This window comes from Enterococcus dongliensis, from assembly GCF_031927985.1.
In the GTDB taxonomy this organism is placed as follows: Bacteria; Bacillota; Bacilli; order Lactobacillales; family Enterococcaceae; genus Enterococcus_A; species Enterococcus_A dongliensis.
In genome coordinates, this window is the sequence record NZ_JARPZC010000011.1 from 1 (window position 1) to 57,671 (window position 57,671).

The 57,671-nt window shown below is 38.1% G+C and carries 57 protein-coding genes, 1 tRNA gene and 1 other annotated feature (1 of these 59 running past the window's edge); of the genes, 7 read left to right on the forward strand and 51 right to left on the reverse strand.

Annotated features, from left to right (window positions below):
- Positions 1 to 366: 366 nt before the first annotated feature.
- Complete coding sequence (locus P7D84_RS08825) at positions 367 to 1,530, forward strand: reverse transcriptase family protein (RefSeq protein WP_311806097.1); 1,164 nt, start codon at positions 367 to 369, stop codon at positions 1,528 to 1,530.
- A gap of 285 nt (positions 1,531 to 1,815) precedes the next feature.
- Here the strand turns inward: P7D84_RS08825 and P7D84_RS08830 are convergent, their stop codons facing one another.
- From P7D84_RS08830 to rpoN, 7 genes are all read right to left on the reverse strand, one after another.
- Complete coding sequence (locus P7D84_RS08830; protein ID WP_311806099.1) at positions 1,816 to 2,748, reverse strand: tyrosine-type recombinase/integrase; 933 nt, start codon at positions 2,746 to 2,748, stop codon at positions 1,816 to 1,818.
- Between the two features lie 202 nt (positions 2,749 to 2,950).
- On the reverse strand, positions 2,951 to 4,264 hold the full coding sequence (eno, locus tag P7D84_RS08835) for a phosphopyruvate hydratase (protein WP_137603484.1): 1,314 nt from the start codon (positions 4,262 to 4,264) through the stop codon (positions 2,951 to 2,953).
- Between the two features lie 111 nt (positions 4,265 to 4,375).
- Positions 4,376 to 5,131: a triose-phosphate isomerase gene (gene tpiA / locus P7D84_RS08840; RefSeq protein ID WP_137603485.1), complete on the reverse strand. Its 756-nt coding sequence runs from the start codon at positions 5,129 to 5,131 to the stop codon at positions 4,376 to 4,378.
- A gap of 34 nt (positions 5,132 to 5,165) precedes the next feature.
- Positions 5,166 to 6,356 carry a phosphoglycerate kinase gene (locus tag P7D84_RS08845; protein ID WP_311806101.1) on the reverse strand — a complete coding sequence of 397 codons (1,191 nt, stop codon included), beginning with the start codon at positions 6,354 to 6,356 and terminating at the stop codon, positions 5,166 to 5,168.
- Positions 6,357 to 6,506: 150 nt separating this feature from the next.
- Entirely contained in the window at positions 6,507 to 7,508 is a 1,002-nt protein-coding gene (gene gap / locus P7D84_RS08850) for a type I glyceraldehyde-3-phosphate dehydrogenase (protein WP_137603487.1), read from the reverse strand.
- Between the two features lie 35 nt (positions 7,509 to 7,543).
- Positions 7,544 to 8,587: a sugar-binding transcriptional regulator gene (locus P7D84_RS08855; RefSeq protein ID WP_311806103.1), complete on the reverse strand. Its 1,044-nt coding sequence runs from the start codon at positions 8,585 to 8,587 to the stop codon at positions 7,544 to 7,546.
- Positions 8,588 to 8,765: 178 nt separating this feature from the next.
- Positions 8,766 to 10,067 carry an RNA polymerase factor sigma-54 gene (rpoN, locus tag P7D84_RS08860; protein WP_311806104.1) on the reverse strand — a complete coding sequence of 434 codons (1,302 nt, stop codon included), beginning with the start codon at positions 10,065 to 10,067 and terminating at the stop codon, positions 8,766 to 8,768.
- Positions 10,068 to 10,119: 52 nt separating this feature from the next.
- On the opposite strand from rpoN, the gene P7D84_RS08865 reads away from it, so the two are divergent.
- Positions 10,120 to 10,191: transfer RNA gene (locus P7D84_RS08865), tRNA-Arg, on the forward strand.
- Between the two features lie 296 nt (positions 10,192 to 10,487).
- Here P7D84_RS08865 and P7D84_RS08870 read toward each other — a convergent pair.
- From P7D84_RS08870 to P7D84_RS08890, 5 genes are all read right to left on the reverse strand, one after another.
- Entirely contained in the window at positions 10,488 to 11,321 is an 834-nt protein-coding gene (locus tag P7D84_RS08870) for a phosphoenolpyruvate hydrolase family protein (protein WP_311806105.1), read from the reverse strand.
- 3 nt (positions 11,322 to 11,324) lie between these two features.
- Positions 11,325 to 12,542 (reverse strand): Tm-1-like ATP-binding domain-containing protein, encoded by a 1,218-nt coding sequence (locus P7D84_RS08875; protein ID WP_311806107.1) that lies wholly within the window; start codon positions 12,540 to 12,542, stop codon positions 11,325 to 11,327.
- Between the two features lie 98 nt (positions 12,543 to 12,640).
- Positions 12,641 to 13,831 (reverse strand): phosphoenolpyruvate hydrolase family protein, encoded by a 1,191-nt coding sequence (locus tag P7D84_RS08880; protein ID WP_311806109.1) that lies wholly within the window; start codon positions 13,829 to 13,831, stop codon positions 12,641 to 12,643.
- A gap of 106 nt (positions 13,832 to 13,937) precedes the next feature.
- Positions 13,938 to 14,540: a DNA-directed RNA polymerase subunit delta gene (gene rpoE, locus P7D84_RS08885; RefSeq protein WP_137603490.1), complete on the reverse strand. Its 603-nt coding sequence runs from the start codon at positions 14,538 to 14,540 to the stop codon at positions 13,938 to 13,940.
- Positions 14,541 to 14,613: 73 nt separating this feature from the next.
- Positions 14,614 to 15,048 (reverse strand): YwiB family protein, encoded by a 435-nt coding sequence (locus P7D84_RS08890; RefSeq protein WP_137603491.1) that lies wholly within the window; start codon positions 15,046 to 15,048, stop codon positions 14,614 to 14,616.
- Positions 15,049 to 15,191: 143 nt separating this feature from the next.
- On the opposite strand from P7D84_RS08890, the gene P7D84_RS08895 reads away from it, so the two are divergent.
- Entirely contained in the window at positions 15,192 to 16,001 is an 810-nt protein-coding gene (locus P7D84_RS08895) for a lipoate--protein ligase family protein (protein ID WP_311806111.1), read from the forward strand.
- Positions 15,991 to 17,340, forward strand: a complete 1,350-nt coding sequence (locus P7D84_RS08900; protein ID WP_137603493.1) for an HD domain-containing protein — start codon at positions 15,991 to 15,993, stop codon at positions 17,338 to 17,340. The genes P7D84_RS08895 and P7D84_RS08900 overlap by 11 nt, the downstream gene beginning before the upstream one ends.
- A 13-nt stretch (positions 17,341 to 17,353) precedes the next feature.
- Here the strand turns inward: P7D84_RS08900 and P7D84_RS08905 are convergent, their stop codons facing one another.
- On the reverse strand, positions 17,354 to 17,800 hold the full coding sequence (locus tag P7D84_RS08905; protein ID WP_137603494.1) for an NUDIX hydrolase: 447 nt from the start codon (positions 17,798 to 17,800) through the stop codon (positions 17,354 to 17,356).
- 136 nt (positions 17,801 to 17,936) lie between these two features.
- Between P7D84_RS08905 and gloA the strand changes: the two genes are divergently transcribed.
- Positions 17,937 to 18,305, forward strand: a complete 369-nt coding sequence (gene gloA / locus P7D84_RS08910; RefSeq protein ID WP_311806112.1) for a lactoylglutathione lyase — start codon at positions 17,937 to 17,939, stop codon at positions 18,303 to 18,305.
- Between the two features lie 48 nt (positions 18,306 to 18,353).
- Here the strand turns inward: gloA and P7D84_RS08915 are convergent, their stop codons facing one another.
- Genes P7D84_RS08915 through P7D84_RS08960 form a run of 10 tightly spaced genes read right to left on the reverse strand, consistent with a single transcriptional unit; the run spans position 18,354 to position 28,246 of the window.
- Entirely contained in the window at positions 18,354 to 19,715 is a 1,362-nt protein-coding gene (locus tag P7D84_RS08915) for a TrkH family potassium uptake protein (protein WP_311806113.1), read from the reverse strand.
- A 28-nt stretch (positions 19,716 to 19,743) separates the two neighbouring features.
- Entirely contained in the window at positions 19,744 to 20,376 is a 633-nt protein-coding gene (locus P7D84_RS08920) for a V-type ATP synthase subunit D (protein ID WP_137603497.1), read from the reverse strand.
- Between the two features lie 4 nt (positions 20,377 to 20,380).
- Positions 20,381 to 21,757: a V-type ATP synthase subunit B gene (locus P7D84_RS08925; RefSeq protein WP_137603498.1), complete on the reverse strand. Its 1,377-nt coding sequence runs from the start codon at positions 21,755 to 21,757 to the stop codon at positions 20,381 to 20,383.
- The gene (locus P7D84_RS08930; protein WP_311806115.1) at positions 21,750 to 23,531 is read right to left on the reverse strand and encodes a V-type ATP synthase subunit A; all 1,782 of its coding nucleotides are present in this window, start codon (positions 23,529 to 23,531) and stop codon (positions 21,750 to 21,752) included. The genes P7D84_RS08925 and P7D84_RS08930 overlap by 8 nt, the downstream gene beginning before the upstream one ends.
- Before the next feature lie 13 nt (positions 23,532 to 23,544).
- Positions 23,545 to 23,856 (reverse strand): V-type ATP synthase subunit F, encoded by a 312-nt coding sequence (locus tag P7D84_RS08935; RefSeq protein WP_137603500.1) that lies wholly within the window; start codon positions 23,854 to 23,856, stop codon positions 23,545 to 23,547.
- On the reverse strand, positions 23,846 to 24,841 hold the full coding sequence (locus tag P7D84_RS08940) for a V-type ATPase subunit (protein WP_311806117.1): 996 nt from the start codon (positions 24,839 to 24,841) through the stop codon (positions 23,846 to 23,848). The genes P7D84_RS08935 and P7D84_RS08940 overlap by 11 nt, the downstream gene beginning before the upstream one ends.
- 48 nt (positions 24,842 to 24,889) lie before the next feature.
- A complete protein-coding gene (locus tag P7D84_RS08945) occupies positions 24,890 to 25,474 on the reverse strand; it encodes a hypothetical protein (protein ID WP_311806119.1) in 585 nt (194 codons plus the stop codon).
- A gap of 11 nt (positions 25,475 to 25,485) precedes the next feature.
- A complete protein-coding gene (locus tag P7D84_RS08950) occupies positions 25,486 to 25,956 on the reverse strand; it encodes a V-type ATP synthase subunit K (RefSeq protein ID WP_137603503.1) in 471 nt (156 codons plus the stop codon).
- An 18-nt stretch (positions 25,957 to 25,974) separates the two neighbouring features.
- Positions 25,975 to 27,936 carry a V-type ATP synthase subunit I gene (locus tag P7D84_RS08955; protein WP_311806121.1) on the reverse strand — a complete coding sequence of 654 codons (1,962 nt, stop codon included), beginning with the start codon at positions 27,934 to 27,936 and terminating at the stop codon, positions 25,975 to 25,977.
- On the reverse strand, positions 27,926 to 28,246 hold the full coding sequence (locus tag P7D84_RS08960) for a hypothetical protein (RefSeq protein WP_137603505.1): 321 nt from the start codon (positions 28,244 to 28,246) through the stop codon (positions 27,926 to 27,928). Before P7D84_RS08960 ends, P7D84_RS08955 begins: the two co-directional genes overlap by 11 nt.
- A 46-nt stretch (positions 28,247 to 28,292) precedes the next feature.
- Positions 28,293 to 28,340: a sequence feature (sodium ion sensor (DUF1646 type); this cis-regulatory element may regulate processes involved in with the transportation of sodium ions), on the reverse strand.
- 219 nt (positions 28,341 to 28,559) lie between these two features.
- Here P7D84_RS08960 and P7D84_RS08965 point away from each other — a divergent pair.
- Positions 28,560 to 29,285 carry a gamma-glutamyl-gamma-aminobutyrate hydrolase family protein gene (locus P7D84_RS08965; protein WP_311806123.1) on the forward strand — a complete coding sequence of 242 codons (726 nt, stop codon included), beginning with the start codon at positions 28,560 to 28,562 and terminating at the stop codon, positions 29,283 to 29,285.
- An 88-nt stretch (positions 29,286 to 29,373) separates the two neighbouring features.
- Here the strand turns inward: P7D84_RS08965 and P7D84_RS08970 are convergent, their stop codons facing one another.
- From P7D84_RS08970 to zapA, 11 genes are all read right to left on the reverse strand, one after another.
- Positions 29,374 to 30,810: an alanine/glycine:cation symporter family protein gene (locus P7D84_RS08970; protein WP_137603507.1), complete on the reverse strand. Its 1,437-nt coding sequence runs from the start codon at positions 30,808 to 30,810 to the stop codon at positions 29,374 to 29,376.
- A 146-nt stretch (positions 30,811 to 30,956) separates the two neighbouring features.
- Positions 30,957 to 31,772, reverse strand: coding sequence for an aldo/keto reductase (locus P7D84_RS08975; protein ID WP_311806125.1), 816 nt, complete (start codon positions 31,770 to 31,772; stop codon positions 30,957 to 30,959).
- A gap of 75 nt (positions 31,773 to 31,847) precedes the next feature.
- Entirely contained in the window at positions 31,848 to 33,113 is a 1,266-nt protein-coding gene (locus tag P7D84_RS08980; protein WP_311806127.1) for an ABC transporter permease, read from the reverse strand.
- Positions 33,106 to 34,005, reverse strand: a complete 900-nt coding sequence (locus P7D84_RS08985; protein WP_311806129.1) for an ABC transporter ATP-binding protein — start codon at positions 34,003 to 34,005, stop codon at positions 33,106 to 33,108. The genes P7D84_RS08980 and P7D84_RS08985 overlap by 8 nt, the downstream gene beginning before the upstream one ends.
- Positions 34,006 to 34,016: 11 nt before the next feature.
- Complete coding sequence (locus P7D84_RS08990; protein ID WP_311806132.1) at positions 34,017 to 34,484, reverse strand: DUF6442 family protein; 468 nt, start codon at positions 34,482 to 34,484, stop codon at positions 34,017 to 34,019.
- Positions 34,481 to 34,687, reverse strand: a complete 207-nt coding sequence (locus tag P7D84_RS08995) for a helix-turn-helix transcriptional regulator (protein ID WP_311806134.1) — start codon at positions 34,685 to 34,687, stop codon at positions 34,481 to 34,483. Before P7D84_RS08995 ends, P7D84_RS08990 begins: the two co-directional genes overlap by 4 nt.
- Before the next feature lie 85 nt (positions 34,688 to 34,772).
- Entirely contained in the window at positions 34,773 to 36,548 is a 1,776-nt protein-coding gene (gene uvrC, locus P7D84_RS09000; protein ID WP_311806218.1) for an excinuclease ABC subunit UvrC, read from the reverse strand.
- A gap of 148 nt (positions 36,549 to 36,696) precedes the next feature.
- Positions 36,697 to 37,011, reverse strand: a complete 315-nt coding sequence (trxA, locus tag P7D84_RS09005) for a thioredoxin (protein WP_137603514.1) — start codon at positions 37,009 to 37,011, stop codon at positions 36,697 to 36,699.
- A gap of 114 nt (positions 37,012 to 37,125) precedes the next feature.
- The gene (locus P7D84_RS09010; RefSeq protein WP_311806136.1) at positions 37,126 to 39,486 is read right to left on the reverse strand and encodes an endonuclease MutS2; all 2,361 of its coding nucleotides are present in this window, start codon (positions 39,484 to 39,486) and stop codon (positions 37,126 to 37,128) included.
- Positions 39,487 to 39,547: 61 nt separating this feature from the next.
- Complete coding sequence (locus P7D84_RS09015; protein WP_311806138.1) at positions 39,548 to 40,096, reverse strand: CvpA family protein; 549 nt, start codon at positions 40,094 to 40,096, stop codon at positions 39,548 to 39,550.
- Positions 40,097 to 40,108: 12 nt separating this feature from the next.
- Positions 40,109 to 40,543, reverse strand: coding sequence for a cell division protein ZapA (gene zapA, locus P7D84_RS09020; RefSeq protein ID WP_311806139.1), 435 nt, complete (start codon positions 40,541 to 40,543; stop codon positions 40,109 to 40,111).
- Positions 40,544 to 40,676: 133 nt separating this feature from the next.
- On the opposite strand from zapA, the gene rnhC reads away from it, so the two are divergent.
- Positions 40,677 to 41,579 (forward strand): ribonuclease HIII, encoded by a 903-nt coding sequence (gene rnhC / locus P7D84_RS09025; protein WP_311806140.1) that lies wholly within the window; start codon positions 40,677 to 40,679, stop codon positions 41,577 to 41,579.
- Positions 41,580 to 41,717: 138 nt separating this feature from the next.
- Here the strand turns inward: rnhC and P7D84_RS09030 are convergent, their stop codons facing one another.
- The 17 genes from P7D84_RS09030 to P7D84_RS09110 all read right to left on the reverse strand — a co-directional run.
- The gene (locus tag P7D84_RS09030; protein ID WP_311806142.1) at positions 41,718 to 42,908 is read right to left on the reverse strand and encodes an amidohydrolase family protein; all 1,191 of its coding nucleotides are present in this window, start codon (positions 42,906 to 42,908) and stop codon (positions 41,718 to 41,720) included.
- A 101-nt stretch (positions 42,909 to 43,009) separates the two neighbouring features.
- A complete protein-coding gene (locus tag P7D84_RS09035) occupies positions 43,010 to 44,473 on the reverse strand; it encodes an amidase (RefSeq protein ID WP_311806143.1) in 1,464 nt (487 codons plus the stop codon).
- A 130-nt stretch (positions 44,474 to 44,603) separates the two neighbouring features.
- Positions 44,604 to 44,825 carry a hypothetical protein gene (locus tag P7D84_RS09040; RefSeq protein ID WP_311802366.1) on the reverse strand — a complete coding sequence of 74 codons (222 nt, stop codon included), beginning with the start codon at positions 44,823 to 44,825 and terminating at the stop codon, positions 44,604 to 44,606.
- A gap of 157 nt (positions 44,826 to 44,982) precedes the next feature.
- The gene (locus P7D84_RS09045; RefSeq protein WP_137603522.1) at positions 44,983 to 45,642 is read right to left on the reverse strand and encodes an amino acid ABC transporter permease; all 660 of its coding nucleotides are present in this window, start codon (positions 45,640 to 45,642) and stop codon (positions 44,983 to 44,985) included.
- Positions 45,642 to 46,478: a transporter substrate-binding domain-containing protein gene (locus P7D84_RS09050; RefSeq protein WP_376716921.1), complete on the reverse strand. Its 837-nt coding sequence runs from the start codon at positions 46,476 to 46,478 to the stop codon at positions 45,642 to 45,644. Before P7D84_RS09050 ends, P7D84_RS09045 begins: the two co-directional genes overlap by 1 nt.
- A gap of 262 nt (positions 46,479 to 46,740) precedes the next feature.
- Positions 46,741 to 48,207: a ribosomal protection-like ABC-F family protein gene (abc-f, locus tag P7D84_RS09055; protein WP_311806147.1), complete on the reverse strand. Its 1,467-nt coding sequence runs from the start codon at positions 48,205 to 48,207 to the stop codon at positions 46,741 to 46,743.
- A 261-nt stretch (positions 48,208 to 48,468) separates the two neighbouring features.
- Positions 48,469 to 49,572: an alpha-hydroxy-acid oxidizing protein gene (locus P7D84_RS09060; RefSeq protein WP_311800308.1), complete on the reverse strand. Its 1,104-nt coding sequence runs from the start codon at positions 49,570 to 49,572 to the stop codon at positions 48,469 to 48,471.
- Between the two features lie 275 nt (positions 49,573 to 49,847).
- Positions 49,848 to 50,159 carry a DUF1292 domain-containing protein gene (locus P7D84_RS09065; RefSeq protein WP_311806149.1) on the reverse strand — a complete coding sequence of 104 codons (312 nt, stop codon included), beginning with the start codon at positions 50,157 to 50,159 and terminating at the stop codon, positions 49,848 to 49,850.
- 15 nt (positions 50,160 to 50,174) lie between these two features.
- Entirely contained in the window at positions 50,175 to 50,603 is a 429-nt protein-coding gene (gene ruvX, locus P7D84_RS09070; RefSeq protein ID WP_311806150.1) for a Holliday junction resolvase RuvX, read from the reverse strand.
- The gene (locus tag P7D84_RS09075; protein ID WP_010739601.1) at positions 50,600 to 50,869 is read right to left on the reverse strand and encodes an IreB family regulatory phosphoprotein; all 270 of its coding nucleotides are present in this window, start codon (positions 50,867 to 50,869) and stop codon (positions 50,600 to 50,602) included. The genes ruvX and P7D84_RS09075 overlap by 4 nt, the downstream gene beginning before the upstream one ends.
- Positions 50,870 to 51,173: 304 nt before the next feature.
- Positions 51,174 to 52,514, reverse strand: coding sequence for a type I glutamate--ammonia ligase (gene glnA, locus P7D84_RS09080; RefSeq protein ID WP_137603530.1), 1,341 nt, complete (start codon positions 52,512 to 52,514; stop codon positions 51,174 to 51,176).
- 47 nt (positions 52,515 to 52,561) lie between these two features.
- A complete protein-coding gene (locus P7D84_RS09085) occupies positions 52,562 to 52,942 on the reverse strand; it encodes a MerR family transcriptional regulator (RefSeq protein WP_137603531.1) in 381 nt (126 codons plus the stop codon).
- A 207-nt stretch (positions 52,943 to 53,149) separates the two neighbouring features.
- Positions 53,150 to 54,400, reverse strand: coding sequence for a methionine gamma-lyase family protein (locus P7D84_RS09090; protein ID WP_311806152.1), 1,251 nt, complete (start codon positions 54,398 to 54,400; stop codon positions 53,150 to 53,152).
- Positions 54,384 to 55,628 carry a GTPase HflX gene (gene hflX / locus P7D84_RS09095; protein ID WP_137603533.1) on the reverse strand — a complete coding sequence of 415 codons (1,245 nt, stop codon included), beginning with the start codon at positions 55,626 to 55,628 and terminating at the stop codon, positions 54,384 to 54,386. The genes P7D84_RS09090 and hflX overlap by 17 nt, the downstream gene beginning before the upstream one ends.
- Before the next feature lie 58 nt (positions 55,629 to 55,686).
- Positions 55,687 to 56,607 carry a tRNA (adenosine(37)-N6)-dimethylallyltransferase MiaA gene (gene miaA, locus P7D84_RS09100; RefSeq protein WP_311806154.1) on the reverse strand — a complete coding sequence of 307 codons (921 nt, stop codon included), beginning with the start codon at positions 56,605 to 56,607 and terminating at the stop codon, positions 55,687 to 55,689.
- Entirely contained in the window at positions 56,604 to 57,338 is a 735-nt protein-coding gene (locus P7D84_RS09105; RefSeq protein ID WP_311806156.1) for a glycerophosphodiester phosphodiesterase, read from the reverse strand. Before P7D84_RS09105 ends, miaA begins: the two co-directional genes overlap by 4 nt.
- A 66-nt stretch (positions 57,339 to 57,404) precedes the next feature.
- A protein-coding gene (locus tag P7D84_RS09110) for a hypothetical protein (protein WP_311806158.1) crosses the window boundary here: on the reverse strand, positions 57,405 to 57,671 show its 3' portion. Its footprint extends 249 nt past the window's final position; only the last 267 of its 516 coding nucleotides appear in the window; its start codon lies beyond the right edge, outside the window — the gene reads right to left on this strand; the stop codon is at positions 57,405 to 57,407.

A 57,671-nucleotide genomic window follows, 5' to 3' on the forward strand; every position in this document is an offset into this window, starting at 1 on the left:
ATTCTTTGGTCAGAACTATTTTGAGTGTAGCACAAATGGCTTTTTTAGTTGTCTAGCTTAATTTTACAATCGGCGTTTAAAGAATATACGTTATAATTATACTACGAGTTTCACCAGAATTTCCCTGACAAACATCTTGTTGATTCTTTCAACGTTCGTAACATTTCAACCCTTACATGTTTGTCCCTGCTATCGTCTTGACTGATTGTTGTAACGTATCAATAATAGATTAATGACGTATAAGCTAACATACCAACATAATTTTAAACAGGGTTTTTTACGGAGATTTGAATAAGTGCTTATCTTCTGGTATTCCTTAAGTAAACAGGGGGGCTGCGGCCTAATTTAAGGAAGGAGATTTTTAAAATGAAAACAAGAAACGAACTAAAAGAAACTCGTGATAAGCACAGAAAGCAGAAGGTCCTCCAGAAGATTACTCTTTGTAATATTATGGTGAATCTCATAATGGACTTCAAGGACACTCTTGAATCATTACGAGCTATACTTGGTCTATTTAGCTTCATGGTAGATAATCTCAAACATTTGATTGATCTACTTTATTCTCTTCTCTTTTATTTTTGCGAGGTATATAAAATGAATTACTCAACAAGTCCTCTTTTTGAAGTTTCTTCAAAAAAGAGGCTTTCTTATTTATTAAAAACTGATATTTCTAAGTTGAAACAAGCAGATATTTCTTTTTCAGCACCATATTTTTCTAAGACGAAAGGGAGAAAAACTCGTCAATTTTTTAACCCCACAGATACACAACGAATAACTATTAATGCCATCAAAAACTGTTTAGAACAAATTGAGATTCCCAACTATATATATGGCGGAATTAAAAATAGAAGTTACATAGCTAACGCTAGAGTCCATGAAAATGCTAAGAGTCTTATCCTCATCGACTTAAAAAACTTCTTCCCCTCTACAAGCGATTCATATGTCTATGACTTTTTCAAAAACAAACTTAATCAGCCAGCTGATGTCGCTCGAATATTGACAATAATTACTACTGAATCTGGCGATTATGGGAGGTTCATTCCACAAGGTTATTCCACAAGTCCGTTAATGAGTTTTTTAGCTTACGAGTCTATGTATCAACAGTTGAATAATTTAGCAAATCAGCAGCAACTACATTTTTCTGCCTATTTTGACGATATTACTTTTTCGTCATCTAAGTATATTAATAAAGCAGTAGAAAGATCAGCAAAAAAGATTGTTAGGTCTTTTGGTCTGCAAATAAACCAAGAAAAATCTAGAACACTCTTTAATAACGCAAGTAAACTAACTGGTGTAGTAATAACCCCCACTCAGATACAAGCTTCTGGCAAATTACACAAGCAAATGATTGATAACTTTGATTTGTTACTAAACTCCCTTTATTCTAATTCAAAACCATCAAAAAAAGATTTATTGAATCTTTGTAATAAAACTCAAGGATGTATAAATTCTATAAAAGCTATCGAAGAAAATAGAGATCTTTCTTATTATACAAGCAAAGTGAAAGAAGTCCGCAGACTGATTAAATAATCAAGTTTCTACGGACTTCTTATTCATTTCCAATTCATCAAAGTACTTATCTTAATAGACTCTTCGATAAAGTCATCACTGCTTAGACTGATTATAAAATAACTAGACCCTTCTGACTAATCTACTCGGATACATATAACGAAAGGTAATGGGGATGAACGGATTTTCTAATCGCTTTCTTATCCAGTAACGACCTTAAAATTTCTAAAATTATTTTTTATTCAAACGTTTGCGTTGGTAGATGACTGGCAGTCACCAATGGAATCAAACATCTTTGCATTCCCATCACATCTTCCCCTCTCTTAACAAGCGTTTCAATGGGGTGACTTTTGTATTTTCCAAAATATCCGCATCGCTCAAGGAATTGAGATAGGTTTGCGTCGTCTTGATATTGGAATGTCCCAATAAGCGACTAATTGTATAAAGATTAACCCCACTCTTCAATAGTTTCTGTGCAAAATAGTGTCGCAAACTGTGGCAACTTCTTCGTTTTACTTCATCCCTTACTCCAATTCCATTTGCTGCGTCTTTGACTATCTTCTCCAAAAGAACATTATTCGTAATTTTTTTACCAGATTTACTGACAATGAGGTAATTATCAATTTCACGATAATTACGCAAATTATTAAAGTAACCTCGTTTCGTTTTCTGGTATTTTTTGATGGACAATTGCAGATATTGCGAAATAGGAACAACCCGTTCTTTACGTCCTTTCCCCATTAATTGAAAGTAGGTTCCCTTAAAATTATCATTTGATAAGCATCGGACTTCTTCTGCCCGCAAACCACAATCAGTCATAATTTCTATGATTAGTCTATTCCGCTGATTCACAAATCCTGTGTGATTGTAGAAACTAATCATCGCAGCTACCTCTTGATCATTAAAAGTATTGATTAATCGTTTCTCTGATTTCAAATATTGAATATCTAGCATAAAGTTACGATCAATATATTCTTCAGTAAAAAGGTACTTATAGAAGGTTCTGAGAGCTTTTAAAATCTGATTAATATAATTCGCACTGCGTTCTTCCTTCATCGATAGAATAAAACTCTTTACATGAGGTTTCTTAATCTCTTCCAACTTATCTAGTTCAAACTCTGAAAATATGTAACTACTAAAAACTCGTATTTGTGATTGATACGTTTCAATCGTCCTTTTAGACAAGTTTCTTACCCGACAATCTAATAAAAATTCTTCTACGCCTTCTTGAAATAGCATTTTTTACGCTCCTTTTCTTAAGAAAAACAGAAGAAAATTAAATCACCAGGTATGACTAATTAGGCGCTTTTTGTACTTAGCAATCCTTGAAAAACAGCAGTACGCAAAAATTGGTATACCTCAAATTCCGCCCTAAATCCTCAATCAAAAAAAGCCTGCGAGAATTGCTTCTCACAGACTTTTACTCACTTAATAATCGGAATTATTTAGCGATGAATGGGTTGTTTTTTAAGTTGTAGAAAGATTTGATACCTTTGTATTCTGCAACATCACCCAATTGGTCTTCGATGCGTAATAATTGATTGTATTTAGCAATACGGTCAGTACGTGAAAGAGAACCAGTTTTGATTTGGCCAGCGTTTGTTGCAACAGCAATATCAGAGATTGTTGAATCTTCTGTTTCACCAGAACGGTGAGATACAACTGCAGTGTAGCCAGCTTCTTTAGCCATTTCGATTGCATTGAATGTTTCTGTTAATGTACCAATTTGGTTAACTTTGATAAGGATTGAGTTATCAACGCCCATTTCAATCGCTTTAGCTAATTTTTCAGTGTTTGTAACGAATAAATCGTCACCAACTAATTGAACTTTATCGCCTAAAGCTTCAGTTAATTTCTTAGTACCTTCCCAGTCGTTTTCATCCAAGCCATCTTCAATTGAGATGATTGGGTATTTAGCAACTAATTCTTCGTAGAATGCAATCATTTCATCAGTTGTTTTTTCGCCTTCGCCTGAGTCAGCTAAAACGTAAACACCTTTTTCTTTATCGTAGAATTCTGAAGAAGCAGCATCCATAGCAAGAACGATGTCTTTACCAGGTACATAGCCAGCTTTTTCGATAGCTTCGATGATTACTTCGAAACCTTCTTCGTTAGAACCAAGGTTAGGAGCGAATCCACCTTCGTCACCAACTGATGTAGCCAAACCTTTAGCTTTCAAGATTGAAGCCAATGCGTGGAATACTTCAGCACCATAACGTAAAGCTTCTTTGAATGTAGGAGCGCCAACTGGCATGATCATGAACTCTTGGAAGTCGATAGAGTTATCTGCATGTGATCCACCGTTGATGATATTCATCATAGGAGTAGGCAAAACTTTTGTGTTAAATCCGCCAAGGTAGTTGTACAATGGGATTTCTAAATAGTCAGCAGCTGCACGAGCAACGGCAATAGAAACACCAAGAATAGCGTTTGCGCCTAATTTACCTTTGTTAGGTGTGCCATCTAATTCGATCATAGCAGCATCGATTGCAGCTTGGTCGCGTACGTCATAGCCGATGATTGCTTCAGCGATAACATTGTTTACATTATCAACTGCTTTAGTAACACCTTTACCGCCGTAACGAGCTTTGTCACCATCACGTAATTCAACGGCTTCGTATTCACCAGTTGAAGCACCTGAAGGAACCATACCGCGGCCGAATGCGCCGTCTTCTGTATAAACTTCTACTTCGATTGTTGGGTTACCACGTGAATCTAGGACTTCGCGTGCGTAAACGTCTGAGATAATTGACATGTTTTGTCTCTCCTTTAAATTTGTTTTATTAATAGGGTTAAGACCCTTATAACCAATATTAGTGAAAATTGCAGGCAGTTGCAAACAAAAGCTACAATTTTCTGAAAAAAATTATTTTGCGCCTTCTAGTAAAGCTAAGAATGAATCAGCTTTTAAGCTAGCTCCGCCGACTAATGCACCGTCAACATTTTCTTTTGCCATGTATTCAGTGATGTTTTCTGGTTTAACAGAACCACCGTATTGGATACGAACAGCTTCAGAAACTTCTTTGCCGTAAATTCCTTCAACAGTTGAACGAACAACGCCACAGATTTCGTCTGCGATTTGTGCATCTGCTGATTTACCAGTTCCGATTGCCCAAATAGGTTCATAAGCAATGACCATACTTGAAACTTGTTCTTTAGTTAGATCTGCTAAGCCAGCTTTGATTTGTCCTTCGATCCATTCAGCTGTTTTACCAGCTTCGTAAGTTTCTAAAGACTCACCACAGCAAAGGATTGGTAACATACCGTTAGCAAAAATTGCTTTAGCTTTTTTATTGATTTCTTCATCTGTTTCGTGGAAGTATTCACGACGTTCTGAATGGCCGATGATTACATAGTCCACACCAAGATCTGCTAAAGCTGCAGGTGAAGTTTCACCAGTGAATGCTCCAGCATTTTCCCAGTAACAGTTTTGTGCAGAGATTTTTAATTCAGTGCCTTTTGCTGCTTCAACTAATTCTTGTAAGAATAAAGCAGGTGATCCAATGACTGAATCCACTTTATCATTTGCAGGAATCTTGTTTTTTACTGCTTCAGCAAAATCTTTTGCTTCTGAAGCCGTTAAATTCATTTTCCAGTTACCAGCAATAATTGGTTTACGCATTTAAAAAAACTCCTTTTTATTTGTTTAGCTTGGCTTATTTGTCGTTGATTGCTGCAAGACCAGGTAATTCTTTACCTTCTAATAATTCAAGACTTGCACCGCCACCTGTTGAAATGTGAGTGAATTTATCAGCAAAACCAAGTTGTTCAGCTGCTGCTGCAGAATCTCCACCACCAATAATGGTTGTAGCATCTGTTAAGTTTGCGATTGCTTCACAAACACCGATTGTTCCACGAGCAAAGTTACTCATTTCAAACACACCCATAGGGCCGTTCCATACAACTGTTTTTGCGCCTTCTAATGTTTGAGCAAACAATGCGATTGATTCTGGTCCAATATCAAGACCCATTTGTCCAGCTGGAACATCACCAGTATGTTCTTCAGTTGGAACATCATTTGAGAATTCAGCCGCTGTGATTGAGTCAACTGGTAATACTAATTTATCGCCAGCTGCTCCGATCAATTCTTTCGCTAATTCTACTTTATCGGCTTCTACTAATGAGTTTCCGATTTCCATGCCCTTAGCTTTATAGAATGTATACGTCATTCCGCCACCGATCAAGATTTTGTCAGCTTTAGGAATCAAGTTTTTGATTACTCCGATTTTATCCGAAACTTTCGCGCCACCTAAGATAGCAACCATAGGGCGTTTAGGTTCTTCAACAGCTTCGCCGATGAATTTGATTTCTTTTTCCATTAAGAATCCAGCAACCGTTGGAATTCCAGTAGAAGCGATCCCTACGTTTGAAGCGTGGGCCCGGTGAGCAGTACCAAATGCGTCATTTACGAATACATCGCCTAATGAAGCCCAGTATTTGCCAAGTTCAGCGTTATTGCCGCTTTCTTTTTTACCGTCGATATCTTCAAAACGAGTATTTTCAAATACAACTACGTCGCCGTCTTTCATGTCTGCGATTGCTGCTTCTAATTCAGAACCACGAGTTTCAGGTACAAATGTTACATTTTTACCTAATAATTCGCTTAGACGTTCAGCTACAGGTTTTAATGATTTGCCTGCTTTGTCTTCTTCTGTTTTCACACGACCTAAGTGAGAGAACAAAATAGCTTTGCCGCCTTGTTCTAAAATGTAGTTGATTGTTGGTAACGCCGCTTTGATACGAGTGTCATCAGTAATCACGCCATCTTTAACAGGAACGTTGAAGTCCACACGAACTAAAACTTTCTTGTCTTTCAAGTCAAGATCTTTAACTGTCATTTTTGCCATGAAAGAAAACCTCCAAATATTTTTTTGAATCTTTATTATTATACAACTCTTTTCAACAAAAGAGCCAATGATAGACTTACGAAAAAAACGGAGAAGCGCGTTGCTTCCCCGCCTTGTTTCAGACAATGTTGTTTTCGTTTAAAATAAATCTTAAAGTTTAGCGAAGTATTCTAAAGTACGAACTAATTGTGCAGTGTATGACATTTCGTTATCATACCAAGCAACAGTTTTAACTAATTGTTGATCGCCAACTGACATTACTTTAGTTTGAGTTTCGTCAAATAATGAACCGTAAGTCATGCCTACGATATCTGAAGAAACGATTTCGTCTGTGTTGTAACCGAATGATTCGTTAGATGCTGCTTTCATTGCTGCATTTACTTCATCAACAGTAACTTTTTTGTTAAGAACAGTAACTAATTCAGTTAATGAACCAGTTGCAACAGGAACACGTTGAGCAGCTCCGTCTAATTTACCGTTCAAATCAGGAATAACTAAACCGATTGCTTTAGCAGCACCAGTTGAGTTAGGCACGATGTTTGCTGCAGCAGCACGTGCACGGCGGAAATCACCTTTAGGATGAGGTCCATCAAGAGTCATTTGGTCACCAGTGTAAGCGTGGATAGTTGTCATTAATCCTTCAACAACACCAAATTCGTCATTTAAAGTTTTAGCCATAGGAGCTAAACAGTTAGTAGTACATGAAGCACCAGAGATAACTGTTTCGTCACCAGTTAAAGTTTCATGGTTAGTGTTATAAACGATTGTTGGAACATCGTTACCACCAGGAGCTGAGATAACAACACGTTTAGCACCAGCTGTTAAATGTTTTTCAGCAGCAGGTTTAGAAGTGAAGAATCCAGTACATTCTAATACGATATCTACCCCTAGTTCTCCCCAAGGTAATTCTTCAGGGTTGCGGTTTGCAAGAACTTTAACTTCTTTTCCGTTCACGTTGAATGAACCTTCATGAACTTCAACAGTTCCGTTAAAGCGACCTTGAGTTGTATCATATTTTAGCAAGTGAGCCAACATTTTAGCATCTGTTAAATCGTTGATAGCTACAACTTCCAATCCTTCTACATCTTGGATACGGCGGAATGCTAAGCGTCCGATACGTCCAAATCCGTTAATTCCAACTTTTACTGTCATTTAAGATTTCCTCCTTATGGAATCAAAAAATATATTTATTTTAAAGGGGGTTTCCCTTTTAAAATCTCATTTGCGGCGGCTTCATCTGTGATGAGCCACGTTTGTTTTGGAGCATTTTTCATGTATGCTGTGATGGCTTTGGCTTTACTTTTGCCACCGGCAACGGCTAAAACGATCGGCATCTTTTGGATATCTTCTAATGATAATCCGATCCGCGGTACTTTATGGACGATCGCTCCATTTTCGTCAAAAAAGTAACCAAATGATTCAGCCACAGCATTTTTTTGTTTTAGACGAATGATCTCATCTTCTGACATTTTTCGTCTGGCTGCCATGTGTACTGCACGACCAATACTGTGTACAACACAATTTGCCTCTTTAATCATCGCCAAGACACCTTTAATCGAAGGTTCTTTCAGCAGCGTATGATAAGCATTCTCACTTAATTGTTCCGGTACATACAATACGCGATGTTCGCCATGGGCGTTAGCTGCCATCAAAGCACTCACTGAGTTGGCTTGGATTGCTACCGCTTCACCAATTCCGCCTCGCGCTGGAACAAAAAGATTATGCCGCTTATTCGTTTCTAATGGACTGACATGTCTAGCAACTTCTGCCATCGTCGTGCCGCCCATCACTGCAATGATATTTCGACCGTTCGGTAATTGACGTTGTAACGCTTCATCGATCAATTCACCAAATTCACCGATCACTTTTTCTTGTTCATCACTGTTGCCAGAAACAATCAAGCAACGTTCGATTTGAAAAAGTGCCGCAAGTTTTTTTTCTAACTGATCCATACCAGTGAATTGCTCCATCAGCGTTTCTAGATGTTGCAATAGATCCTCGCCCTTTTCAGTTAATAACATGCCGCTTTTTGTTGCATCAATCAAACGCTGGTCTCTTAGATACTCTGTCTCACCACGTAAGACACGTTCTGTAAGACCTAATGAATCAGCTAAGTTTCTTCGGCCGATCGGTTGCATCCAAAAAATATTCTGCATAATGCGGTATCTTTTTTTGACAACCTCTAACACATCAGGGGCGATTGCTTCAAGCACTCTTAATTCACTTAACAAAGGAATTCCTCCGTTGGACTTAAGTAGTCCCTCATAGACTTTTGGCGACCCATGAATTTTAAAAAAAATGCAAGAAAGTCAAATCAATCATTTGAAATTTGCTAATTTCTTACATGACAAAGTGTAACAGGTTTAAGACTTCTACGCAAGGAAAAAGCCACGCTTTTTTTCGCTTGGCTTAATCAAAACGTTTTCTTTTCGATGAACTGGGAATATTTAATGCCTCCCGATATTTTGCGACTGTTCGTCTGGAGATTTTTTGCTCCTTTTCCGCAAGTAATTCGACAATTTTTTGATCCGATAACGGTTTGTGTTTGTCCTCTTTTTCAACTAATAAAGCAATCAATCGTTTTACTTCATCAACAGAAGTATCTTCACCACTGACTTTATTTACAAAAAAACTACGCAATTCAAACACGCCGAAATCGGTCTCAATATATTTACCATTGACCGCTCGACTAATTGTCGATTCATGAACGTCCAATTGCTTAGCCACATCTTTTAACATTAACGGCTTCAAGGCACCTTGTTTGGCTTCAAAAAAAGCCGCCTGATGCTGAACAATAATCTTCCCAACTTCGAGAATCGTATCCTTGCGTTGTCCCAAAGTTTTATTTAGCCATTTGAACTGTTGAAGTTTTTCTTTTAAATAAGCCGTTGTTTCTTCATCCGCCTGTCGTTTCAATCGATTAAAATAATTCTCTTGAAAATTCAAGCGCAATTGTCCACGTTTATTTGATAAAACGACTAACTGTCCTTCTCGTCTGACTAAGGTAAGATCTGGAATGATAAAATTTGAATCCTGACTGCCGAAACTAGCTCCTGGAAAAGGATTCAATGTCCGAATATAGTCTAGGATTTGTTGAACTTGAGCCAAACTAATTTGATAATCTTTAGCGATTTGTTCAAATTTTCTTTTAGCAATCGCATCAAAAGATTCTTCTAATAGTAAATATGCTAATTCTGGTGCGTAGTCGTCTTGTTCTGTTTGCAGCATCAGACACTCTTGAAGATCTCTAGCTCCCACACCAGGCGGATCTAGTTGTTGTAAAAGAGTCAAAGCATCAAGATATTGAATATCTGTTGCGTTCAATTCTTTTTTGAGTTCTTCTTCGTTGACTTTTAAATAGCCATTTACATCGATATATTCGACTAAGATCAGCATAATCTCACGAATGAATGTATCGCGATAATTCAAATGAATTTGATGAATCAAATGTTCAAACAACGAGATTGGATGATCAGCAATCTGGATAAAAGAATCTTCTTTGATTGGACCGCTATGCATTTGCATCAAATCACTTTGAATCTTTGGTGCGACTACATCAAAGAGCGGATTCTCTAATGAGACCGTTTCAACGTAGTCTTGCAACTCCTCAGTATTAAATTGTAGGATCTGAATGGCTTGCTGCAATTCTTGTGTCATCGCTAATTTTTGACTTTGTTGCTGCTTTTGCGAATAACCTTGTTGAAACTTCATATACTTTCCCCTTGTTTTTTTTGAATTATATGCTAAACTAATACTCGTGCTTGCGCCCTTAGTGTAGTGGATATCACGTAAGATTCCGGTTCTTGAGACGGGGGTTCGATTCCCTCAGGGCGCATTTTTTGTATATCGTATTTTGACACTTTTCAGGTTTGAATGAAAAGTGTCTTTTTGTATTTTCTCACATACTGTTTACAAGTTAAAATCAATATGAACCTATTATACCTGTTCACCCAACCACTTATCAATTGCAACCATCCCAAATCTCACACTCCGTTAATTTATAACTTTTAGAATCCTATTAATTGCGATTATTCAGTGTACAAACGCTTGATATGTTTCATATAAAAATACAAAAAACTAGATTGACCATGATGATCAATCTAGTTTTTTAACAAATGAACAGAATATAAGCTATTTCTTTTTAATATTTTTAAATGCTGCTGTTTGTTCTCGAATCCCTTTTTCTGCCGCAAAACGTTCTATACTTGATGCTCCAAAGAATCCATCTATTCCCTTTGTTTTTTCAATCACGTATTCAGCATCCTTTGGTTCGGCAATTGGTCCCCCGTGACAAATAACTAATATTTCAGGATTGACTTCCCTTCCTGCTCTGATAATAGCTTCGATTTTTTCTACACAGTCATCTAAAGTTAATGCTGTTTTCGCACCAATTGTTCCTTTAGTTGTTAATCCCATGTGAGCAACTAATATGTCTGCTCCTGCTTCTGCCATTTTTCTGGCTTGATCTGGATCAAATACATAAGGTGTTGTTAACATATCTAAATCATGAGCTTTTTTGATCATATCAACTTCTAAATCATACCCCATTCCTGTTTCTTCTAAATTTTGTCTAAATGTACCATCAATCAATCCAACAGTTGGAAAATTTTGAACACCGCTGAACCCTTGATCCTTCAATTGTTTTAAATATACGTCCATTACACGAAATGGATCCGTTCCACAAACACCGGCTAATACGGGTGTTTTTTTGACTACAGGTAAAACCTCTTGTCCCATTTCCACAACTATTTGATTTGCATCTCCGTAAGAAAGAAGTCCTGCTAATGATCCTCTTCCAGCCATACGGTAACGACCGGAATTATAGATGATTAACATATCTGCGCCACCAGCCTCACTACTTTTTGCAGTTATTCCAGTTCCCGCACCTACACCCACAAGGATGTCTTCAGTGCTAAGTTTCTTTTTGAACGATTCAATGATTTCTTTTCTAGTTTGAGTATTCATGATTTAAATCCCTTCCTTATTTATTAAATTGATCAACTGCTGTGCAGAAAATTCCGCAAACGCTTGATCATTAATCGTATTGTCTAATTCAATTACTTGAACTTTATCATTGCTTAGATGCTCTTTTATTGAACGGATTAATACTTGATCTGCTTCTGGACAATAAAATGGACCATCTACTACATCGATTCCTGAGAAACCAGCTTTTGGAATAGTCAAGATAGTTTCTATCTGAGCTAAGTTTAATTTCTCAGCAATAATTTTCCCTAGTGCTTTATTCTCTTCAATCGTCGTCCTCATCAACGTAACTGTAGGATTATGTTTATAAAATATTCTTTTTTTAAACCGCTCTGGGACGGTATCAAATGGACCAAAATTGACCATATCCAACGCACCAAGTGAAACAACTTGAGGAACCTTCGCTACTGCCGCTGCCTCTAATCTCTTTTCTCCGGCATTTAAAATGCCACCTACTAATTGATCTGCCCATTCAGTCGTTGTAAGATCAAGTACGCCTTTAAAATAACCATCTGCTACTAATGATTCCATTGTTCGGCCACCTACTCCAGTTGCATGGAAAACTAAAACTTCATAACCTCTTTTTTCAAGATAGTTTCTAGCAAAGTTAACAGCCGGCGTCGTGACACCGAACATTGTTGTCGCAATCAACGGATGATCATCTTCTTCAGTTTCGAAACGATAGTTCAATAAACCTGCCATTGCAGATGCTGCATTTCCAAAAATTCTTTTAGATATTTTATTCAACCCTGAAACATCTACAATCGAAGGCATCATGATAATATCGCTTGTCCCAACATAAACACTAGTATCTCCAGATGCCACTGTCGAAACAATTAATTTTGGGACTCCAATTGGCAACTTACGCATTCCTGGAGCCACCAATGAAGTACCTCCTGTACCACCAAATGAAAGAACTCCATCAAATAAATTTTCAGCATACAGTTTAGGCAATAAAATTTCTAATCCTTTAGATAGAACGGCTGTTGCATAAGCTCTATCATTCCGCTCACGAATCTTCATAATTTCTTCGCCTATTTGTTCGGCAACTACAGAAACATCGATATCAGGAACAAACAAAGGTTCAAAAACTCCTGTATGAATAGTAAAAACATTCAAATCGAGCTTCTCCAAAAGTTGTTTTATATATTGATATTCTGTCCCTTTTGAATCAAATGTGCCTACTAAAGCTACTGTTTTCACTTATTTATACCTCCTTATTCATTAATATTAGTTATTTACAAAATAATTATAGGAGTATACGCAGAGAATGAAAACGTTTTATAAAACTGAAAAATAGTTTATATATTAGTTTGTTTGTATTTCTTTGGTGATTTCTTCATATATTTTTTGAAAATCTTATTAAATTGTGCATAGTCTGGGTAGCCAACTAGATTTGCTATCTCAACTAATTTTAAGTCCGTAGAATTCATCAACTCAATTGCTTTATTCAATCGAAATTTGATTAAATATTCGGTAAAACTGACTCCTATCTTCTTTTTAAACAAATCACTTAGATAACTTGGAGATAAGTTCGTGAATTCAGCTAATTCGTTGATATAAATAGGCGTTGAGTAATTCTCACTGATATATTTTTTTACAAAATCAATGTAGTCATAATATTTCTCAATCCCTTCTAAGATCTGAATTGTCAAATTATTATGTTGAGTATGTGTTGCATCCTTAAAAGATCTAATTTGTGATGATAAAATCTGTTCCGAATTAATCCTTTCAAACGTTGATCCACCAATGTATCCCTTGATTTCAGAGAATTTGTTATAGACGTATCTAACTTCTGTCAAGTCGTTGATTGGGCCACCATAAACCATGATAATACTTGTTGATTTTCGTGAATTTAGCAATGTACAAATATCTTGAATTGTTGCTAACATAGTTTCAAAGGAGCGCATCTTCTTAGCGCCTAGATTACCTCCTTCAGTAAGCCCCAAATGAATACAAAGAATATCTGGTCTTATTTGATCCATTATTTCTGCTTCTTGGTTATTTGTGACAAATCCCATCGTGAATAGACCAAATTTTTTCGCTTCAGCAATAAATTGTATTTCTTGAGAAAAATTGATTTTATTTTCTTCCAATGCTTCTCTAAATTGTCCATCAATCAGGCTGACTGTCGGGTAATTTACCACCCCAGAGAAACCGCTTTCTGAAATGTATCTAAGTAACTCTTTAACATTCATTAATGGATCAGTCGCGTTCACACCAAATAAAACAGGAAAGTTTTCAAGAATTGGTAATAGTTCTCTTGTAGAGAAATTTCGTACCAAATCATTACTATTGGCAAATGGGAGATAGCCACCTAAAGAACTTCTCCCCATCTGTCTAAATTTCCCAGAATTCAAAGCTAAGATTATGTCCGCTCCACCGTTTTTCGCATTAGCTGCACTCATTCCTGTTGCAGTAGCTACCCCTAAAAGATATTTTTCTTCGTAGATTTGTCGTCTTAACTTTTTTAGGACTACTTCTCTTTTCATGTCTATCACACACTTTCGTTATTACCCATAATTTTTCCTATAAGAGATTAAATATCCAGCATTTTTTATTTTACAAAGGACAAAAGAAAAGAATAGATCAGCTGATCTATTCTTCGTCTTCTTCATCATCAAAATCATCGTCGTCATCGATTACACTTAAGTCATCTTCGATTCCGCCTGGAACAACTTCTTCATCGTCCTCATTTGTATCTGCTCCGATTTCTTGTAAATCAGAGTTGTATGCTGCGATTTCGTCGTCATCATCATCGTCGTCATCGTCAATTTCATCTTCTTCATCGTCTGCCAATAAGTCGGCATCCTCTGGGTCATCATCATTGTAATCGATCGCGTCTTCATCGCCATTGATAAAGGCATTGACCTTTTTACGTTTTTTACGACGTGGTGCATCTTCTTCATCATCGTCTAAACCGTGGTTCACTTCTTCATCGATTGAATCAATCGCATACCATGAGCGTAATCCCCAACGATTGTCTCCTAAAGAAATAAAACTTCCGTCAATATTCAAATCGGTATAAAATTGGGCTAATGCATCACGAATTTCACTGTCTGATTTGCCAAGATAATTTTGGATTTGATTTACTAGATCCGAAAAATCCATTACATCTGCGCGTTCTTCCAGAATTGCGTGTGCCACTTCAATCATTGATAATTCATCTTTGTTCAAACCATCAAAAATACTAAGTTCCAAGTATGACACGTCCTTTCAAAGTCTACTCCTTATCATACAAAATCAAAAGCTAAAAAGCAAACCTTTCTTGTACTTAGGTAGTAAATTCTAGTACCATTTGATAGTCGCCAACTTTTTCTTCCTTCATATAAAGATCATAATCAATCGTGATGATCCCAGAAAAAGGACGGTCTTTCAAACTGATATGTAGATTCTTTGCGTAAGTTGAAATAATGAACATCCCGTATGGGGTCTTGTAGTTTGTCTCCATTTTTTCTCGATAAGCAAAGCGCATACGCATACGGGTCTCGCCAGAGCGAATCAATTGGACTTGTGAATCAGGGGTTACTTTTACCGTAACGGGTGCTTCTTGTCCATCAGGCTGAATCTCTTTGTAACGAATGTACAACGTATCCCCCATTTTTACGACTTGGCCAGGGAGATCAAATACGAAATCTTCTGTCTCATTGTTTTGAGTGACTTTCGTTTGAACTTTTATTTTTGCAGGGATGCCTTCTTTAATATTCACAGAGCTTCCACTCCTTCCATTATATATTTTTGTCGGTTTTACTTTTTTTGTCAACTACTTCTACTTTTTGAGTAACTTAATTAGTGGCTTTCCCATTTTTTGTTTATAATAGGAAAGAACCTACGAAACGAAAGGAAGATTAGATGAAAGAAGCATTGCTGTTTGATCAAGGGACACTCCCTGAAAATGATTTATTCAGTCCCTTTGCTTTAACTGACGTGCTGACAGCATTTAGTGGCGATCAAGACCAGCCGATCATTCATTTTTGGCAATTGCCTCCCACATTAATTTTAGGGATGAAAGACAGCCGTGTCACTTATTTTGATCAGGCGCTTAAAACTGTTCAGAAAAAAAATTATCACCTACTTTTACGTAATGCAGGTGGTCTGGGTGTCATCAGTGATGCAGGAATTTTAAATGTCTCATTGATCCTTCCTAAAAATTCCCTCTCTTCACTGTCAATTGATGACGGCTATCAAGCAATGGTCGATTGGTTGGAACGTACTCTTTTTGGCAAACTAGGATTAACCGTTGGCGAGGTCGCTGATTCATATTGTCCAGGAAAATATGACCTTTCGATCAACGGTAAAAAAATTGCTGGTATTGCACAACGAAGAGTCAAAGATGGCGTCGCGATTATGATGTACCTAAGCGTGAACGGTAGACAGGATTTGCGTGGAGAACTCGTGCGTGATTACTATCAGAGCGGACTACAAGAACGATTTGGAATAGATTATCCACCAGTCAATCCGGCTAGCATGACGACGTTGCATGAAGTCGCACCCTTTGACGTAACAATTGATTCTGTGAAAACTGAATTGTTGCAGGCGCTGAGTCATCGAGATCAGACAAAGGCTTTAGCAACATTTTATCAATTAGATGATTATCAGCATCGGATTCAAAATATGTATCAACGCAATACGATTATTCAGGAGGCACTCAATGACATATAAATACCAAATGCTCCCACTGGAGAAAGTTTTTCGCGATCCAGTGCACAATTACATCCATGTCCAACATCAAGTGATTTTAGACTTGATTAATTCAAAAGAAGTTCAGCGCTTACGCCGAATCAAGCAACTCGGAACTACTTCTTATACCTTTCATGGCGCAGAGCATAGCCGTTTTGCTCATTCGTTAGGCGTATACGATATCACCCGCCGGATCTGCGATATTTTTCAGCGCAATTTCTCTAAAGAAAAATATGGCAAAGATGGTTGGGACGATTCTCATCGCTTGGTCGCTTTATGTGCAGCGTTACTTCACGATGTTGGGCACGGTCCCTATTCTCATACCTTTGAACATATTTTCCATACAGATCATGAAGCCTTGACTGTTGCAATCATCACTTCACCTCAAACGGAAGTCTTTCAAATCTTGAACAATGTTGAAGAAGGATTCCCAGAAAAAGTCGCAAGCGTCATCACTAAAACTTATGAAAATCCACAAGTAGTCCAAATGATTTCAAGCCAGATCGACGCCGATCGAATGGATTATTTACTACGAGATGCCTACTATACAGGGACTGAATACGGGACCTTCGATTTGACCCGAATCTTACGCGTCATCCGTCCTTATGAAGGCGGAATTGCTTTTTCCATGAATGGGATGCATGCGGTTGAAGATTATATCGTTAGTCGTTATCAAATGTATGTCCAAGTATATTTTCATCCTGTCTCTCGTGCGATGGAAGTATTATTGGAACATTTATTGGATCGAGCGCATGAATTGTATCAGCGCAATGCCGAGATTTTTACCTTGCATTCACAATTTTTAATTCCATTTCTAAAGGAAGAATTCTCATTAGAAGATTATTTGAAATTAGATGACGGAGTGTTGAATACTTACTTTGCTCAATGGATGGAGGAACAAGATTTGATTTTAAGTGATTTAGCAGATCGCTTCTTAAATCGTAAACCGCTGAAATCAATCACGGTAGATTCTAGTAAAAATCCTCACTTGGATGAAATGAAACACTTGGTCGAAAAAGCTGGATTTAACTCTCATTACTACACAGCCATCAATTCTAGTTACGACCTGCCCTATGATTTGTACCATCCAGAAAAAGGCAGTCATCGAACACAGATTGAATTGATGCAAAAAGATGGCTCATTGATTGAATTATCAAAAGCGAGTCAATTAGTCTCCGCTTTAACTGGGCAAGGTCAAGGAGATATTCGTTTTTATTATCCCAAAGAAATGACTCAGCAAGATAGCAAAAATTCCGATCTTTTTGATGATTACTATCAAGCATTTGCTAAATACATTCATAACGGGGAATTAGTCAATTAAAAAAACTTTCTGATCATTCAGAAAGTTTTTTCTTTGCCCATTCTTCCACAGCCCATTTATGACTGCCCCGCTTTAATAATTCGACCGCTTTTTCTGGTGATTCCCAACTACTTTTGTTGCCTTCTTCTAATGGCTCAGATATTTTTTTCCAACTTTTCGTAGCGTAGAAATAACCGGGATTGTAAAAAAAAGTATCTCGATGACGGGAATAGAAATATTCATCTGCCTGTCCTAAGTAAGCAGACAAAACAACTTCAACACCTAATTCTTCAAGCATTTCCCGTGCTATCGCTTCTTCTTTCGTCTCGTTTCCTTCAATTTCTCCACCTGGTAAAAAATATGCCCCATTAGGAGCTTGTACGAGTGCAATCTTCTCTTCATCATTTATTAAAATTGCATAAGCTGCGTAACGTGCTTGATAATTTTTTTCAGTCTCTTTTACGCCAAACACTGGGATCATTCGTATCCTCCTGCAAATATATTTACTTCTTAGTTTACATTAAAAAATCCTCATAAACAACCGTTGAGCATAAATGAGAGCAATTCGAATTTTTATGTTATCATAAAATTATCAATTATTAGGAGGTCACTTATTTATGAAAATGGCACATACGTGTATACGCGTGAAAGACTTAGAGGCGTCAATAAAATTTTATCAAGACGCATTTGGTTTTGAAGAATCTCGTCGTCGTGATTTTCCAGAAGCAAAATTCACTTTAGTTTATTTAACCTTGCCTGGAGATGATTATGAATTGGAATTAACTTACAATTATGATCATGCCCCTTATGATCTAGGAGATGGTTACGGCCACATTGCGATTCGTTCAGAAGATATCCAACAACTTCATGAGCAACAAAAGGCTAAAGGTTTTTCGGTCACAGACATGAAAGGTCTACCTGGCACCGAACCTTCTTATTACTTCATCACCGATCCAGATGGCTATAAAATTGAAGTAATCCGCTAAATATTAAGGAGCTGTGATAGGATTATCACAGCTCCTTAATATTATTATCTAACCAATGATTACACTTTCTTCAGGTAATTTATACTGACCGCCTTTTGAATGCATCAAACGCATCGTTAGTGAAAACCCAACAGTTAACACACCAACACGGCCAATGTACATCAACCCAATAATCAAAAGTTTGCCCATAACGCTCAAGCTTGGCGTTAATCCCATCGTAAGACCTACTGTACCAAAAGCTGAGACTGTCTCAAACAACAGATACTCGATTCCACGAAAAGCTGGTAGAATTTCTGTTACTGACATCAACATTGTCACACCAATACACAAACTTAATGTGATAAAGAATAAAGTAAAGGCCTTTGACACAACGGATGGGCGGATCGTACGGTGGAAAACTTCCGCACGTACTCTTCCTTTTAACATAGAAATTACTTGGACCAAAAGGACACCAAATGTTGTTGTTTTAAGTCCACCAGCTGTCGATCCCGACGTTCCACCGATAAACATCAAAACAATCGTGAATAAAATCCCCGCTTGACTGACATTTCCATAATCAACAGAAAAATATCCTGCAGTTCGAGGCGTCACTGCCATAAACAACATATTGGCAAAACGACTCAATGGAGACGCATCATTAACAAGCGAACGTCCTCCGGCTTCTGAGGCATAGAAAACAAGCGTTCCGATAACCAATAAACTGAGTGTTACAGTCAGCGCCAATTTACTATGCAAACTTAATTTTTTTGTTTTACGGAAATTCATCAAATCTCGCCAAACAATAAAGCCTAATCCACCAGAAATAATCAACCCGGAAATCACTAATAAGACATAAGCATCCGTTTGAAATCCTACTAGACTGTCCCCAAATAGATCAAAACCGGCATTACAAAAAGCAGAGATGGAGTGGAATAGTGCATACCAAAGACCTCTTGCCAGTCCATATCTTGGGACAAAATCAATCGCCAACAATAATGCACCGACAAATTGAAATCCCATCGCAAATCGAAGGATATAAAACATTAGTTTTATTACACCAGACAAATCGTCTAAATTTAGTGATTCCTGCAAGATGATTCTGGTCAATAGACCAACTTTTTTCTTCATAAGTGCAAAGAAAATAAACGGCATCATCATAAATCCTAATCCGCCAATTTCAATCAAACTTAATATAATAAATTGTCCGCCCATATTCCAATGTTCGCTAGTGGTCAATGTCGTTAGACCAGTGACACAAGTCGCCGAAGTCGCTGTAAACAATGCATCAATAAATGGTGTACTTTCACCTGATTGCGTAACTATCGGTAAAGTCAATAATAGACTCCCCAAGAGAATTGTTGCGGCAAATCCTAAAGCGATAAATTGGATTGGATAGAGTTTGAATGACCAGCGTTTTTTTTTATTCATCATTTTCTACCTCAAAAAAGGGACTACTTTTTCAAGTAGTACCCATATTTTTAACTTTGATCATGCGCGTTACTTCTGCCCGCTCATTTTCTTCTAACTTCATCTGGATAAAATAAATCGTTTCTTCCAACTGCGGAATCGTCATATATTCTAAAGCATTCACTCGCCGACGTGTTTTTTCGATCTCTTTTGCCATCAACTGACATGTTTTTTCAATTTCTGTCAGCTCCAACAATTCAGGTAAAATCTCAGTAAATTTTTTTATACTCTGATCTAACTCATCATTTGAATTTAAAAAACCATATTCTAAGGGACCATCCGACACTTCCGACTGGTGTTGAAAATTCATGATGGGAACTTTGACACTCATCACATCTTTTTCAATCACATCTAGCGTGACCTGCTCTTTTGGGACTGCTAATAATTCTTCGATATACTTATCACTTAAAAGCGCATCTGCTACTGAAAAATTCTTCATCGCTTGCTGTAAGCTCACTTCAACTTCTGCGCGCATCTGATTATTTTTTTTGATCAACAAAATAAATCGACGCATCAATTCATCTTGTTTATCTTTCAATAGTTTGTGACCACGGCTAGCGGTTGTCAATTGTTTTTTGAGTCGAGTAAGTTCCATTCGAGTTGGATTGACATTTAGTTTCACCATAGGATCAAACTCCTTCTGTTAAATATTCGTCCAACATATCATCTTTGATCCGCTTTAATTCAGTACGTGGCAACATCGCTAGAAGTTCCCAACCAAGATCTAACGTTTCTTCGATCGATCGGTTTTCGTAAAATCCTTGATTGACATATTCTTCTTCAAAACGCTCGGCAAATTTTGCATAAATCTTATCAACGTCTGATAATGCGGAATCACCAAGCACAACTGCTAATTCTTTGGCTTGTTTTCCTTGTGCATACGCCGCAAATAACTGATTCATCGTTGGTGCATGATCTTTACGTGTTTTGCCTTCGCCTGTTCCTTTGTCTTTCAACCGTGACAACGACGGCAATACATCAATCGGCGGCTGAATACCATTTTTATCTAATTCTCGCGATAAAATGATCTGTCCTTCTGTAATATACCCAGTCAAATCGGGGATTGGATGAGTCTTGTCATCTTCTGGCATGGTAAGGATCGGAATTTGCGTTACAGAACCTTTCAATCCACGGATTCTTCCTGCACGTTCATATAATGTTGCCAAGTTCGTATAAAGATACCCTGGATACCCTCTTCGTCCAGGAACTTCGCGGCGAGCGGCTGAGATTTCGCGCAACGCTTCGCAATAGTTGGTCATATCTGTCATAATAACTAGCACGTGCATGCCTTTTTCATATGCCAAATATTCCGCAGCTGTCAGCGCCATTCGTGGAGTTGCGATTCGTTCAATCGCCGGATCATTAGCTAGATTCATAAAAACCACAGAACGATCAATCGCTCCAGTTTTACGGAAGTCTTCCATAAAAAATTCTGCTTCTTCAAAAGTAATTCCGATTCCCGCAAAAACCACGGCAAAATCATCTTCTGTATTTAATACTGTCGCTTGCCGCGCGATTTGAGCGGCTAACTCTTTGTGGGGCAATCCAAATCCAGAAAATACTGGTAATTTTTGTCCGCGGACCAGTGTGTTCAAATGATCGATTGCTGAAATACCCGTCTGGATAAATTCATCAGGATAATCTCGAGAAACTGGATTGATTACTTCCCCATTGATATCCACATTTTTTTCAGCTAAAATTTCTGGTCCGCCATCTTTAGGACGACCCAAACCATCGAATACCCGTCCAACCATATCTTCTGAAACACCCAATTCTAATGGATGCCCTAAAAAACGTGCAGTCGATTCTTTCAAGTTGATACCGCTAGTGCCTTCAAAAATTTGGACAAGTGCTTTATCTTCGTGGATTTCTAGAACTTGACCGCGTCGAATCTCACCATTACTCAAACGAACTTCAAGTAATTCTTCGTATTTGATTCCTTCAACTTTATCAATCGCCATCAAAGGGCCGACCACTTCATTGATTGTTTTGTACTCTTTAATCATTGGTCATTCCTCCTTCTGCAACAATCGCTTGGATTTCTGCTACGATATCTTGATTGATTTGGTCTAATTTTGTTAATTCCGATTCAGGGATATATTTGCTGCGGGCGATTCGATCACGTAGAGCCAGAGTTCCATCCATGATTTCTTTTAAATAAGTCCCTAATTCAAGGGCACGTTGACCTTCTTTATTGAATGTCAAAATATTTTGAATCATTTTAAATTGTTTTTCCCTTGACGTAAACGTATCTACATCATCAAATGCATTTTGTTGTAAATAGTCTTCACGTAAAGATTTTGCGACTTCTAATGTTAAGCGATCTTTTTCAGACAATGAATCGATCCCTACTAAACGAACGATTTCATTTAATTCTGATTCTTTTTGCAGCATCTTCATTCCCTCTGCTACCATTTGGGACCAATTCGCCTGCAGATCATTGTCTAAATATTTTCCCACTTCAGTTGAATACAAAGAATAACTTTGCAGCCAGTCGATCGATGGGAAATGGCGTTGCTGTGCCAATGTCGCACTCAATCCCCAAAAAACTTTCACTACACGCAACGTGTTTTGTGTTACTGGTTCAGAAGTATCACCACCTGAAGGCGATACTGCACTAATTGCTGTAATTGATCCTTCACGTCCATCACTACCTAAGGTAATCACACGTCCAGAGCGTTCATAATATTCAGCCAATCGGCTACCAAGATAAGCCGGATACCCTTCATCACCAGGCATCTCTTCCAAACGCCCACTCATTTCGCGTAAAGCTTCTGCCCAACGTGAAGTGGAATCTGCCATAATGGCGATATTATAACCCATATCACGAAAATATTCAGCAATCGTTATCCCAGTATAAATAGATGCTTCACGAGCTGCTACCGGCATATTTGAGGTATTAGCAATCAAAATGGTGCGCTCCATTACTGACTCCCCTGTTTTAGGATCAACTAACTCAGGAAATTCATTCAGCACATCGGTCATTTCATTTCCTCGTTCACCACAGCCTACATAAACTACGATATCGACATCTGCCCATTTAGCAATTTGGTGTTGAACTACGGTTTTTCCAGCGCCAAAAGGTCCTGGAACTGCAGCCGCTCCCCCTTTTACTACGGGGAAGAACGTATCAATGACACGTTGTCCTGTAATCAAAGGTGCTTCTGGATTTAATTTTTCTGATACTGGACGTCCACGACGAACAGGCCATTTTTGCAACATTGAAAATTCTTGCAGACCATTGTCCGTTTCAATCACATAGACAGGATCATCGATTGTAAATTCACCAGATGAAATCTTTTTCAAGGTTCCTTTAATTCCATTTGGAACCATGATTTTGTGCGTGATAATCTTTGTTTCTTGAACTGTTCCAACTATGTCACCAGCTGACACGGTATTCCCTGCTTCAAGTGTTGCTTCAAACCACCATTTTTTACTGTGGTCTAAAGCTGGGATTTGAACCCCACGGTTAAGAAAATTACTATTTGTTTGTTCTTTAAAAGTATCTAACGGACGTTGAATCCCATCAAACATTTGTGAAAGAATTCCTGGTCCTAATTCAACGGAAAGTGCTTCTCCAGTTGTTTTAACTGGTTCTCCTGGACCAATCCCTGCAGTTTCTTCATATACTTGAATAGAGGCGACATTGCCGCGCATTTCAATAATTTCGCCGATAACTCCAAGATCACCTACATAACAAATATCTTGAATGGCGGCTTGTTCCATATTTTCTGCCAGTACTAGTGGGCCAGAAACTTTTATTATTCTTCCTTCTTGCAAGACATTAGCTCCTTTATAAAATATTCTGTCCGACCGCTCGTTCAACTTGTCCTTGAATCATGGACTTACCAATTCCTAGTGTTCCCTCATGATTAGGAATCAGTACAATCGCCGGGATCATTTTTTGTTCGTAGCGTTTGATCGTATCGGGGACAAGTTGTGCAAACTCTTCAGTGATATAGATGATGCCATACTCATTTTTTGCCATTTCGTCAATCTGTTGACGAATGACTTGTTTATCTTTTGTCGTACGAGTATCAAAATCAAAGAGTCTGAAAGGTAAGATTGAGTCTTTATCGCCAATAGCACCGATTTTATGGGGCATATGTCTCACGCATCCTCTCTCTGATCTGTTCTTCTGTTAATCCAACCCGTTTACCTGTAATAATCAATCGAAGGTTTTTTGTTTCAATTGCTTTTGCATTCAGCAAAGCCAATACAGGCAACGGACCAAAGGCTTGTGTTTGAGCAGTCTCGTAAAAACTCGTCAAATAATCATCCCCAAGTCGTTCCAACTGACTCAAATTAATCGTATTATTTTGAATGATTGGTTCGATTACCTCGCTGTAAGAAGTCGTTCTTAAATAGTTAGTAAGCTGTTCTAAGCCTACCTCGACATAATCTAACAACTCCTCTTTTGGGATACTTCCTTGACTAGATAATACCGTTGACATGAAATTACGCTTTCTTTTCTGCTTAATTCCTCGTGCTGTCATCACTATATTGGTGAAATCAATAAAGCTGATCACTTCTTCTAGTAATGCCGGTTCATCTATCTGCTCAGCAATTTTTCTTTGACTATATAAATATTTGCGATCGAAAATAATATCGATTCCTTGTAAACTATTTGATTCTTCGAAATGTTCACGAACCTCTTGAATGCTCTCAAGTAAAATATCTGGTAGACCGCTTGCTTGACCTGTTCGAATCGCTGTCTTGATTTGCTCCAAAGTATAGAAGCCATCATAAATATAAAGTTCATCAAAATTTTTATCTAATAAATCCGCTTTGACCAAAGCTTTAAGATTATGAAAGGTATGGCGCATCGTACATATCCAAATAACATTAGGATCAGGAATCATCTTTACTAATTCCGTTATTAAATCTGCTTGGGCCTGCCTTAAGGCTGCTTCAAAACTCTCATAAAAATCATCTGTTAAATACTCGCCATAGATTGTTCCTCGAAAAAGCGTTTCAATCTCTGTCAGATCCTCGGATTTTAGCATTCTCATCATAAACTCAGGCGACAACAATTCTAACTCTTTCAAACGAACCAGCGGATTCAATTCATGATACGTTGATTGTTTCATTCCATGCCTCCTAATTCGTAGTCAGTTGAAAAAAGCATCTTCATCGCTTTATTCAAACAGCGTTTGAGCAATTACAAAACTGTCTCGCTCTTGAATTTCTCTAACTAGACTTTGATAGAGAAAATTGTACTGTACGCCATTTTTATCTAAAATAAAGCCCGCTTGACCTGTTATTTTTGTACTAGAAAATTTCAATTGAAATGTCAGTGATTGACTTTGTTCTAACAGCCATTCTTTCGTAAAAACCGACTGCGATTTTTCACCGGGAATAAAGACCAATTCTCCTTGCAGCTGTAATTTGCTTAACGCCCGTTGAGCAAATTTTTGCTGTTCTTTTGTAGAACGGCTTTCCATTTGAATGACTGCTTCTGTAAAGACTCGCTCTAAAATAGCTTGTTTTTGATTTAAAATCTGCTGCTTTTGAGCCACTTGCTGCCGATTTGCTGTTTGTTTGTAATTGTTCTCTAGCGTTTGTAATTTTTTCTCCAAACGTTTTTGATGATCAGCCGTTATTTCTGCCGATTCCGCTTGAAATTCTTGCTCGATCCGCGCTGTTTCGATTTCTTTTAACTTACGCTGATCCTGATCGGCTTGTTGATTCAATTGCTCGACTATCTTTTCGATTGCTTCCATCAAAAAACTCCTTACACTTGTCCTACTAACAAGAATGAGATAACAAAACCTAAGATTGCGTATGTTTCAACCATCGCCGCATAGATAATCCCCTTAGTTGCGTGTTCTGGTTTTTTTGCTAAGATTTGAATACCTGCAGCGGCAACTTTCCCTTGCGCAATCCCTGAAAATAATCCAGTAAAAGCAATCGGCAATGAAGCTCCTAGGTATCCTAACCCTTGAACTACTGTCAAATCACCTGATAAATTTGTAAAAATCAAGAAGGCAATAACGAAACCATACAATCCTTGTGTCCCTGGCAGCAATTGTAAAATCAGTGCTTGACCAAATTTTTCTGGTTGACTAGTTGTTAAAGCTGCAGCTGCTTCCCCGGTCATACCCACACCTTTTGATGATCCAATCCCAGAAAAGATCGTTGCTGTCGCCATTCCTAAAATTGCAAAAATAATACCGCCGCTGTTGTTAATCAAATACTCCATCATTGTCTGTAATTCCTCCAATTATTTTTCTTGTTCTATATTTACATATTTTTCTTCGGTTTTTAATGGACGAAAAGCACGCCCGCCACCTTCATAAAATTTTCCAAAAAATTCCACATACTGCAACCGCGCACCATGAACATACGCAGAAAGTAACGATAAGAAAATATTCAGTCCATGCAGTGCAAGCATCAATACAATCCCGACACTAAATCGTGCAATCGGCGGCATGTATCCTACTAACATATTAAATGCTGCAGCGATACTTCCACCAGAGATTCCCAGTGCCATCAATCGCGTGTAACTAACAAGATCCCCAATATAGCCAGTAATCCCATATAAGCTGTATGCACCTTTAGCTAATCCTTTAATTTTTGATTTTGACTGTATCATCGGTGTGATGATAATCATCACCGCACTGAATACAGCCAATCCAACACCCACTAAAAAGAGTGATTGATTATTCAACAACATCTTTCCTAACCCACCGATGATTGCTCCAATCATGATTCCTTGCCAAGCAAAACCATCGGAAACTGCACCGAGATAATTTTTGGCTTTGATATTTTCTTTAGCAGCCAAACCTAGGCCGATAAAAATCTGGATCACGCCAAAAACGATTGATAGGATCAAAATACTAATAACATCCTCGCTTGTTGACAAGATAGGAGGATATCCTAGCGAATAGCCAAATAACGAATTATAGATTAATCCCCACATAATAGTAGGAACAGCTAAGATTTGGAAAAAGCGGGCAAAACGTTCCATTCCCCGTGGCAGGATTGTTCGCAAGGCAATCGTAGTCGCTACTAGCATTAACGCACCATACCCGGCATCTGCCACCATCATTCCAAAGAATACGAGATAAAAGGGCATAAACCACGGTGTAGGATCGACTTCGTGATATTTTGGTAAACTATACATCTCCGTTAACATTTCAAAGGGCTTAACCAACGCATGATTTTTCAATTTTGTTGGTATTTCTTCAGTTATTTCAACATTTGTTGGTTCTTCGATCTCTAGATAGAGATTTTCTTTACCAATCAATTCAGCCATAAAAGCTTCAAAATTTTTGAAACTCTCTGTTTCTAACCAACCTTGAAGTAAAAAGACGCGATCGTCTTTAATAAAACGATCATGAATCAACCAACGGTTTTTATGGGCCAGTAAAACTTCTTCTGCTGTTTCTAAATTTTCGATGATGATTTTCTTCTGGCCAATCAATCGTGCTAAACGCTTCTGATCAGCTACTAACTCAAGCAAGGCCTTTTGAACCGTGGTCAACTCTGCTTTAGGCAAGTGAGTTTCTTTATAGGTAAAGGCCACAATGCTAAACTGATGGAGCAATTCTTGAACTTCGGTTCGTTCTGCTTTTAAATATACTAGTACAAAATTCACCGTGTATTCATCACTATAAACGATTTCATAATGAAGCTGTTTTTCTTTTAATTGTTGTTCAAATGTTTCCCAAGCACTTGCATCAGCAGTCCCTAAGAAATAGTTGACTGAACGTAATGAGAAATCTCTAGGTAAAAAATCTAATGCTTGCCATTTTTGTAAGAGAGCTTCTCGCTCATGCAACGTTCGTTGTTTTTCATTATTTTCGGTAAACTGTTGCTCCAAGGTTTGAATACTTGTTAATTCTGACAATAATGCAGATTCATCAAAATTTTCTTCCAATAATTTCAAACTAGCTTGTCGACGTTTAAGATGAAGGCCTTTTTCACGACTGCTGCCATGATGCTCTACAAATTGAATAGCATGTGTAATCTGTTCTAGTTGATGATCGATCTTTGAAAGCTCATCTTGACTAGGCAAAGGTGCTATTTCTTTAAAGTATTTCTCCACCCAGTCATTGCTGACTGTTTGTTGAAAAAGATCGCGAATCTCTACTCCTTGAAATCCTTGGATCGCAGATAAAATCTGTTCACTATATCCTTCTTGAGCAATCAAGGTCAGTTTGCTCATTTTGCTAACTGCCATATTCTGAGATCACCCTTTCAATGATTGCTTGAATCGTCTGTTCTTTTTTTTCAAGATAATTCTTTTCCATCATTTTGATTGCCTCTTGGGCACTATTTGTTAACTCATGTTCTTCTGTTGCTAATTGTTGTGTCAATAGTTGTTCTCTTTTAGCTACTACTTCGGAAAAAGTATTTTTTAAGTCTTCTTTTTTTTCTTGTAGTATTTTTTTCTTACTTGCTTCATAAGCAGACAATTCTGCAAGTAATTTTTCTTTTTTTCTGTCATTTTGTTCTTCGGCAGACTTTATTTTTTCTAAAGCTTCTAACACACAAACCCTCCTTTATATGAGAAAAAGCGCAAAACTATCAAGGTTGTTCTTCTCACCCCTTGAAGAACACGATCCTTGAAGCTTACGCCCAACCGTTTTATATAAATATTCAACAAGTATAGTATAACAAAAAATGCCCTATTCGTAACTAACTTTCCCTAAAATACTGAATTTTTTTCCTCATCACTGAAGTAAATGAATGTTGTATTATAGAAGTATTTTAATCAGAAAATCTGAAAGAAAATTTAATAATCGAAATACTTGCTTTTTAAGTTTTGCCTATGGTATCAAATGATAGAGGGAGTGAGCGTTCATGAAAAAGAATATTATTGGAATCGCAGCAAATCAACATTATCAAAATAACCAAGCTTTTTTTGATCAACAAATTACTTATAGCCCGCAAGGCTTTATTGAAGGTGTCCAGCAAGCAGGTGGCGTTCCTGTATTATTGCCGATTAGTGATCCAGAACTTGCCAGTGACTACATTGCAACCATCGATAAATTATTACTAGCTGGCGGACAAGATGTGACTCCCTTTCTCTATGGAGAAGAGCCTCATCCTAAATTAGGGCCAACAAGTCTTGAACGCGATTCTTTTGAGATGGCTCTACTCAAAGAGGCCATCAAACAAAACAAACCAATTTTCACGATTTGCCGAGGGACTCAACTATTGAATGTTACGCTGGGCGGAACGTTGTATCAAGATTTGTCTCAATATTCCAACTGGGAAGTAAAGCACGATATGTTCCCTACTGTTCCAGATTTTGGTCTTCATTCAATCACAGTCAAAGCCGACTCAAATTTAGCCTCACTCTTCGGTGAACGAGCACAAGTAAATTCTTATCACCATCAAGCAATCAAAAAACTTGCTGAAAATCTCGTTCCTATCGCATGGGCGCCTGATGGTATTATCGAAGCCGTCGAAAGTCGAGAAAAAAATACAAAGATCCTCGGAGTCCAATGGCATCCTGAATTAACCCGCAAAAAAGATCCTAAAGAACAAAGCTTATTTGATTATTTCGTGCAAAACTTTGAGTAAATGATTCTATTATTTACCTGATCTTTCAATTAATACTAAAAAATCAAACGATGGTCAAATTTACATTCTTGCCATCGCTTGATTTTGTTTATTCATCCTCCACTGACGATACAGCAGATATGTCGTCTGTCTCACTCAGAGCCAAACGAGCAAAGTAAGATTTTGTTTCTTTAAACACGACTGGACTTAATAAAATCAAGGCAATAATATTAGGAAAAGCCATTAACCCATTAAATATATCTGCAATTGTCCAAACAGCAGAGACTGTTAAATATGGTCCGATAAAGACGGCCAAAATATATACTACGCGAAAGGCAGAAGAAAATTTTGTGTTTCCGCCAGTCAAATAACTCAAACAACGTTCTGAATAATAATTCCAACCTAATATGGTCGTAAATGCAAAGAAAGCTAAACAGACCATCAGTAGTAATGAAGCGATTGTTTGTGTAATTGGTAAAGCCTCCGTAAAGGCATAGATAGTTACAGCCGAACCTTCTAGACCCGTTTTCCAAGCACCTGTCAAAATAATTGCCATCCCCGTCATATTACAAACGACCAATGTATCGATAAATGTTCCAGTCATCGATACCAATCCTTGACGTACAGGTTCTTTTGACTGGGCAGCTGCAGCAGCAATCGGCGCACTTCCCAATCCAGATTCATTAGAAAAAATTCCACGAGCAATCCCTTTTTGCATCGCAATCAGCATCGCTCCCATTGCTCCGCCAGAAACCGCACGTAAGCCAAAAGCACTTTGAACGATTTCCACAATAACCGCTGGTAATTTAGTAATATTGATAATAACCATGAATAAACATAAACTAACATAGATAACAATCATTACTGGTACGATGATCTCAGATACTCGTGCAATTCGTTGAACTCCACCGATTAACACGATCGCAACTAAAATCGTAACAACGATCCCAGAAATAATTACTGCCCAAGAATACTGATTTCCAAACAGAGTCACAGTATTTAATTTTTCAGGATCAAAAAATGTCTCAGCAGCTGAAGTGATTCCATTGATCTGAGCAATCGTACCAATTCCAATCAAACCAGCGGCTGCTCCAAAAAAGGCGAACATTTTCGCTAACCATTTCCATTTATGACCAAGTCCGTTTTCAATGTAGTAAAAAGGGCCACCTAAGGCTTTCCCATGATCATCAAATGTGCGATATTTAACAGCTAATAATCCCTCAGCGTATTTTGTTGCCATTCCCAACAATCCAGCAAGCTCTAACCAAAACAATGCGCCTGGTCCTCCTGCAACGATTGCGGTAGCAACTCCCACGATATTACCTGTCCCAATCGTAGCTGACAAGGCTGTACACAATGCTTGAAAACTCGTGACATCCCCTTGTCCGCCCTCTTCATTTTTTATCATATATTTTAGTGCTAACGGCAAGCGGCGAATTTGGATCATACGACAACCAATCGTTAAAGTGATGCCGATTCCTAAAATCAAAACAATCATTGGGGCTCCCCAAATCAATGAATTAATTTTCACTAAATAATTACCCATCAAAACCCTCCCATTTTTTTGCTATTTTATCATATTTTTATTTAAAAATGGATTATCTTGCAAAAAAAAGTTTTATTTGACAGTTTTACAAAAAAACACATGAGAAAACGAATAAATCGAATTCTTCATGTGTTTTTCTCATCAAATTAAAAGTTAAAGTTATCTGGATCAGCACCAAGCCGTTCATTGATATTTAAATGGTTAATCCGCATCATTTCTTCTTCAGTTAATTCAAAATCAAATACAGCAAAGTTTTCTTTGATACGCGCTTCATGGACTGATTTTGGAATCACGATAATATCACTTTGCAAATGCCAACGAATAATCACTTGTGCAGCCGATTTTTGATGGTTTTTACCAATCTCCACCAGCGTTGGATTTTGTAGAATCTTTCCTTGCCCTAATGGTGACCAGGCTTCAACAGCGATTCCTTCTTCAGCCAGATACGTACGCAAATCTTCTTGTGTCAACGTCGGATGAAGTTCAATCTGATCTACCATCGGTTTGATTTTTGCAGTTGTCATTAATTGCTCAATATGATGTTGATGGAAATTGGATACGCCGATAGCTTTAGCGCGGCCGCTTGCATAGATTTCTTCCATTGCTCGCCAAGAATCATTGAATTTGCCTTCCACCGGCCAATGGATCAAATATAGATCCACATAATCCAACCCTAAGCGCGCCAAACTGTCATTAAAGGCTTGGTGAGTAGTGTCGTATCCTTGATCATCATTCCATAACTTGGTAGTGATAAATAATTCCTCTCGTTTAGCACCAGATTGGCGGATTCCTTCACCAACGCCTCTTTCATTTTTGTAAACTGCAGCAGTATCTATTAAATGGTACCCATTCTCAATTGCCCACTTAACAGAATTTGTTGCATCCGTTTCCTCCACTCGCCAAACACCTAGACCTAGGCGAGGCATTTGAATCCCGTTTGCTAATTGCTTTGTTCTATCCATCAAATTTCCTCCTCATTCATCATGATTATAATTTTGGAGAACCTCATTTCATTGTGAGAGACTTTGATCTAAGGGTCAACTAATTTGTTTCTTGCGATTGTTTCGCATAATCGCAATGGATTGTTTCAACGCACTCAGTGTTCCGCCTTCACTATAAACTAAGACATTTGATTTATATAATTGGGCAGAAAAAATGGTTAACACACCGGTGAAAAGCACAAGAATTCCTAAAGAAATAAAAGCGCTAGCTATTGTCGTTGTACCCGAAGCTAATCGTATCGGCATACTGTAAGAAGACAAAAATGGGATGTAAGATGTTACTTTGATGATCATGTTTGTTGGATCAGAAGTTCCTAAGATCAACCCCAGCATGTATCCTATCATCGAAAGATACATCACCGGTTGAATCGCTTTTGCCGTATCTTCCGGTTTGCTGACTAAAGAACCGCACAATGCCGAAAGCACTGCATATAAGAAAATCCCAACCAACATGAACCCAGCAATAATCAGCACATTGCTGCCAAACAATGTCTTCAGTGAAACTGTTGCGAGCAAATCATTGACCATCGGAAGATCTTTGAACTGGCGATACCCCACAACTAGCGCGGCCCCATAAATCAATAATTGAGTCAATGCCACCAATAAAACACCTAATAATTTGCCGTAATAATGTGTTTTTGCCTTCATGCTTGAAAGAAGCACTTCCATGATTCGTGTTCCTTTTTCCGAAGCGATTTCTTGAGCAATGATGGAAGAATAACTCATTATAAAGACGAACATGACGATTGTCGTTAAGAAACTAAAAACAAACTGCGTCCCGGAATCTCCTTCAGCGCTTGTCATCTTACCATTTTCAAAGCTCACTTTTGTCGCTTTGAATTCAGCTGGTTCCATGACATTTTGAACTTGGGCAGTCGTCAAATTTAAGTGGCTTGCTCGAAGGGTCGTTTGCATGGAACTTAGGATTTGTTGCAAAGCCATTTCTGTTGATGTCCCCAGCGAAGCTCTACTATACAATTTGCCAGAAATCTTATCTTCACTTGATTGCAATTTTAAATATGCATCAATCTTCTTATCTGCTAATTGCTTCTGAGCTGTTTTATCACTTGCTACAGCTTTGAACGTATAATCTTTGTTTTTAGTTTCTGCTAACTGTTTTGCTACTGCTGGCTGATCACTAACGATTCCGATCTTATTGATTTCATTTGCATCACCAAAAAAATGTTGCGATAAATAAAAAATCCCCATGACTAGAAAAGGTGCTAAGATCATGATTACAAACGCAGCTGATTTTACATTTTTCTTATAAACATCTTTGATAATAATACTTAGTTTATTCATTTACAGCACCTGCTTTCCATTTGAAGATTTCTTCTAAAGTCGGCGGTTGTTGATTGAACATTGGGATGTAACCATCTTTAGTTGCTTTTGCAAAGATTGCTTGTCCCACGGCAGGATCATCCAAAGTGATGTCAAAACTCCCATCTTCTTTTTCCCAGATTGAATGAACACCAGGAAAAGCACTTAATTCTTCTTTAGTTAAAGGCGCTTCTAAGTATAATTTACTGCGGCCAAAGGATTCGCGAATTTCATGGACTTTTCCATTTAAAACAGTTTCGCCATTTCGTAACATAATCAAATGATCACAGATTTTTTCAACATTGTCCATATTGTGACTAGAAAATATCACGCAAGAACCTTTCTTTTTTAATTCAATGATGCCGTTTTTTAGTAACTCAGCATTCACTGGATCTAGGCCGCTGAATGGTTCATCTAGAATCACTAATTTAGGTTCATGAATCAGTGTCGCAATCAGTTGGACTTTTTGCTGATTTCCTTTAGAAAGAGATTTTACTTTATCCGTTTTCTTTCCTTTGACTTGAAATTTTTCCATCCATTCATCAATTTTTGGCAGGATCTCTTGTTTATTTTTTCCTCGTAATGAAGAGAAAAAAAGCAATTGATCCTCGATAGTGACTTTGGGATACAAGCCACGTTCTTCTGGTAAATAACCAATCAGATCATAATCTTTTTCAGATAATTCATGACCATTCCACCAAACATTTCCAGAGTCTTTTGTTAAAAAGTCTAAGATTAATCGAAATGTCGTGGTCTTGCCTGCACCGTTTTGTCCGATTAGTCCTAAAATTTTTCCGTCTTCGATTGTGAAATTCAGATCATCTAACGCTTTATACGACCCAAAGCTTTTGCTTAAATGTTCTACTTGTAGCATGTTCTCACTCCTTATAATTTTTTTCTAAAATAGACATAACAAATCAGATAACTGGTCAAAAATACGTATAACAAACTACTTGCTGTGAACATCAGATTTTTTGAGATAAAACTGCCGATCAGACTTAAAAGTACTAGTACGGTTGCCATCACATAGCCGGTGATCTGTAATGCTTTACTCGCAATTTCTAAATTGCGTTCATCCGTTTTCTCAATACGTTGTTTTTTCAATTTTTCAGAATCATTCATGGCACGTCGATTTCTTATGATATAGATCATAAATACGACACTGAGTGAGAGAAAAAAGCCTAATAAAAAGCCCACAGCACGATCTTTGATCGCCAATTCATACCAAGTCGTTCCAACAAATAAAATCCCTGAACATGCCAACATAAAAATGACAATCATTAAATAAATGAGGTTCTGTCTTTTTAGTTTTTTTCGATACTCCTGATCACTTTTAGTTGCTTCTTTGCTCATTTCTCATCCTCCCCATCAAAAATAAATACCTCTTCGATCGTTAAGTTAAAAAAACGAGCGATTTTATAAGCCAAGATCAAAGAGGCATTGTAACGACCGCTTTCTAGTGAAATGATTGTTTGTCTAGTCACTTCTAATTCTTGTGCTAAATCACTTTGAGTCATTTTACGTTCTTTTCGAAGTTTTTGAATTCGATTTTGCATGCGATCCCCTCTTAATGTATAGTACACTTTACATTATTTGACAAAAGTATAGCATCCTTTACTTTTTATGTAAAGGATGCTATTTTTATTTTTCTTTCAGCTGTTTATAGGTATTTTCCGCAACTGCTCTTGGCAAGCCGATTTTTTGTAATTCATCAATCGAAGCCGCTTGGATATTTTTCAATGATTTGAACTCTTTTAACAGCAATTTCTTGCGTTTAGGACCTAATCCGTCGATATGATCTAACTTCGAAGCAAAACTATTCTTGCTGCGTAATTGGCGATGAAAAGTTATCGCAAAACGATGGACCTCGTCTTGGATTCGTTGCAATAAGAAAAATTCTTGCGAGTTCCGTTCCAAAGGTACTACGTCTAACCCTGAGCCAAAAAGCAACTCGCTTGTTTTATGTTTATCATCTTTAGCCAAACCGGCAATCGGAATATCAATCCCCAATTGGTTGGCTAAAACGTCTTTAGCAACATCTACTTGTCCTTTTCCTCCATCAATCACGATTAAATCTGGAAAGGGCAGCCCCTCTTTTAAGACGCGTGAGTATCGACGATAAATGACTTCCCGCATCGAAGCATAGTCATCTGGTCCTTTTACCGTTTTGATTTTGTACTTACGGTATTCTTTCTTCGCGGGTTTTCCATCAATAAAAACCACCATCGCAGAAACTGGATCTGTCCCCATAATGTTAGAATTATCAAAAGCTTCAATCCGAATCGGAGCAGGTATATTCATTGCATCTCCCAATTTTTCAACTGCACCGATCGTGCGGGCTTCACTGCGACCAATCAAATCAAATTTTTCATTCAATGCAACTTGAGCATTTTTTCCAGCTAACTTAACTAACTTTTTCTTTTCTCCACGTTGCGGCTGCAAAACCTTCGTCGCTAACAAGGCTTCAACACTTGGTTTATCGATGTTATCTGGAATCAAGACCTCTTTAGGAATAAAATGTTCATTTTCTTGATAGAATTGACCAATATATGTTAAGAAATCTTCTTCCGCAGCATTATAAAATGGGAACATCGAAACGTCTCGTTCAATCAATTTTCCTTGCCGAACAAAAAAGACTTGGACACACATCCATCCTTTATCTGTCGCATAACCAAAAATATCACGATCAATCAAATCTGTCGTGGTCATTTTTTGTTTTGTCATGACTGTCTCGATTGCTTTGATTTGATCTCGATATTCAGCAGCTTTTTCAAATTCCATATCGGCAGCTGCCTGATTCATTTTTTCTTGCAGCTGCTCTTGAATTTCTGTATGACCGCCAGTTAGAAATTGTTTGATTTCTTCTACCATATCCTTATAAACTTGTGGATCGACATGAAAGGCATATGGGCAAAGACATTGACCAAGATGGTAGTAAAGACACGGAGTCTTTTGCGATGGCTTGCACTTGCGCAGCGGAAACAATCGATCCAATAATTTTTTCGTTTCATTAGCCGCATTCACATCTGGATACGGACCAAAATAATGAGCCTTGTCCTTTAAGACTTTCCGCGTAATCATCAAACGTGGGTATTTCTCATTAGTAATTTTTAAAAAAGGATACGTCTTATCATCTTTCAACATGATATTGTACTTAGGATCATTTTTTTTAATCAAATTGATCTCAAGTAGCAAAGCTTCGATATTGGATTCTGTGACGATATATTCAAAATCCACAATTTCACTGACTAACCGTTCTGTTTTTGTATTGTGGCTGCCTGTGAAATAAGAGCGGACTCTATTTTTTAGGATCTTCGCTTTTCCAACATAAATAATCGTGCCATTTTTGTCTTTCATCAAATAACAGCCCGGTTGATCAGGTAAGAGCGCTAATTTATTTTTGATACGTTCATTCATAGGTTGCTTCCCTTCACCACTAGCACGTTTGCTATTTTGATTATTGATCGTTTGCTTAAATAGAAACATTCACCTGAAGCTAGCGGTTTGTTTTACAAAAAATATTTATCTGACAAAAAAGCTGGACATAAAGTCCAGCTCGATCTTCTTACATATGAGCTTGAATAAGCTCTTTTAATTGATCTTTCGTGTGAACACCAATCACCTTATCTACCACTTGTCCATCTTTTTTCAAAACAAGTGTTGGGATGCTCATGATTCCAAATGATGCTGGTGTTTCTGGATTTTCATCTACATCCATTTTTACAACTCTGAATTCATCTTCATCATATTCCTCAGACAATTGTTCTAAAATCGGTGCTTGCATCCGACATGGACCACACCATGTTGCCCAAAAATCGATTAAAACAAGTCCGTTATCTGTTTCTTCTTTAAATGTTTTATCGGTAACTACTTGTGACATTGAGATTCCTCCTATATTGATTTAGATACTTTGTAAACAAGTATCTGTTCTCTTGATGAAACTAGTATAGCATGCACGCTTTTTCTGCGCTACTCTTCTGCTTACACTTGTAAACTATTTAAATGTTACTACGGTTGCTCCGCTTCCACCCTGATTTGCTGGAGCAAATTCAAAGCTTTTGACATTACGATTATTTTTTAGATATTCCGTGATTCCTTTGCGTAAGGCGCCTGTTCCTTTACCATGGATAATCCGTACTTGCGCAAAATTCGCCAATAAAGCCGCATCGATATATTGATCTACTTCAGCAAGTGCTTCTTCATAACGTTTTCCTCGCAAATCTAATTCGGGTTTTACTCGTGCGCTGGCTCCTCGTTGGACACCAGTGACTACGCGTTGTTTTGGCTCTTCTACTGGTGTCGTCAAGGTCATATCCTCTTCTGAAACCGTCATTTTTAAAATTCCCAGTTGAACTTGCCATTCACCATCGCCGACTTTTTGGATCAATGTTCCTCTTTGACCATAAGTTTCTACGATGACTTCATCATTTGGCTTGAATTGTTTTTTTGCTTTTGCTTTTTGCAAAATTTTATTTTTCTTTAATTGTTCGTCTTGTTTCAAATCTGCCAATTGAGTTTTTGCATCGATCAATTGATGTTCTTTCACATTTCCTTGACCTGTCAGTTGCATTTGACGAATCTCTTTGATGATTTTTTCAGCCTTTTCTTGCGCATCATTAACAATCGTATTGGCTTTTTTACGTGCTTTCTCCATTTCTTGTTCTCGTTCGTCAAAGAAATAAGAATACGCATTTTTTAAATCACGGTATACTTTTTCTGATTCATCTACATAATGACGGATTTCTAAGTATTCTGTCTCAGTTGCTTTTCGCTGATTTTCTAAATCTGCAATCATTTCATTTAAGTCTTGGCTTTCTTCATCGATGATCTGCTTTGCACTTTCAATCACTAGCGGATCCAATCCGAGTCGACGAGATATCTCAAAAGCATTACTGCGTCCAGGAACACCAATCAATAGACGATAGGTTGGACTTAGTGTATCTACATCAAATTCCATACTAGCATTGATTGTATTTGAACGATTGTACCCATAGATTTTCAATTCCGGATAATGCGTCGTCGCCATGACATAAGCTGATTTTGCACCTACTGCATCTAAGATTGCTATCGCTAAAGCCGCACCTTCTTGCGGATCAGTTCCGGCACCGAGTTCATCAAATAATACCAAACTTCGTTCATCGATTTTATCTAAGATTGATACGATGTTCGTCATATGTGAGGAGAACGTCGATAAACTTTGTTCGATCGATTGTTCATCGCCGATATCTGCAAAGACCTCTTTAAAAATGCCCATCTCACTTTCTTCTGCCACCGGTAAAGGAAATCCTGCTTGTCCCATCAGTTGCAATAAACCTAACGTTTTTAACGAGATGGTCTTCCCACCAGTATTTGGCCCAGTGACGACGACTGCTTGAAAATCTTGCCCAATCATCAAATCATTTGCTACTGCTTTCTCCTGGTCCAATAATGGATGACGTGCTTGTTTGAAAAAGACATGATTTTCTTGGTTGATCTGTGGTACCACGGCTTTTAATGTCTTAGCAAAACGGGCCTTTGCATTCATTAAATCAAAGCGGCCTAAAACATAGGCATTGTGTAAAATATCTTTTCGTGGTGCTACTAATTCAGCGGATAATTCAGCTAAAATCCGTTCAATTTCAGTTCGCTCAGCAATCTGTTGTTGACGCAGGCGATTGTTTAATTCCACGATTTGTTTCGGTTCCATAAACAAGGTTTGGCCAGAAGCACTCTGATCGTGGACTACTCCACCAAAAATCCCGCGATATTCTTGCTTAACTGGAATGACATAGCGATCATTTCTCATGGTGATCAAACTATCGCTTAAATATTTGGCATTTTTTCCACGAATCAACCCATCTAATTGCTCACGAATTGTTTGTTCACTGCGCCGAATTTGGCTGCGAATCGTTCGTAATTCTGTAGAAGCATCATCTCGCACACGACCATCTTCTTCTACCGAGCGACGTAGTTTCCCACTTAATTCAGGCAATGTTGTCAATTGTTCTTCCCAAAAATACAGGCGGAGAAATTCCAACTCACTGTCTTTTAAATCATCAATAAAACGAACCAATTCGCTCGTCGTCGAAAGAACCCGTGATACTTCAGCTAATTCTAAACCATTCAAATTCGCTCCGATTTCGATCCGTTTCATATGTGGTTTGATATTAGTCAATTTAGGAATGGGGAGTCCGCCACGCAAACGTTGCACTTTCATTCCGTCTTCCGTCTCGTCTATCCATGATTGAACAATCGCTTCTTCACTAGAAGGTACCAATTGATGGATTTCTTCTTCTCCTTGTTCAGTCGTTAAAAACTGCTGAATCATTTTCTTAACTTGTTCAAACTCTAATGTGTTTAAGATTCGTTCATTCATTTTTTCACCTTCTATACATAAATAAACCGAAACCTGTCAAACAGCGTCCCGGTTTTTTACTTTATCCAATAATTTTTGTGACCCATAGATTATCAAACTGCGAACTCAAAAACAGTGAGTGCTCAATGATGAAACGAGCCAATCTGCTACCTGCTAACTGGTTTTGAACCAAAGCCATCGGTACGAAACTAACAAGTTTCAAAAGCAGAAAAATAGCCACGTAACAAATAATCACCTGTAAAATCCCAGCGACTAATCCATCATATTGCGGAATAGCAACTTTAAAGAGCAGATTTTTGAAAAAAATCGCAATCAGATGAGTCACTAGCCAACCAGCAACTAAAATCATCACAAACGCGACACCCGCATAAAAGGATTTATCTAGATTGAACGCTTGTTCAACAGAATAATAGACCATTTTAGATTCATCAGTAACGGATGGATAAGGTACAAATAAATCTAAATGGGACCCCAATCCCTGATAAAATATTCTTGCAACGATAAACGAGAGTAAATACCCGATAGAAAACACTAGCTGGTAGGCAACGCCTCGGCGATAACCAACGTAAAAAGATAGCAGTAATGCAAATAAAATTATCAATGTTAACATAATATCCCTCACTTATTTATTTGCCGCTCTTTTTTGAATCTCACGCTTTCGATTCTCATTAACGATCTGCTGCGCTTCCACGTGATCTCGGATTGGAACATCTTCTTTTCCATTTTTCCGCATGATTTCCTTTGCTTCGGCTTCAATGGCTTCGATCTTTTTTATACGATTTTCTAATTCCAAATTATGGGCTGCCTGCCCATCAAGTGTAAGTTGCTGTTTTTCTAATTTTATTAAGGCCTCTTGCTTTTTCAACTGATCTGAGATTGCGTTGATCGCCAGTAACATCGCGGCTTTTTCTGGCGTGATCTCTGGAGACAGCGATAGAATTTCTTCTAACTGTTCATTGACCAATGCGGTCACCATATCCATATGTTGCTTGGATTCTTGTCCAATGATAGTATAAGTCTGACCGGCAACGATTGCCTTATAGCGATTTTGCGCCATATCGATCAACCTTCCTAAAACGATTTTTTAATATTTCGGTAACAAAAACACTAATATATTATATGCTAAAATCTTTGATATGTACAACTTTCATCAATTAAAAGCGAATTAACTTAAAGAAAAGAGAAAAAATATGAGTTCTGCTGTTTTAAAATTATCAAAAACTGACATCCAAAAACTAAAAAATTACTACTCTGACTATTTATTAAACAAAAACGTCCCTTATAGTGAATTTTCTGCGAAAAAAAACGGCGTCAATATTACTGCCTATACTTCCGGTAAAGTGTTGTTCCAAGGAAATAATGCCGAACAAGAAGCGGCTCGGTGGGGAAAAACTGATCCTACAACTGCGAAAAAAAGCAGTACGTTACCAAAAAACTTTGCTTCTTTGGCTGTTCTTGGCAGTGATGAAGTAGGCAACGGAAGCTATTTTGGCCCTTTATGTGTTTGTGCAGCCTATGCGGATAAAGAGCATCTTGCTGACTTGCGACAACTCGGTGTCAAAGACTCAAAAATGTTGACTGACAGTCAGATTCGCGCAATGGCAGTGAAAATCAAAGAATTAATCCCATTTAAACTTTTAGTCGTCAATCCAGAAAAATACAATGCAATCCAGCCTCAATACAATGCGGTCCGGATGAAAGTCGCTCTGCATAATCAAGCGATTCGTCTTTTGCTGGAACAAATTAGCCCAACAAAACCTGATGCAATCTTGATTGATCAATTTACTTCAGAAGCAAATTATCTGAAATATGTGAAACAAGAAGCCCAACGTGTAGAACAAAAAATTTATTTCGTCACTAAAGGCGAACAATATCATCTTTCCGTTGCAGCGGCTTCGATTATCAGTCGTGCAAGTTTTTTAGAAGAACTCGATAAAGCCTCTTTAGAATTAGGAACGAAGGTTCCATCTGGAGCGGGCAGATCTTCTGACGAGTTAGCTGCGAAATTATTACGTCAAGGCGGGATCGCCTTACTAAATAAATATGCTAAATTACACTTTGCAAATACAGAAAAGGCGAAAAAACTGATTTAACCCAAAGTATGATTCAAAATGAAATATCCGAACTATCGATGTAAAGCAATCGTTTATCATAAAATTGCTAGACCACAGGAGCAATACATCTATAATTCGGATATTTTTCTTATCATAAGACTAGTATCATCACCTTTTCTAAACCTCGATCCCTGCTAAGAAAACTTGACGAACATTTCTTAAATCTTGAATATTTTTTGCTACATCCCCATCTACAACTACGATATCTGCTTGCAGACCTCTTTTTAACTCACCAGTAACTTCTGCTAGTTCGAAGACTTTGGCAGGATTTTGCGTTGCTGTCTGAATCGCTTCGACAGGTGTCAACCCATAGTTCACCATCAACTCCAGCTCTTCTACAATCGGTACGCTAGGCGCCTCTAACATGACCATATCTGTTCCTGCAAGAATCGTAACACCTTCATCATAAATCGCTTTGAAGTTTTCTCCATATGCTTGTACGGAACTTTCAAAGAAATCTAAATGATGGGAATAGGTCTCAGTCGATTGATTGGAATGATCGATTCCAACCTCTTGAACTTTTTGATTGTATTCTGCTAAAAAGTGATAAGCAAACATTGTCGGTGTCCACGACTGCTGATTTTTCACCATTTGTTTAGCCTGTTCCACTGTTAAGAAATTTCCATGTTCAATCGTATCAAATCCTGCCTCGATACACATTTGTATTCCTGGCTGCGTGCCTGAATGGACCACACATTTCATTCCCAACCGGTGTGCTTCTGCTACACCCGCATTTAGTTCTTCTTGCGTGAATTCACAAATATCATCACGATTTGTTGTTAGCATTTTGATCCAATCTGCGCCATCCTTTTTTTGACGCCGGATTGTGTGGCGGATATTTTCTACCCCATCTACTTCTTCAATGCCATCTTCATGTCCGTGTCCGCCAGTAATACAGATTCCACGATCTGTATGCAAAATTCTTGGTGCTTTAACAAAGCCTTTTTCAGCAGCCAAACGCAATGTCTCTAGTAAAAACTGCGGACCGCAACAATCGCGGATTGTCGTGACACCTTTTGCCAAACAAGTCTCTGCTTGTTTTTGTGCATAATAAGCAATCATAAAATCGTTATAATGATGTAAGTCTGGTTGTGTCCAGTAATACCCCAGATGAATATGTGCATCCATCAATCCTGGTAAGATTGAAGCTTCTCCATAATCACGAATCTGCGCTTGGGGAAATTTTTCTTCTAACTCTGCTGCTTTGCCTACTGCTAAAATCGTGTCTTCTGCATAAACGACACCGCCGTTTTCAATGACCGTTTTACCATCACCAGTAATCACATTTTTTGCCTTCAATAAAATCATTTTCTTGTCTCCTTTGTCGAAGCGTTTTCATTTCTTTATTAGTGTACCAAAAGAACCACCAAAATGGATAGTCCAATTTGATGGTTCGATAAAATGATTGTTTATTTTGAACGATAATATGCTGGCAATTGAAAACCATAAGCTGTCTCAAATAATTGGCCAATTTGTAAAAGTAAATCTTCACGACCACGCGCAGCAGTAAATTGAATCCCTAATGGCAAACCCTTTTGTGTTAAATGGGTCGGTAAGCTGATTGCTGGTTGCCCTGTTAGATTGGCTAGTTGTGTATAAGGGGTCATTTGCAGACTCTGTGCAAACATTTGCTCAATCAACTGCTGCAAATCATTTTCTGATAAATTGGCAGCATTTTCTAAACTTAGGCGAATATCGTCGCTTTGCAAGTCCTCTCCGATCTTAGGTGCAGAGGTAGCTGTTGTTGGCGTCAATAATAGATCATATGTCGTAAGCAGTTCTTCCATTTTGACAGCTGCTTGATCCCAAAGATTTAACGCATCGATATAATGACTAGCGGGAATTTTTTTCCCATACTGATAAATTCCCCATGACATCAATTCCATGTCATCTTTCCCAACTAATCGTTTCAATCCTTGTTCGATTTTAGTGAACATCGCAGCGGTTTCAGCACCATTCATCAAGTAATAACTGGCCATCAGTTCATTTCCATCAACGGGATAAGAAATCAATTCGACTTGGTGACCTTGTGCTAACAAAAAATCATAGGCCTTTTCTACTGCTTTGATTGCTTCAGACGAAACAGTGGAATTAATAGGTGAATCAATAATAACCGCTATTTTTAATGGTTTTTGCTGAGCAGAGTGCGTATGATGCCAAGCTTTTTCAGGTGCTTGATACGGTGCTGCACTAGCAATTTTACGCATCCCATAAAATAATTTTTCTGTATCACGCATGGAGACGGTCAAAGCAAAATCGATTGAAGCTCCTTGCCAGCCGCGCCAACTTCCAGGCCCTACCGGCATCACGCCACGTGTTGGTTTTAACCCAATCAATCCGCAAAAACTAGCGGGAATTCGAATTGATCCTCCTCCATCACTCGCCCCAGCAATCGGTACAATCCCTGCCGCAACTGCACTGGCTGCACCACCGCTTGATCCTCCTGAATAATAGGCAAGGTTCCATGGATTTTTAGCCGGTCCATAAATTTGTGCATCTGTAATATTTTTAAAGCCAAATTCTGGAGCATTCGTCTGGGCAAAAGGCACCAAGCCATTTGTTAATAGCTGATTGGTAAAGTTGCTGTTTTGATCAGCCCGCTGTTCTAAAAATAATTTTGATCCTGATGTACTCAACCAGCCTTTCTTGTCTTGACCTAACATTTTTAACGGGATTGGCAGTCCAGCAAAAGGACGATTGGCAATAGTTTCTTGTTTTTGGTATTCTGTCAGCGCCTCATGATCCATCAAGGTTACAAAAGCATTTAATTCTGGATTTTTCTGGCGGGCATTTTCTTCAAAAATCCCTAATAGTTCTTGAAAACTAATTTTTTTATTACGTAATTTTTCTGCCCAGTATAGACCATCTTTCATTTTCAACACCTCATATATTTTGTTTCATCATTGTATTATTAGTAAAAAACTCAATCAGTCAAAATTATGTCTTAACCACTAAAAAAGCACAGGGAGTCATTCGAATTCTTTCTTTGGTTTAGTCGTTGTATTATTCGATTTTTTTCAAAATATCAAACTCTGGAACATGTAAAAAAGAACAGCCGCGTTCTTCCACAAAAATACTGTAAGAATGGCATCGTTTACTAGAAAAATGAGCAAAATCTGTCAGCTCGATCACGCCTGTTAAAAGATCATCAGCAATTTTGAATTGCACGTGATCCTTAATCCTAAACTTTGCAGGTGCTAAATGTTCCATCGCTTTCACTTCCATTCTGTTATGATTCCTATACGCATGTTAGCTCTATATTCTACTGAAGTTAGTTAGAAATCAAGAAAAACGGATCAAAACTAAGAACGCGGATAAATCATTTGTTCTTTAGAAGTTATAAAAAACAAGAACCCAAGATATATTCTGGGTTCTTGTTTTGCTACCTGTATTTTTGTTGAAAATAGCGTTCTAACTGATGTTGTAGTCGCCCAATCCCGATACAAAGCAACCAATAAATCAATGCTACTAAAATATACATCGATAAATAATCGAAGGTTCGTCCCCCAATGATTTTAGCTTTTTGAAATATATCTGGTACGGTAATCATAGCCGCCAAAGATGTTCCTTTGAGAAGATCCATTGCCACATTACTCAATGCCGGAATCGAGATACGGACAGCTTGCGGTAAAATGATATAGCGCATTGTTGGAAAAAAACGATTGCCCAAAGCATACGCAGCATCCCATTGACCGGCATTGACTCCTGCGATCGAGCCGCGATAAATCTCACCGATAAAAGCACTACTGGTCAAACTAAAACAGATGATTGCTGCAACGACAGCGTTTAACTGATATGGCAGACCAAAGTATAACAAAAACAACAAGACCAACGCGGGGGTCCCGCGCAAAAAAGAGAGGTACAAACGGACAAAAAGTTTGACCGCTCGCAAAGGGACAAATCCTAACACCGTCAATAAGACCCCTAGTATATTGCCAAAAACAAAGGCTGTTAAACTAATCCCCAAAGTATATCCTAATCCACTCAAAAGAAATGGGATAGAATCCACCATCAAAGCTAAGTCGATTGTCGGAAGATACATTACTCTGCCGAAACTTTCTCAGTTATTTCTTGTTTCGGTTTCACGGAAACATCGGTTCCAAAATATTGTTCAGATAGTTTTTTCAATGTTCCATCTTTTTTCAAACTCGCCAAAGCTTGATTGACCTTCTCTTTTAACGCTTGATTTTTTTTATCAAACAAAAAGCCTGTAAAATTCGCGTTAAAATAGACATCTTCTAAAATCTTGACAGGAATATCTGGCAATGCTGCTACAGACATTTTTTGTAAGTAGTAGTCGTTTAAGATGACATCTGTACGACCATTTGCCACGTCTGTTAAGTATTGATCATTTGTTGCATTATCATACGTTACTGCTTTTGCACCATATTTTTCTGCAATCTTCATGTAACTAGTATTCGGTTCTCCCGCAGCTTTTTTGCCTTTAAGATCTTTCATTGCATGTATCCCAGAATTGTCGCTTTTTCTTACAATCATACTATCAAAAGAATGCTTGATTGGTGAAGAAAGAGCGAACTTTTTACTGCGTTCTTTCGACAAACCAAAATCATTTGCGGCAAAATCAGCCTCTCCTCGATTAACTGCGGTTACTTGACCGTCAACATTGTATTCTTTAAATTTGATTTTCAAATCCAATTTTTTTGCGACTGCCTTTGCTACATCCACATCATAACCAACTAATTTATTTTCATCGTCATAATAAGAAGACGGAAAGAGTGTACCCGAAGTGACTACTGTCAATTCTTGTTTATCTTTAACTTTTTCCCAACTATCATCTGCATTAGTTTGCTTGTTCCCACAAGCGGTCAAAACTACTCCTGCTGTTACAAGCGCCAACCCTATCAACCATTTTTTCAACACCATCGTCTCCATTCTTTTTTCATTTGTTAAAATTTCTAAATTATGGTTCAGTTATACCATATAAAAAACGAATGATTATAGAAACTTGCTTATGAAAAACAGCTCTTAATACAGATATAGTCAATATCTGTGTGTAATAATACAATTATTCAATAACGATAGTTTGCAAAGTATTTTTTTATTTCCAAATTCTAACAAAAAGAAGGCAAAAAAGAGAAATAGTCGTTAATCCTTTGATTCGTCATTTTTCGATCCTCTTTCATCTCTGTTGCAGCCGAAGATTTTCTATTGTGTATATTTCATCTGCTACTCGTTCAACAAAATAGCGATCATGTGAGGTAACAATCACTGTTCCCTGATACGAGATAATCAACTGCTCCAGTGCCTCAACCGTTTTAAGATCAATAAAATTTGTTGGTTCATCAAGGATTAAGACATTTGAAGGGCGCGTAAACAGCAAAGCAATCTGTACTCGCGTTGCTTCACCTCCGCTTAATCTGTCAATAGGTTTTGTCATCTCCAATTGTGAGAAGCCCAAATTATGCAAAATACTACGAATTAATGGTTCTTTATACTCTGTTTGTTGCAATAGATATGTTAAAACCGTCTGCGTTCCAGTTATTTTATAAGCCATTTGGTGGTACGTAGCAAAAACAACCTTAGGAGATAAAATAATCCCTGCTTCATCAGTTAAAATGCTGTTCAAAAGAGACGTTTTTCCAGCACCATTTTTACCAGTGATCGCAATACATTTTCCGACACCAAATTGAAAATCACAATGATCAAATAAACATTTTCCGCCTTTCTCTAAATGAAAATCCGCTCCTCGAATAGGAAATTTATTATGCAGTTCCAGCGTTTTAGAAGGCGGAAAAGTAATTGCCCGCTGAATGCCCAGTGTTTTCTTTTCCTCAAGTTGCAGCAAACGACTTTCCATCGCCTTAGCTGTTTTTTGGATATTTTTCTGAACAGTATCTTTTTGTTTAGACGATGATAGCCGATCAGGGCGGATGTGCTGCTGCTTTTTCTTTATTGACACCTGTTTACTTTTTTCAGCTTGTGCTTTCTTTTTGGCAATCGCCGATTCTAAACGAGTTTTTTCCTTCACAAATTGTTCTGCCGCTCGATTATTTTCAAGTTTCTCCAATTCTTTTTGTTTACAATACTCATCATAATTTCCACTGTACTCTTTTACTTTTCCGGCTTCTACTTCCCAAATTTTAGTAGCTAATTGATTTAAAAAAGTACGATCATGACTGACAAAAAGGAGTGTACCATAATAATAGCGTAATTCTTCGATCAATGTCTGGATTCCCTTTTGATCAAGATGCGTTGTCGGTTCGTCTAATAATAAACCCGCTTCATAGCCGGACAATACTTGAGTTAAGCGATACTTAGTTTTCTCGCCGCCGCTTAATGTGTTTACTTGATTTTTAGGAACAAAAAAACGGCCCATTAATTCCCAGTCAATGTTTTCATAATTTATTTCTTCATCTACTTCACTGATTTGCTGAAAGAAATGAAAGTCATTTTCTTTTTGGATAGAGCCGCTATCAGGTGTCAACTCCCCATGAATCATTTTTAATAAAGTTGATTTTCCCTGTCCATTAGAACCGATAATTCCGATACGATCCCCCTGATAAACAGATAGTGCATCGATTGAAAAGAGTTCTTTTGTACCGAAACTATGCTGGATATTTGTTAATTTTATCGATAGATTTTCCATTTTATTCTATTCCCCTTCTTGCTAGGAAAGAGAAAAAAGCGTACAGAAAAAGGCATAGTCTAGCACTATGCCTTACATTTCATTTTTGAAAAGTATACACTCATCCCTTGAAATTGCTACACCTAGACTTTTGAATTGATATTTAATTAGCCATTCAAAAGTTCGTTCCGCAATTTCATCGATGCTGTCATTACTTTTCCTCCTCAACATATAATTCTAATAAAAAGATACCATGCTTAAAAAAAATAGTAAAGTCAAATATTATAAATACCGGTTCTCTCTTAGCGTAGTCGTTTTAATATCTGCTACTGTTTGTGTCCCCGCTAGTTGCATCACCATTTCCAATTCTTTTTTAAAGAAATCAAAAACTTGTTGCACACCAGTACTTCCGCCTAACGCTAACCCATAAATAACTGGCCGTCCAATCGCTACTAGATCCGCTCCTGAAGCCAATGCTTTAAAAACATGTTGTCCTCGACGAACACCGCTATCAAAAACAATCGGTGCTCTTCCAGCCACAGCTTCTGCCACATATTGTAATGAATCAAACGCAGCTGGGCCGCCATCAAGTTGTCGGCCACCGTGGTTAGACACCCAAATACCCGAAGCTCCCGAATCAAGTGAGCGTTCCACATCTTCTTCTGATTGAACCCCTTTGACATAAACGGGGAGATCTGAATAATTTGCGATAAATTCAACATCTTTTGGACTTAATTTTTGTTTTGAAGAACCGTAGACTGCATCCATCGTTTGACCAATTCCAGATTGATAAGCTTGAACAATCGGCATTGCTAAAGGAAAAGTGAATCCGTTACGACGATCTGTTTCACGATTCCCGCCAACTGTCGCATCTGCAGTCAGTACGATTGCCTTTGATCCATTACGTTTTGCCAGATCTAGAATGTCACGGTTGATTCCATCATCTTTACTCATATAAAATTGGAACCATTGCGGTGCTTTTAGCCCGCCAGCTTCCCGTATATCTTCTAAAGTACAAGAAGCATAGGAACTAGCCGTATAAATCGTTCCAAATTGTGCGACTCCTTTGGCAGAGGCCTTTTCAGCAGCAACATTTGCCAATCCATGGGCTGCCACAGGTGCCATAATAATCGGTGCTGTCAATTTTTCTCCGGAAAATTTTGTTGTTGTATCAGGCAATTCAACATCTCGCAAAACATGCGGGATAATCAACTTATGATTAAATGAGCGTTCATTTTCTTGGTAAGTAAAAACATCTCCCGCCCCACTGCTAATATACCCGTAACCACCCTCAGGTATAATCTCCTTCGCAGCTACTTCTAAATCCTTCATATTAATAAAATCAATCGCGCCTTCAGCGGTACTTGCTTGGTAAATTCTCTCCATCTAAAATCCCACCTTTTAATTGATAACGTTTACAAAATTAATGTTACGCTTTCCATTAAATAGTGACAACTAATTTGTTTAGCACCCTTTTCCATAAGCTACAAACTAACGCCGGACTATCCTTAACAACTTAAAAGATTCTCTTTTTATTAACTCTTCAACAAAAAAATCTATGACAAGACAATAGAAAAGCTTGTCGCGCATCTAAACTTCCAATTACTTTGGTCAAAAAAAGAGAAACCCCATCATATCAGGATTTCTCATACATTTTTAGCTTATTCTTCTTCTTCAGTCATGAATGTATTGAAGACTTCTTCAATCATGTCCCACTCAGCATCGGTTTCAATTTGTTGTAATTCGCCTTCGCTGCCATCTTCATTTTCAACATATGCGTAGGCTTGTAATTCAACATCTTCATCTTCAGGAGCACCTGCTGGATAAAGGAGAACATAGTTGCGATTGAATTCTTCTTGACCATCAATAGTTAGAAGAATCTCGTAAAGTGTTTCATTTCCTTCATCATCTACTAAAGTAATTACTTCATGTTCGTGATCATGCTCATGATCGTGTGTGTGTTCGTGGGCCATCTTCATTCCTCTTTTCTAAATTTTGTTGCCAGCACGGTCAAGATAGTTCTGTAAAATCATGACTGCTGCAAGCTTATCGATAACTTTCTTTCTTTTCGAACGTGATACGTCCGCTTGTTCGACTAACATCCGTTCTGCTTGAACTGTTGTTAATCGCTCATCTTGAAATTCAACTGGTAAATCATAGAGTTCTTGGATTTTTTCACCATAGGCCAAAGATGCTTCGGCTCTTGGACCAATTGAGTTATTCATATTTTTGGGGAGTCCTACCACAAATTTAGTGACTTTGTATTCCTTAATCAGCTCGCCCAAGCGCTCAAAACCAAATTCACCTTTTGCTTCGTCAATTCGGATGATCTCGACTCCTTGAGCCGTCCAGCCAAATGGATCACTTACCGCGATTCCGACAGTTTTCGAGCCGACATCTAGTCCCATTACTCTCATCGAATATCTATACCGTGATCTTTCAAGTAATATTTCACTAAAACTTCCATCACTTCATCGCGCTCATGACGGCGAATCAAGTTTCTGGCATCTTGATAACGAGGAATATACGCAGGATCGCCTGATAATAAATAGCCGACGATTTGGTTAATCGGGTTGTAGCCTTTTTCAGCTAAAGCGTTGTAGACAATCGTCAATGTTTCACTGATCTCTTTCTTACGATTATCATCAAAATCAAAACGGACTGTTTCATCTGTGTATCCCATTTTCTCACACCTCTCCTTGGAATTACCAACAATTACATTTTACTAGAAGAAGACAAAACTTACAAATTTTGTAAGTGGCCAATTTTTTGGCATTAGAAAATCTTCCGAATTATTATAACATGCTTTTACTAATAATAAATGGCTTTTCAAAATCCTCACCTTTATTTTAATATGTTTCATACTTGATTAATTAGTAAAAGATTCCATAAAGGTTACAGATTATTCTGAGAGCAAGCTGTTTTATTTTAAAATACAACAAACAAAACGCCTCGAGCGCTAGCTCGAAGCGTTTTTGAAAGAAATTTTAGTAAAGTTCTAAATATTGTTCACGTTCCCACTCTGAAACAGTTTGACGGAAAGCTGCCCATTCCATTCGTTTGGCTTCATTAAAATTTGTATAAATATGATCACCGAGTGCATCGACCATCGTTTGGTCTTCACGTAGTTCTTTGATTGCATTATGAATCGTAGAAGGTAAATCATAGATTTCTGCTGCTTTGCGTTCTTCTTCGGTCATCACATAGATATTTCGATCGACTGCTGTTGGTGGTGTCAATTCATTTCGGATCCCGTCTAAACCTGCTTCTAATAATACAGCCATTGTCAAATATGGATTAGCCGCTGGATCAACTGAACGTAATTCTAAACGTGTTGATAATCCGCGTGATTCAGGGACACGAATCAATGGTGAACGGTTATGTCCACTCCAAGCTACATAAACTGGTGCTTCAAAACCTGGGACTAAACGTTTGTAAGAGTTTACGATTGGATTACATACTGCCGTGTATGCACGTGCGTGTTTTAAAAGACCAGCTAAGAATTGATACGCTGTTTTACTCAATTGCATTGGACCATCTTCATCGTAGAAGACATTACCATCTTCATTAAATAATGACATGTTGCAGTGCATTCCTGAGCCGTTGATACCGTAAAGTGGTTTTGGCATAAAGGTCGCATGCAGACCGTGTTTGCGTGCAATTGTCTTAACGACTAGCTTAAATGTTTGAATGTTGTCACAAGCTTCAATTACATCTGCATATTTGAAATCAATCTCGTGTTGTCCTGGAGCGACTTCATGGTGTGAAGCTTCTACTTCGAATCCTAGACTTTCAAGCTCTAAGACGATATCGCGTCGGCAATTTTCACCTAAGTCTGTTGGTGCAAAATCAAAGTAGCCGCCTTTGTCATTTAGATCCAATGTTGGATCACCATTTTCATCTAATTTAAATAAGAAAAATTCTGGTTCTGGTCCTAAATTAAATGAAGTGAAGCCAAATTCGTCCATGCCTTTTAATACACGTTTTAGATTTCCACGAGGATCACCTGCGAATGGCTTGCCATCTGGTCCATAAATATCACAAATCAAACGGCCGACTTTTCCATGATCGTTCTCCCAAGGAAAGATCATCCAAGTAGATAGATCTGGGTATAAGTACATATCACTTTCTTCGATACGAACGAACCCTTCAATTGATGATCCGTCGAACATCATTTTATCATCTAATACTTTCTCCATTTGGCTAACTGGTACTTCAACGTTTTTGATAGTCCCTAAAATATCTGTAAACATCAGGCGTAAAAAGCGGACGTTCTCTTCCTCAACAATTCGTTTAATATCCTCTTTACTTAGATCTCTTTTCGGCATAATATCTAATCCCTTCCTCGCACTTCATTTTTTAAATTCCACAATCACTACAGTTTCGGCCCTTGTGATTGATATGGATTTTGTTGTTGTAGACCACCTTGCGTCAACATCTCGTCATAAAAAATACGGCGAACATCTTTATCAGTCAATGGCGGTTTTTCTTTGGCAGCTTTAACTTCTTCTTGGCGCATTTGATAGACCCGTTTGATTCCTGCCATATTAAGTCCATCGGATAAATAATCTTTGATTTCTAATAACACATCAATGTCGTTTAGAGAATACATCCTACGGTTACCCTCACTTCGTTCCGGGTGGATCAATTCTTGCTCCTCATAGTACCGAATCTGTCTTGCAGTCAAATCTGTTAATTTCATAACCGTACCAATTGGAAAAACGGCAAGTGAACGACGCAATTCTTTTTCCCGCATAACAGCTCCTCCTTGTTTTTTGATGTTGAAAAAAGGATACCACCCGATAGACCAATCGTCAAGTGTTAATGTCACATTTTCTTACATAGATTTTATGAATATTCGTTTTTTGCTAAAAAGCATGTAAATCCACTATTTTTTTAACGAAATCTGTTGTTGAACAACGCAAAAAAATCTCAGAATCAAAAGATTCCGAGATTTTTATACTTAATAATAAACTTCATTCACTGCATTTGTCACAGCAACCTTTACATGTTCAAAAGTCAATCCACCTTGAAGGTACAATGAATATGGTTCTCTCAATGGGCCATCTGCACTCAATTCGATACTTGCACCTTGGATAAATGTTCCCGCCGCCATAATAATATCATCTTCATATCCTGCCATATAAGAAGGTATCGGTGCGACATAGGCATCAATTGGGGAATATTTTTGAATCGCCTGACAAAACTGAATCATTTTTTCTCGATCTTGAAAGTCAATCAATTGAATCAAATCTGTCCGCGGCTGATTCCATTTAGGGGTCGAATCCAATTGATGTTCTGCTAATAGTGCAGCAGAAAAAATCGCTCCTTGAACCGCTTGGCTGACGACATGTGGTGCTAAGAAAAATCCCTGGAGCATATCAAAAACATTTCCTAACATCGCTCCGCCTTCTGCTCCGACTCCTGGTGTTGTTAAACGATAGGCGCAGCGTTCGATCAACACTTGTTTCCCCACGATGTAACCGCCAGTTTTAGCAATTCCGCCGCCTGGGTTTTTAATCAAAGAACCAGCCATTATGTCTGCACCGACTTGTGTCGGTTCCAATAACTCCACAAACTCTCCGTAACAATTATCAACAAAAATAACGACATCAGGTGCGATAGTTTTTACAAACTCACACATTTCTTTGATTTTTTCAATTGTAAATGAAGGTCGTGCTGCATAACCACGAGAACGTTGGATCGCTACGACTTTCGTTTTTTCTGTGATTTTTTTCCGGATGCCGTCAAAATCAACACTGCCATCTTGTAAAAGACCAACTTCATCATAACCAATGTTGTATTCCTTAAACGAGCCAATTCCATTACCTTGAACGCCAATTACTTCTAGCAACGTGTCATATGGTGTTCCTGTAATGTAAAGCAGATTCTCTCCTGGACGCAAGACTCCAAAAAGTGAGGTAGCGATGGCATGTGTGCCCGAAACAATCTGCGGACGTACTAACGCTGCTTCTGTACCAAAAGTTTGGGCATAAACAGCTTCTAAAACATCCCGCCCTTGGTCATCATTCCCGTAACCTGTCGAAGCTAGAAAATGACTTTCAGAGACATGATTTTCACGAAAAGCCGTTAAAACTTTGGCTTGGTTTGATAACGCAATTTCTCGCACTTCTTGTAATCGTTCAGCAATCCTTTGATCAATTTTATCTATTTTCTCAACCAGTTCAGGCGCCAGCTCAGTTGTCCAGTTCATCTTCCATTCTCCTAATCCAAAGCGATTTTTTCTTAGCGAATCCTCGAACGATATACTGCTCCTTCTCTTCATCAAAAGTCTCATTTAACACAAGCGTCTCTCGCTTCATTTCACTTAACGCTTGCCCTTCATCAGCATTTAACGTTACTAAGTAAGGCTCTAATAGATTCATCACTTCTTGTTTGATCGCTTCAGCTAGAAGTTCTTTGCCTTTATTGGTTTTCGCAGAAATCAAGACATTGGGAAACAACGTTGGTGTAAAAGAAAATCCATCGATTCGATCGGCTTTATTGTAGATTGTTAGCATCGGAATATCATCCATCTCAAGTTCTTTCAATAAATCAATTACAGTTTTTTCCTGTTGTTGACGATCTTCCGCACTAGCATCAACGATATGCAATAAAAGATCCATCCCACGACTTTCTTCTAGTGTTGATTGAAAGGCATCTACTAATTGTGTTGGCAAATCTTGGATGAAGCCTACTGTATCAGTAATGGTCGTCTCCATGCCTTGTGGTAACCGCCAACGTTTTGTTAATGGATCCAACGTGGCAAATAACTGATCTTCAGAATAGGTATCAGCATTGGTCAATAGATTTAAGATTGTTGATTTCCCCGCATTCGTATACCCAATCAATCCCATTTGAAAAACACTTGATTGTTGCCTTTTTTGTCTGCTCCGTTCACGGTGCGCTTCAACTTCTTTGATTTCTTTTTTGATTGCCGAGATTCGACGACGGATATGCCGGCGATCTGTCTCCAATTTGGTCTCCCCAGGTCCGCGCGTCCCAATTCCTCCGCCTAGACGAGAGAGACTTTGTCCCTGACCAGCTAAACGCGGCAATAAATAATCCAACTGTGCCAGTTCCACTTGTAATTTTCCTTCTTTGGAACGAGCACGTTGGGCAAAAATATCTAAGATCAATTGAATTCGATCAATCACCGGGACACCAACTTGTGCTTCGATCGTTTGACTTTGCCGAGGAGTCAATGCGTGATTAAAGATCACTAGTTCGGCTTCATGAGCATCTACAAGCTGTGCCAACTCTTCTACTTTCCCTTTCCCAATAATCGTTTGTCGATCTACTCTGGGACGCTTTTGAGTTAATGAAAAAACGATTTCGCCATGAGCCGTCTTGGTTAGTCCGGCCAACTCATGCATCGATTCTAAGTAATTATATTTGCTTTCGTCTGTCTCGACGCCGACTAAAATGACTCTTTCTGACAATCTGTTTTCCCCCTAAATTTTATTATCAAATGGTTCAAAAAATTGATATGGCATCTAGCTAGTCTTGATCTTCTAGCCACCGGGCAATATCTGCTTCGATGGTTGAAATCATTTCTGGCTGTTTTACCAAATCATACCAATGGACGGACATTCGATTACGAAACCAAGTTAATTGACGCTTTGCATAACGTCGGGAATGTAACTTTACCTCTTCAACAGCCTCTTCCAACGAAGTATCTCCTGAAAAATAAGGAAATAGTTCTTTATAACCAATTCCTTGTGCGGCTTGGACATCAGGCGTCTTTGCCAATTTTTTCGCTTCTGCTAATAAACCTTGCTCAACCATCAGATCAACACGATGGTTAATTCGCTGATACAAAATGGTGCGCTCGGTATTTAAACCAATCAAAAAGCTATCATAGAGCTTTTTAGGCTGTTCTTTTGGCTCTAAGATCGAGTGACCAGTCAATTGAAAAACTTCCAAGGCTCGAATCATTTTTTTTCGATTGTTGTAATGAATCTTCTCAGCTGCTAGAGCATCTACTGCGCGTAATTTTTCCCACAGTGCTTGATTACCATTTTTTTCTGCAAACGCCTCATATTTTTTTCGCAAAGAATCATCTTCCGGCTCTCCTTCACTACCAAGCTTGTAATCCCACAATAAAGATTGGATATATAATCCTGTTCCTCCAACGATAATCGGCAACTTTCCCCGCTGAGTGATTGCTTGGATGGTCTGCCTAGCAGCTTTTTGAAAATCTGCTGCTGAGTAACTTTGATCCGCATCACGCACATCGATCAAGTGATGAGGGATTCCTGCCATTTCTTCACTAGTTACTTTGGCAGTACCAATATCCAGCCCACGGTAAACTTGCATGGAATCACCGCTGATAATTTCTCCATCGAAGCGCTTTGCTAAATCAATGCTTAAACTTGTTTTACCAACAGCTGTCGGACCTACGATAGCAATTACTTTCATTGGTTGTACCTGCTTCTCATACGTAGTGCTTTTTCAGGGAAATCAGTAATTATTCCGGCAAAATCATTTTCAAAACAAGTCATCATCGTTTCATATAAATTAGGGGTCCAAGGTCGCAGTGCTTTTGGATAAGCCTTAACAATCTCAGGATGTTGTTTTACCCAATCATAGTTTGGATGCAACCCTTCAATAAAATCTGTCTCTAAAACACATTGATATTTTTTCAAATCATTTTTTTGCAGCAGATCATATTGGATATCTGGTTCAAACTCGTGCATGATTCGTAAGGAATCAAGGTTGAAACTGACATACCAATAAGTAAACGGCCATTTTTTGCTAGTCATAATCTCTGAAATTTTTTTCTCGATTCCTGGATAATGGAATTTATTGGTTTTAAGTTCAATACATAAAAAACCTCTGAAACGCATCTGTAACAACAGATTCAAAACTTCCTGCAAAGTCGAAATCTTTGTTGCTTGATATTTTTTATCGAACCAACTACCAGCATCTAATTCTTTGATTTCTGCCAATGTCAACTCTCGAATCAGACCTTTACCATCTGTTGTGCGATCTACACTTTCATCATGGATTACGACGAGTTGCTGATCAGCTGTCATGTGAACATCTAACTCAATCCCGTCTGCTCCCGAGCGCACGGCTTCCATGAACGCCGGCAATGTATTTTCCGGGTGAGTTCCCGCGCTCCCGCGATGAGCAATAATTACTGTCATCTCTATCACCTCGTCCAAAATTATAGATTAATTAAATAATCTGTTTTGTTTTTCTAGTCAACAGTCCTATTGGATTTTGAAATAGCGCAAAGGACGTTCAGTTGAACGTGACAACTGTTGTCGTTTCTCATTCAAGATTTCCAAAAGCTGTTCGGAAAAAGTCTCCATTACAATACGGCCGCCTTTATAAGTGAAACCGCCGATTTTAACGGTCTCTTCAGGAGACAAAATAACCTTTCGATGAGAAATGTTTTTAAAAAATTCTTCAATCAAATAATTAGGTAAATAAAAACTATTTTGAGCGGTGAATGAATTCAAATAAATAAAATCATC

Bases quoted from the DNA above. Each gene is read 5' to 3' on its own strand.
- P7D84_RS09040 (WP_311802366.1), bottom strand. From the start codon at position 44,825: ATGGAAGTGAAAGCGATGGAACATTTAGCACCTGCAAAGTTTAGGATT.
- rnhC (WP_311806140.1), top strand. From the start codon at position 40,677: ATGAGTTCTGCTGTTTTAAAATTATCAAAAACTGACATCCAAAAACTA.
- P7D84_RS08940 (WP_311806117.1), bottom strand. From the start codon at position 24,841: ATGAAACAATCAACGTATCATGAATTGAATCCGCTGGTTCGTTTGAAA.
- abc-f (WP_311806147.1), bottom strand. From the start codon at position 48,207: ATGGAAAATCTATCGATAAAATTAACAAATATCCAGCATAGTTTCGGT.
- trxA (WP_137603514.1), bottom strand. From the start codon at position 37,011: ATGTCACAAGTAGTTACCGATAAAACATTTAAAGAAGAAACAGATAAC.
- P7D84_RS08970 (WP_137603507.1), bottom strand. From the start codon at position 30,810: ATGGGTAATTATTTAGTGAAAATTAATTCATTGATTTGGGGAGCCCCA.
- P7D84_RS09045 (WP_137603522.1), bottom strand. From the start codon at position 45,642: ATGTATCTTCCGACAATCGACTTAGCTTTGATGGTGGATTCTATCCCA.
- P7D84_RS08920 (WP_137603497.1), bottom strand. From the start codon at position 20,376: ATGGTGAAACTAAATGTCAATCCAACTCGAATGGAACTTACTCGACTC.
- P7D84_RS09105 (WP_311806156.1), bottom strand. From the start codon at position 57,338: ATGACAGTAATTATTGCTCATCGCGGGAGCGCGGGAACTCACCCGGAA.
- zapA (WP_311806139.1), bottom strand. From the start codon at position 40,543: ATGGCGCAAAATCGCTATAAGGCAATCGTTGCCGGTCAGACTTATACT.
- P7D84_RS09060 (WP_311800308.1), bottom strand. From the start codon at position 49,572: ATGGAGAGAATTTACCAAGCAAGTACCGCTGAAGGCGCGATTGATTTT.
- P7D84_RS08925 (WP_137603498.1), bottom strand. From the start codon at position 21,757: ATGATTAAAGAGTACAAAACAATCAATGAAGTGGTCGGCCCTTTGATG.
- P7D84_RS09035 (WP_311806143.1), bottom strand. From the start codon at position 44,473: ATGAAAGATGGTCTATACTGGGCAGAAAAATTACGTAATAAAAAAATT.
- ruvX (WP_311806150.1), bottom strand. From the start codon at position 50,603: ATGAGAGTAATGGGACTAGATGTCGGCTCGAAAACTGTCGGAATCGCG.
- P7D84_RS08945 (WP_311806119.1), bottom strand. From the start codon at position 25,474: ATGGAAGCAATCGAAAAGATAGTCGAGCAATTGAATCAACAAGCCGAT.
- P7D84_RS09090 (WP_311806152.1), bottom strand. From the start codon at position 54,400: ATGAACTGGACAACTGAGCTGGCGCCTGAACTGGTTGAGAAAATAGAT.
- P7D84_RS09015 (WP_311806138.1), bottom strand. From the start codon at position 40,096: ATGTTAACATTGATAATTTTATTTGCATTACTGCTATCTTTTTACGTT.
- P7D84_RS08935 (WP_137603500.1), bottom strand. From the start codon at position 23,856: ATGCCCCATAAAATCGGTGCTATTGGCGATAAAGACTCAATCTTACCT.
- gloA (WP_311806112.1), top strand. From the start codon at position 17,937: ATGAAAATGGCACATACGTGTATACGCGTGAAAGACTTAGAGGCGTCA.
- P7D84_RS09075 (WP_010739601.1), bottom strand. From the start codon at position 50,869: ATGGGATACACAGATGAAACAGTCCGTTTTGATTTTGATGATAATCGT.
- P7D84_RS08995 (WP_311806134.1), bottom strand. From the start codon at position 34,687: ATGCAAAATCGAATTCAAAAACTTCGAAAAGAACGTAAAATGACTCAA.
- gap (WP_137603487.1), bottom strand. From the start codon at position 7,508: ATGACAGTAAAAGTTGGAATTAACGGATTTGGACGTATCGGACGCTTA.
- P7D84_RS08880 (WP_311806109.1), bottom strand. From the start codon at position 13,831: ATGAAAAGAGAAGTAGTCCTAAAAAAGTTAAGACGACAAATCTACGAA.
- P7D84_RS09085 (WP_137603531.1), bottom strand. From the start codon at position 52,942: ATGCGGGAAAAAGAATTGCGTCGTTCACTTGCCGTTTTTCCAATTGGT.
- P7D84_RS09030 (WP_311806142.1), bottom strand. From the start codon at position 42,908: ATGATTTTATTGAAGGCAAAAAATGTGATTACTGGTGATGGTAAAACG.
- P7D84_RS08985 (WP_311806129.1), bottom strand. From the start codon at position 34,005: ATGCTACAAGTAGAACATTTAAGCAAAAGCTTTGGGTCGTATAAAGCG.
- P7D84_RS09010 (WP_311806136.1), bottom strand. From the start codon at position 39,486: ATGAATGAACGAATCTTAAACACATTAGAGTTTGAACAAGTTAAGAAA.
- P7D84_RS09065 (WP_311806149.1), bottom strand. From the start codon at position 50,159: ATGGCCCACGAACACACACACGATCATGAGCATGATCACGAACATGAA.
- P7D84_RS08965 (WP_311806123.1), top strand. From the start codon at position 28,560: ATGAAAAAGAATATTATTGGAATCGCAGCAAATCAACATTATCAAAAT.
- P7D84_RS08915 (WP_311806113.1), bottom strand. From the start codon at position 19,715: ATGATGAATAAAAAAAAACGCTGGTCATTCAAACTCTATCCAATCCAA.
- P7D84_RS08895 (WP_311806111.1), top strand. From the start codon at position 15,192: ATGAAAGAAGCATTGCTGTTTGATCAAGGGACACTCCCTGAAAATGAT.
- P7D84_RS08845 (WP_311806101.1), bottom strand. From the start codon at position 6,356: ATGGCAAAAATGACAGTTAAAGATCTTGACTTGAAAGACAAGAAAGTT.
- P7D84_RS08990 (WP_311806132.1), bottom strand. From the start codon at position 34,484: ATGAGCAAAGAAGCAACTAAAAGTGATCAGGAGTATCGAAAAAAACTA.
- tpiA (WP_137603485.1), bottom strand. From the start codon at position 5,131: ATGCGTAAACCAATTATTGCTGGTAACTGGAAAATGAATTTAACGGCT.
- P7D84_RS08870 (WP_311806105.1), bottom strand. From the start codon at position 11,321: ATGAATACTCAAACTAGAAAAGAAATCATTGAATCGTTCAAAAAGAAA.
- miaA (WP_311806154.1), bottom strand. From the start codon at position 56,607: ATGAAAGTAATTGCTATCGTAGGTCCGACAGCTGTTGGTAAAACAAGT.
- P7D84_RS08950 (WP_137603503.1), bottom strand. From the start codon at position 25,956: ATGATGGAGTATTTGATTAACAACAGCGGCGGTATTATTTTTGCAATT.
- eno (WP_137603484.1), bottom strand. From the start codon at position 4,264: ATGTCAATTATCTCAGACGTTTACGCACGCGAAGTCCTAGATTCACGT.
- P7D84_RS08980 (WP_311806127.1), bottom strand. From the start codon at position 33,113: ATGAATAAACTAAGTATTATTATCAAAGATGTTTATAAGAAAAATGTA.
- rpoN (WP_311806104.1), bottom strand. From the start codon at position 10,067: ATGAAGTTTCAACAAGGTTATTCGCAAAAGCAGCAACAAAGTCAAAAA.
- glnA (WP_137603530.1), bottom strand. From the start codon at position 52,514: ATGCCGAAAAGAGATCTAAGTAAAGAGGATATTAAACGAATTGTTGAG.
- P7D84_RS08825 (WP_311806097.1), top strand. From the start codon at position 367: ATGAAAACAAGAAACGAACTAAAAGAAACTCGTGATAAGCACAGAAAG.
- P7D84_RS08900 (WP_137603493.1), top strand. From the start codon at position 15,991: ATGACATATAAATACCAAATGCTCCCACTGGAGAAAGTTTTTCGCGAT.
- uvrC (WP_311806218.1), bottom strand. From the start codon at position 36,548: ATGAATGAACGTATCAAAAATAAATTAGCGCTCTTACCTGATCAACCG.
- P7D84_RS08830 (WP_311806099.1), bottom strand. From the start codon at position 2,748: ATGCTATTTCAAGAAGGCGTAGAAGAATTTTTATTAGATTGTCGGGTA.
- P7D84_RS08905 (WP_137603494.1), bottom strand. From the start codon at position 17,800: ATGATCCCAGTGTTTGGCGTAAAAGAGACTGAAAAAAATTATCAAGCA.
- P7D84_RS08955 (WP_311806121.1), bottom strand. From the start codon at position 27,936: ATGGCAGTTAGCAAAATGAGCAAACTGACCTTGATTGCTCAAGAAGGA.
- P7D84_RS08975 (WP_311806125.1), bottom strand. From the start codon at position 31,772: ATGGATAGAACAAAGCAATTAGCAAACGGGATTCAAATGCCTCGCCTA.